Origin of the sequence: Psychrobacter sp. APC 3281, from assembly GCF_030407815.1 — a bacterium.
Taxonomy (GTDB): Bacteria; Pseudomonadota; Gammaproteobacteria; order Pseudomonadales; family Moraxellaceae; genus Psychrobacter.
This window is the reverse complement of the sequence record NZ_JASDCS010000002.1, coordinates 1-57,671: the sequence shown is the minus strand read 5'-3', so window position 1 is coordinate 57,671 and position 57,671 is coordinate 1. Positions and strand designations below refer to the sequence as shown.

The window sequence follows — 57,671 nt, the reverse complement described above, 5'->3', positions numbered from 1 at the left end:
CAAATAATCCCACGCCGCTTGCAGCTGATGCCACAATGTCGGTACCAACCACCATAATAATAACGCCATCCCTAAAGTAATCGTCGAGTAGACGATAATAATCGCGACCCAACGCTTGATATATTTTGATAGGCGCTTGACTAGAGGGTTAAATAGATAAGCCAATATGAAGGCAAAAACGAAAGGCACGATGACGGGCATCATTAAATACAAGAGAAACACAGCCACCACTAACGCCACGACAATAAATAAACGCCGAAAAAAAGGATCTATTGGTTGGTTCATCATGGCAAGTAATCCTATAGTTGGACGAGGTTAAAAAAGTGACAGGGAGTCAGTAATAGCGATTTCTAAATGATATAACTACAGCCATCACGATGTATCACTAGGCGAATTTCCTTCTTTTCTCATTAGTTTTAGCTAGCTAAACTGAGACGTATCAACGTTCCTAAAAAGCCTGATTCTTAATAAATTTATGTTTAGTAGTTTTTATTCTGTCAATTACATTTGAACTTGTATTAAGGTCATTATTGACAATAAATTTAGCGTTCTATTATCGCAGAGTACAACAAAAAATCAGTCATTTTTTGTTTCTTAACGGCTTATTTGCCACTTAATGCAAATCTTAGTCAAATATTGGCAAGTTGCTTTGCGAGTACGGTCTGTTTTTGGGTATAATGCGCGCACTGTCTTTAAACTTTGCTTTTGAACTTTATAACGCTGATTTTTGCGTGCTCAATTACTTTACCTTCTAATCCCAATTATCTATCCCCAACTGTGAGATGACTATGAGTGACAAGCCTTCTTTAAGCTACAAAGATGCCGGTGTTGATATCGATGCAGGCGATGCTTTGGTTCAGCGAATCAAGTCCGTTGCAAAAGCCACTACTCGTCCTGAAGTCGTGGGTGGACTTGGCGGTTTTGGTGCGTTGTGCCGTATCCCGACAGGTTATACCTCGCCATTATTGGTTTCTGGTACTGATGGCGTCGGCACCAAACTAAAACTGGCGCTACAGCTGAACCGTCATGACACGATTGGTATTGATTTGGTCGCGATGTGCGTCAATGATCTATTGGTTTGCGGCGCAGAGCCACTATTCTTCTTAGACTACTATGCAACTGGTAAGCTGGATGTTGATGTAGCGGCGACCGTCGTGACTGGTATTGGTGATGGTTGTAAGTTAGCTAACTGTGCGCTCATCGGTGGTGAAACTGCTGAAATGCCAGGTATGTATCAAGACGACGATTACGATCTAGCTGGATTTTGTGTAGGCGTGGTTGAAGAAGCAGAAGTCGTCACTGGTGAAAATGTCGCAGAAGGCGATGTACTGATTGCCCTTGCCTCAAGTGGCGCACACTCAAACGGCTACTCATTGGTTCGTAAAGTCATCGAAGTTAACGGTGTGGATGTTACGAGCAGCGACGAGCAACTAGACGGTCAGCCTATTCAAGATGCTCTAATGGCTCCTACCCGTATCTATGTAAAAGCCATCAAGGCATTACAAGATACGCTTGGTAGCTCAGCTTTACATGCGATGTCACATATCACAGGTGGTGGTCTAACGGATAACTTGCCACGTGTACTACCTGATAACCTAGCAGCTAGCATCGATACTAATAGCTGGCAGTTCTCAGAGCTATTCACTTGGCTACAGACCCAAGGTAATATCGCGCAGAGCGAGATGTACCGTACCTTTAACTGCGGCGTTGGTTTTGTCATCGTTATGCCAAAAGACAAAGCTGAAGCTGCTATTCAGACTTTAACTGACGCGGGCGAGACAGCTTGGCAAATAGGTGAAATGGTCAAACGCAGCACTGATGACCAGGCGGATGCAGTGGTGTACCGTTAATGTCAATTAATAACGCAAGCCAGCCTATCAAACCATTGCGTATTGCTGTTCTAGTCTCAGGAAGTGGTAGCAACCTGCAAGTGTTAATCAATGCAATGCAAGCAGGTGCGCTACCGATTGAAATCGTTGGTGTCATTAGTAACCGTGAAGATGCTTATGCGTTGACACGTGCTAAAGATGCCAATATTCCAGTTGCGGCATTGTCACACGTTGCTAGTGGTAAACGTATGGGTATCAAGACATTTGAAACCCATGCCAACAAGCAGCTAATAGCGTGGCAACCTGATTTGATCGTCTTGGCTGGGTTTATGCGTGTATTAAGTGGCTCATTTATCGATAATGTACCAGCGCCCATGATTAACCTTCATCCTTCTCTACTTCCGGTTTATAAGGGTTTAGATACTCATAAACGGGTCATACAAGCGGGTGAACGTCGTCACGGCTGTAGTATTCATAAAGTGACCGCGGAGCTTGATGCAGGTCAGGTATTGACTCAAGCCGTATTGAATATCGATATCAGCGACACCGTAGAGAGCTTACAGTCACGGGTACAGAAGCTTGAACATCAGCTGCTACCTTGGACTATTTTACTCCTAGCAAAAAATGTATTATCACTTGAAGTAAATAATACATCATCGCAAACGGAAACTTATTTACCTAAGTTGCCTTTGCAATTGCTGATAGACGGATAAAAATCTCAGCTTATTAAGCTGCTTTCAATACCACTTTATATAGCGCAATAAAAAGCCCATTTACTCATTACGAGCAACTGGGCTTTTTTATTTGATAACTATTTATTATTTACTATTATGTAAAATCGTAAATAGTTATCTATTTAGCTAATTCGTCTAATTAGTTCATTCTTAGAATACGTGAACCGCTTTAATATTGACAAACTCTTTGATACCGAAGCCGCCATGCTCACGGCCATAGCCTGAGTTTTTCACGCCACCAAATGGCAGTGCAGGATTGGCAAGACCATAACCATTAATATAGACCATACCTGTATCGAATTGCTCACGTGCTAGACGAACGGCTTTCTCCTCATCTTTTGAGAAAATCGCGCCACCTAAACCATAACGACTGTCATTAGCGATGCGCATTGCATCATCTTCATCTTTGGCACGAATCAATGAAGCGACAGGGCCAAATAGTTCGTCATCGTATGCAGGCTGACCTTTTTCGACGTTCTCTAGGATAGTTGCTGGATAGAAACTACCTTTACCTTCAGGTACCTTACCGCCAACAGCAATCGTTGCCCCTTTAGCCACACTTTTCTCTACTTGCTCATGTAGCTGCTCACGTAAATCTGCACGTGCTAATGGGCCGATATCTGAGCTGTCATCCATTGGATCACCCGCTTTGGTACCTTCAAACTTCTCAACGATACGTTTACGGAACTCATCATATACGCTATCGACTACGATAAAGCGTTTGGCTGCTACACAGGTTTCACCGTTATTGATTAAACGTGCTTGAGTACAAGTTTCTACAGCAGTTTCAATGTCAGCATCTTCTAACACGATGAACGCATCATTTGAACCTAGCTCTAATACAGCTTTCTTAATCGCTTTAGCTGCTTGCTGTCCAACAAGGGCACCTGCACTGTCACTACCTGTTAGTGTCACACCGCGTACTTTGTCATTGCCAATCAATGCTTCTGACTGGTCATGATCAATGATAATCGTACGGAACAAATCACTTGGTAATTCAGACTCGTGAAGAATTTTTTCAATTAATAGACCAGAGCCTGTAACGTTAGATGCGTGTTTTAACAGGACGCTATTACCTGCCATCAAGTTTGCGATGGTATAACGGAATACCTGATACGCTGGGAAGTTCCAAGGCTGCATGCCATAGATAATACCGATAGGTTGGTACGTCACTAGCCCTTTCTTCATGCTTTCGATATCGCGTACATCATCAGCCAAAGAAGCAACGCCGTTTTCAGCAGTGTAATCACAGATAGCTTTACAGAGATCAATCTCTTGCATGCTCTGGTTATACAACTTGCCGCGCTCTTCAGTCATTAGCTTAGCCAGCTCTTCTTTATACTCCATCAGCTTGTCACCGATAGATTTGATGACACGGCCGCGCTCTTCGTGACTTACTGTACGCCATTCTAGAAATGCGTTATGTGAAGCGTCGACAATCTTGTTGACTTCGTCGTTGCTCATATAATTGTAGTTACTGATTTCTTCGCCCGTGGTTGGGTTAATAGTAGTAATGTCTGACATAGTTACTGTCCTTATTATTCGAATTTATATTTGGGATTTATAATCGGGTTTATTGCCACTTGTAGTTGTTTTGCTGTGACAGTTTTAATTATTAAATTTACGTCGATAGCACAATCTATTGGTAGCTCGTTTTCTATCTGCCGTTATCTTAACAAGCTATTTGATGAAGAGTTTTACAATATATTGTGAAGTGTGTTGAAGATGTTAATAGTGTGACTGACTTATTAAGTCTATCTAAATGTAAAATATCAACTATTAATCTCTAGAAAATAAAAAACCAGCCTAACGGCTGGTCTAATAACTATGTAGAGTGGGAGCTAAAGAAAAATGCTTTTACTAAAAAATTAAATAATAGGAAATATGTCACTTTAATAGTAGATAGATTCAACTCACACAAACCAATCAAAACAAATGATTAATGACAGGTATCTCTTGAGGCGGATTTTCTTCTTCAGCGACAACTTGTCGTGCCACATGCATAATTAACTGACGTAACCAGCGATGGGCTGGATGATGCTGTAACAAAGGAGACCATGCCATCGTAAGCTCAAACTCAGGAATAAAGAACGGCGGATCTTCCATCATGATACTGTCGTTATTTGCCTGCATTCTTGCCACACGCGTGGGCAAAGTCGCTATCAAATCTTTATTTGCTGCAAGCATGGCAGGCATTTGATAATGTCGAGTAAAGACACTAATTTGGCGTTTTTGCCCAAGGCGCTGCAGGGCTTGATCGATAGATCCTAGTCCACCAGATTTCTCTGGATTGACCCCAAAACCCACGCCCATACCTGTTTTAGATACCCAAACGTGCTGTGCTTTTAGATAGTTTTTCAGATTAAAACGATTGGCATAAGGACTGTCAGAAGATAACAAGCAACTAAAAGTATCACGCCATACTAGAACCTGATGAAAACTTTGAGGTATCTCATTAAAACGGTTAATCGCTAAATCAACTCGTCCCTGCTCCATATCTCGATAAGAGACGTCTGATGGAGTCAAAAAGTCCAAAATTACATTAGGCGCTTCAGAACGTAGTGCTTTTACCAGCTTAGGCACTAGGGTCGCTTCGGCATAATCCGATGTCATGATACGGAACACACGAGAGGTACTATAAGGGCGGAATTCGGTACGCGGCTCCAACACTTGGGTCAAATCAGCAAGTATCTCGCGGATACGTGGCTGTAGCTCAAGGGCCCGTTCAGTCGGCGTCATACCCTCAGATGAGCGTACCAATAATGGATCATTAAACAGCTTACGCAAGCGGCGCAAGATATTACTCATAGCAGGCTGAGTAATCCCAAGCTGCTCGGCTGCGCGAGTGACGTTTTTTTCTCGTAGCAACACATCTAGATGGACTAATAAATTTAAATCAACCCGCTGCAAATTCATATTTGGTTCTCTTGGCTTTTGAATAAACGCCATATTAAGGCTGGCATTTGTAGTGCTGCTACGGTGATTTGTGCGCTGTAACAGCATAATTTCATTATTTTTTACTAATTTCGTTCTAGTTTTTTCTGATAGACCTTCATTATAACTCATTCAACCTATCGTAAGACCATGTTATATAAACATTATATCATACAGAAATACCAAAGATAACTATCATAAATTAGATAAATCTTGGTAAGGTGGTTATAGTGAGTTCTATAAAGGATTTGCAGCATAGAGGACGAACGTTAGGTTCATAAGCTGTTTTTATCCGATTAAATATTGTCGCTAAGTAATATATTAATGGTTTTTATCAGTCGTTAAATACGGTTAATTGACCTCATTATTGTAACATCTCTTGCTACCAATTATGACATCACTGCCTATTAAGTATTCAGATACCTTTTAGATATATAGTGAGAATCGATAAATATTTATAAACCAGCAATTATTTTCAACTGTTGAGTTCAGCAAATTTCTTGTAATAGCCTAGCGGTTTGTTTAGGGTAAATAGAGCTTCGATAGATAAACGATAGACCAAATTTTGAATATTACTTTTTAGTACAAAGGTTTTAGTAAAGCGGATTTTAGTAAAACGACAGACCCATTATTTTAACAATTAATTTATTTGTTTTTACACCCCACCAAGGAGACTATAGATGTCAACTGCATATAAATCAGCGATCGACTTAGTACGTGAATTAAAGCAAAAGCACGGCAACTGGCAGAACATTAGCGAAGTTGATGCTGCACGTATGATGTCACAAAACCGTTTCAAAACGGGTTTGGATATCGCAAAATATACTGCAAAAATCATGCGTCAAGACATGGAAGATTATGACAATGATACGTCTCAGTACACGCAGTCTTTAGGTGCATGGCATGGTTTTGTTGCACAGCAAACTATGTACGCTAAGAAAAAATATTTCGGTACGACTTCTAAAACTTACATCTACCTTTCAGGTTGGATGGTAGCTGCCCTACGCTCTGAGTTTGGTCCACTACCTGACCAATCTATGCACGAAAAAACCTCAGTACCTAAGCTAATCGAAGAAATCTACACCTTCTTACGTCAAGCAGATGCTAAAGTGTTGAACGACTACTTCCGTGAGCTAAACGCTGCTGAAGAAGCTGGCCAAGATACTTCAGCTATCCTAGAAAAAATCGAAAACTTTGATTCACATGTTGTGCCAATCATCGCTGATATCGATGCAGGTTTCGGTAACGAAGAAGCTACTTACCTATTGACTAAGCAAATGATCGAAGCTGGTGCTTGTGCTATTCAGGTTGAAAACCAAGTATCTGATGCTAAGCAATGTGGTCACCAGGCTGGTAAAGTAACGGTACCGCATGAAGACTTCATCTCTAAGCTAAACGCTATCCGTTATGCATTCTTAGAGCTTGGTGTTGAAGACGGTGTTATCGTTGCTCGTACTGACTCTGAAGGCGCATCACTAACACAAAAAATTCCAGTATCAAATGAGCCAGGCGACCTTGCTTCTAAATACATCGATTTCATCGAAATGGAAGAAGTAACGCTAGAAAATGCTCAAGAAAACGACAGCCTACTTAAGCACAACGGCAAACTAGTACGCCCAGTTCGTCTACCTAACGGTCTATATCAGTTCCGTGAAGAGACTAACATTGACCGTGTTGTACTTGACTGTGTAACTGCTCTAGAAAACGGCGCTGACCTACTATGGATCGAAACACCGACTCCAGACGTAGAGCACATCAAAATGATGGTTGACCGTATCAAAGAGCAACAGCCTAAAGCCAAGCTTGTATACAACAACAGCCCATCATTCAACTGGACGCTTAACTTCCGTAAGCAAGTTATCGCACAGTGGGAAGAAGAAGGCAAAGACATCTCTGCATACAATAAAGATGACTTGATGAGCGCTGATTACGATGGTACTGAACTTGATGCTGCAGCTGACGTAGCCGCTAAGAATTTCCAACGTGATGCGTCACGTGAAGCGGGTGTATTCCATCACTTAATCACGCTACCGACTTACCACACGACTGCTCTTAGCGTTCATGAACTTGCTAAAGGCTACTTCGGTGAAGAAGGCATGCTTGCTTATGCAGCTGGCGTACAGCGTAAAGAAATCCGCGAAGGCATCTCTTGTGTTAAGCACCAAGCAATGGCTGGTTCTGACCTTGGCGATGACCACAAAGAAATCTTCTCAGGCGATAACGCTCTGAAAGCTGGCGGCGGCAAGAACACGATGAACCAGTTCTAATAACCGACAGACTAGCAATATTTATCAAAAAACCGCCCTACATCATGTAGGGCGGTTTTTTATTGCGGTTTAAATAATCAGAGAATGGTAGACTAATAATTGTTTATCACAACCATCGATCAGAGCCATCAGTCAGAATTATTAGGAGCTAATATGCAAGAGATAGAGCTGAAGTTTTTGGTACCAGAGTCACGGCTAAAGGGTTTAATGCGTCAAACGCACGTTAAATCCTCAAAAGTGACGCAACTGGCTGCACATTATTACGATACGCCTGACCAACAGCTTGCACAGGCAGGTATCGGTCTGCGTATTCGCAAAGAAGGCGATACATGGGTACAAACCATTAAAGCTGGTGGTGATGGAATTGCTGCACGCTTGGAGCACAATGCTGTACTCGATAATGATCAAGTACAAGCGATGCTCGATAATAATGAGCTGATACCTGATTTGACGATATATGAAGACACTCCAATCGCTGCAGCATTGGCTGACTTTAAACTTAAAAAGTTGGCAAAAAATCTGACACGACTTTATGTGACTGACGTCGAGCGCACTACGCGGTTGCTAACAGAAAGTAATGAAGATGAAACCGATAATTGCATCGAAATGGCTTACGATCAGGGAGAAATCATCCATGGTACTGATGACTCGCTACGCAAAACTATTCAAGAGATAGAGTTTGAATTGGTATCAGGAGATTTAGATTTTTTATTTACGACTGCCAAAACATGGTGCAAGCGCTACAAGCTGTGTCTATCTACCGTGACCAAAGCTGAAAACGGCGGCTTACTTATTAATGGACAAAAACACAGTCCAGCGGTCAGCGCAAACCTAAGTCAATTGCAAATAGACAAAGACAGTAGTGCACCTGCTTTTATACGTGCGGTCGTACACAATTGCTTATTGCAGATATTACCAAACAGCAGCGCTATCGTCGCTGGTAGTATAGATGACGATCATATTCTACAATTACGGATTGGTACTGATCGCTTGCGTACTGCGTTGAAAGCATTTACTGACTTCTCTGATGAGATTAATCCTGAATGGCTGCCGATACTAAAGCAAACTGCGAACTTGCTTAGCGATTACTATCAACTTGCTTATATCAATGCACAGATCGAACCTGAGCTACAAGCATGTGGCGCGCCTGCCGTTGACTGGACAACAGATATTGAAAATATCAAAATTACGCCTATCAATACGCTACAAGCCAATGACTTTCAGATAACCTTACTAGAGCTGATTGCCTTTACTATGAGCGACCCAAGCATTGAACCTCAGACTGATCAGCTTGCCCGCGATAAGCTAACGAAAGTCCTCTCTAAACAATATAAGAAATGCCTTAAAACCAATAAAAAATCTGACGAAGTAAGTAATGAAGTAAGTGTTGCTGAGCTTGTGAGCAATGACGTAGACGTAGATCTAGATGTAAGCACAGACACTCCTGATAATGACCAACCTGAAAGCGAGCTGCTCAATCAGTTAAGAGATTTGCGTTACATCAGTGAGTTTTCTACGCCTTTATTAAGTAAGAAAAAAGCTAAGAAGAAAACCAAACGTTGGCTAAAACGGCTAATAAAAGCACAAAAAGCATTAGAACAACTGAACGATGATAATCAATATCAGCAGTTCTATGAGTTAAAATCAACAACAGATACTAATGCTTTATATGGTGCGGGTTGGTTTACGGCCATACTGACTGATGACCAGAGTCATATTGATGCACGTTTAGCAAAATTTGCAGACAGCTCAACGTTTTGGTAGAAGTAGTAATATTATTTTTGTGACAGATACTGCTTTCATAAAGTAAAACCGCTCCATAAAAAAGACAGCTAGTTATATAACCAGCTGTCTTTTTTTATTGTGTTTAAATAGTTTCTGTCAGCGCCATAGCTAAATTTGTGCGCAACACGACCTAGTCAGCAACAATCGTAACAGGCATACCCTCTTCTACTTGCTCAAATAATTCTACAATATCTTTATTACGCATACGGATACAGCCATGTGATAGCGGAATACTCATTGGTTCAGTATCTGGTGTACCGTGAATATAGATATAGCGCTCATAAGTATCGCAACCACCTTGCCCATTACTACCTTTGTTTAACCCTTCTTCAAGACCGCTTAACCAAAGAATACGGCTCAATATCCAGTCACGCTTGGGATGTAGCTCACCAAGATTGGCATCATATATCTCACCTGTCGGCACACGCCCGACAAATACCGCATTCATAGGCTCGCTACCACCTATTTTTTGTTCAATAATATGCCTACCAAGCGGCGTGCAACCACTATCCTGCTGACTACCAATTCCATTCTTTGCAGTGGAGACTACGTATCTCGCAACCTCAGTCTGCTGGTACAGCGTCAATGTTTGCTCAGCGATATTAATCACGAGTTGCTTATCAAGGGTCTTATTATTGGTCATAAATGCTTCCGACTATCAGTCATTCATCAGATTACTATCAAGTTTATTAGTAAAATGATTGAAAATTTCTATTATCAAGGGATTGTATCAAGACATTTGGCACCGTAATATAGGGGCACACTTTTTGATGCTAGCAGATTATGACGACTATTTCACCGACACGTGTGTCGATGTATGATTTTTTATATCATGATACCCAGCCTATGCTGTCACTTTTGGCCGATGCGGCACAACTCTCTCTACCGCAAGCTCGCTTAGGGATGGATGCCAGTCTACAAGCCATCGTAAGTGCGCTGCTCGCCTATCAGCAGCGTCATCAGGGACAAGCAGTCAGCAAAAAGCTATTTGGTCGTAGTGCTGTCAAAGAGTTACGACAGTATAACTCAATGAACTTTGCAACCATCAGTGCCACACTCTACCATCGTCACGATGCGGCAGATGCTGTATTTAGTGATAATGCTCGTGTCATAAAGGCAAGCGAACATATCGCTGAGAAGATTGATGCAACGATGCAGCAGGCTCAAACTCTACTCACCTCATTGTGCGTGATTGTGCTGCGTGAATTGGCTATCCTGACAGAATACAGTCAACTAGACAGTGATGAAATCAATAAATGGTTTGCGCTACAACCACAGTTTTTATCAGCAGCCCGATTTAGCCCAGAGCATACGCATACCTCATCTGCTGAGACAGAAAGCAATAGTGACCTGCCCGAATCAACTACTGAAGCTGTTGAAGCGATAGAGAACAACTCAGAGAGTAATGCAAAGCGTACGTTACTAAATACTGAGCAGTTATCAAGCACTCCACCTCCTTTTGATCCCTACTGGTATGAACTGTCCGGATTCAAACCTGAAAACCATGAACCTGTGCAAGACATGCAAATGGCAACAGGCAATTATCTAAAAGCCATTGGACGCTCACCTGACAATCTACAGCAAGGTCGTCACAATGATATGTTAGTATTTACCGAGATGCATGCCGTTGCCTTACCGCACCAGCGCTGGCTGCTACAGTTGGCCAAAATTTCAGATATCTATCTCAGCCGAAATCGACTGCGCGTTAATTCTGAACCAGCCAATCCGCCTAAACCGCCTTTAGTAAGTTTAGGATTAATCGGTGGCAATAACGACAATACACCGACCACCACTAGTGAAAAGCCCATCGAGTATGAGGCTTCTACACCGCTATGGAAAAATCCTGTTATTCTTATCATCATACTTGTCGTTGGTGTCCTTGGTGCGCTCGCTACCTTAAAGTACCAATCGCAAAAGTCTGACGGTGCGATCCTGGCAACTGAAGAAGTATTAGAACAAGATGCCATTGATGAGCGGCAACAGCAAGATGTGGCCATTGTAATGGTAGACGAAGATGAATCTAACGTTGCAGAGACAGAAAAAGCTGAGTAAAGCCTTTTACTTTTGAAATAGCTATCCTCAAAGCAACCGTTTTAGCAATCACTTATTAACCATAAAAAAAGAGGCCCTATCAACATAGAGTCTCTTTTTTTGTGCGATCTAAGTTAAGAGTTGACTATCAGTAGCCCAAAAACTTACTTAGATAAATCGCGACCACGGCTAGCTTCGATAGCTAAACGTAAGCCATTTAGACGGATAAAGCCTTCTGCGTCTTTTTGATCATAAGCGCCCGCATCATCTTCGAAAGTGGCGATTTTTTCATCAAATAATGAGTCATCAGATTTACGACCAACAACGCTCACACTACCTTTATACAGTTTTACACGTACAGTACCGTTGACGTATTCTTGTGACTTGTCAATCAATGCTTGTAGCATCATACGCTCAGGGCTGAACCAATAGCCATTGTAGATAATTTTTGCATAGCGTGGCATTAGCTCATCTTTTAGATGGGCAGCTTCACGATCAAGCGTTAGTGATTCGATACCGCGATGCGCTTTTAGCATAATAGTACCCGCTGGCGTCTCGTAGCAACCACGTGACTTCATGCCGACGTAACGGTTTTCAACGATATCTAAACGGCCGATACCATGTTTGCCACCGATTTCGTTCAGCTTAATCATGACTTCATAAGGCTTAAGTGCTTCGCCATCGATAGCAACGATGTCGCCTTTTTCGTATTCTAGTTCTAGATACTGTGCTTCATCAGGTGCTTCTTCTGGGCTGACAGACCAGCGCCACATATCATCTTCTGCTTCGGTATACGGTTCTTCTAGGACACCGCCTTCATAAGAGATATGTAGTAAGTTAGCATCCATTGAGTAAGGAGATTTTTTCTTATTGCCCGCATAATCAATGGCGATATCATGCTCTTCAGCATATTTCATCAAGCTTTCACGACTTGATAGATCCCACTCGCGCCAAGGAGCAATAGTTACTACGTCTGGTGACAAAGCGACCGCACCTAGCTCAAAACGAACTTGGTCATTGCCTTTACCAGTCGCGCCATGGCTGATGGCATCGGCGTTATGCTCTTTAGCAATCTCAACCAAGCGCTTGGCAATCAATGGACGGGCAATAGACGTACCTAATAAGTACTCACCTTCATAAATGGCGTTAGCACGGAACATAGGGAATACATAATCACGAGCGAACTCTTCGCGCAGATCTTCGATATGGATATGCTTGATACCCATTGCTTGAGCTTTGGCTCGTGCTGGCTCAACTTCTTCGCCTTGACCGATATCAGCGGTAAAGGTGATTACTTCCGCATCATAAGTTTCTTGTAGCCATTTAGCGATGATTGAGGTATCAAGACCACCTGAATAAGCCAAGACGATTTTATTGATATTTTTTGGATCAAGTTGAGCCATGAAGAACTCCCATTATGAAATATAGTTTTAGAAAAGGCGACGATCAAATCGAAAGCAAGTCGAACGATAATTACCTGCTCAGTGTACATCATATTTACTATGGGCAAAAGTCTAACTGCCATAAGGCATGCGCTTTTGACTTAAATTCTGGTCAGCCTCATTTTTGCCACCAGAATTTAAACATCGTTTAAAGATAAGATATTAATCTTAGCTCGATGAATTATGTACAGATATCTAGCCTTATATTTAGTCAAGTGGGCAAATCTGTTATGATAGACCCACAGTATCACTCCCTTTTGTTTCCTTTATTTGACGATATAGAGCGCTTTGACACTATGACTGATTCGATTAGAGAATTGACCATCCTTCAGCCAGATGACTGGCATATTCATTTGCGTGACGATCTCGCTTTGAGCACGACCGTACCTCATGCAGCAAGCAGCTTCAACCGTGTCATCTGTATGCCAAACCTGGTGCCTCCAGTCAAAAATGCGCAGGATGCTATTACCTACCGCACACGTATCATGGATCAATTAGCAGCAAGTAACTTAAGTCTTGAGCGCAAGTCAGCTTTCGATCCGCGTATGACTCTGTATTTAACGGATAATACCACTGCCCAAGATATCGAGTTGGCAGCGCAGTCAGGTATCGTACAAGCTGTCAAACTCTATCCTGCTGGGGCGACTACCAACTCCGCAGACGGTGTCACCAATATTAATGCTTGCGTTGATGTCTTTGAAGCACTAGAAAAGTACAATTTGCCATTGCTAATTCATGGTGAAGTTACTCAAGACCATATAGATATCTTTGATCGCGAAAAGCGTTTCTTAGACGAAGTATTAGCACAAATTATCGTGAAATTCCCTACGTTGAAAATAGTAGTAGAGCACATCACTACCAGCGATGCGGCAGATTTTGTATTGTCACAAGGCAACCATGTTGCTGCCACTATCACGCCGCAGCATTTGATGTTTAACCGCAATCATCTATTGGTTGGTGGCATCAAACCGCACTTTTATTGCCTACCTATTTTAAAGCGTGAAAGCCACCAAAAAGTGCTATTAGATGTGGCCACTAGTGGCAATCCAAAGTTCTTTTTGGGTACTGACTCTGCGCCACATGCGACAGATAAAAAAGAAGCCGCTTGTGGTTGTGCCGGTTGCTATAGTGCAGCCACGGCGCTGCCTTTGTATGCGACCGCCTTTGATAGTGTTGGAAAAATAGATAAGCTTGAAGGTTTTGCCAGTCGTTTTGGCGCTCAGTTCTACGGCTTACCTCTAAATGAAAGCACCATCACGCTTGTTAACACGCCTATGCAAGTACCGACTGACTATCCTTATTTTGATGGCGCATCATTGACTCCCCTAATGGCAGGTGAAACGCTACCTTGGTCAATTAAGGCTTAATACCCACAAAGCTTAGCATTCAATAAACGACCTATTATTTTATCCTATGATATTAATGATACCTTTGTAGTAGATTTCTTTGTATCAAAGGTACGATTAGTATCATAGGATGCTTATTTCTTATTCAATATATTAGTACGACTGATAAAAGTGATTTAACTTTATATGACCAATCGAAACATAGCGACCTTGCCTGACGAAGACTTATCAAACCCTAAATCTGCCAGTCCTGATACGACTCTAAGCACTTCCGCTGAAGATGCAGCTTCAGCGACAGATGAGCAAGCGCCTATGGCCTTAAAAGACCGCTTTCGCAAGTTCTTGCCTGTCGTCGTCGACGTGGAAACAGCAGGTTTCAACGCCCAGACCGATGCCCTGTTAGAAATTGCCTGTATCCCCGTCTTACTGAATGAGCAAGGTGTATTTTATCCAGGTGAAGCTTTCAACGCTCATATCGAGCCTTTTGAAGGCGCAAACTTAGAACCAAGTGCCCTTGCCTTTACCGGTATTGACCCTAAAAATCCAATGCGCAAAGCCATTGCTGAAGATGAAAAGACAGCATTGCGCCGCATCTTTAAAGGGTTAAAAGACGTACGCCGTGACGAAGAATGCCGTCAATGTGTCTTAATTGGACACAATGCCCATTTTGACTTGGCTTTTTTAAATGCAGCCGTGCTACGAACCAATAGCAAAAACCACAATCCATTTCATAACTTTTCAGTATTCGATACCGTTACCTTATCAGCATTAGCATTTGGTCAAACCGTCCTAGCACGCGCTTGTAAAGCAGCAGGGTTAGAGTTTGATGGTAAGAATGCTCACTCAGCTCTGTATGACACTCAAAAGACTGCTGAGCTATTTTGCCATATACTAAATAACTACCCTATGTTGGCCAATGCGCTGCATAATGAAGAGGCTAAAGAAGAGCCAGCTGATAGCGACAGTCAATAAGTCACATATCCTATATTGCCAATCATACATAATAGTGCTATTTGTAATACTTGATGACTTTGACATCTTGATTTGGCAATCAATAGGGATATGATTGATATCATAATAAATAGACGGAACTATTTTAGTGATGACAGACGTAGTTGTTCTATTCGATATGAATAACTATCTGATGATAAAATATCACTCTTAAGCGATGTGGTTATATCCTATAGATGGTTTAAGTTGCTCACACTGTCTTGATAGCAAGCACTATTAAGATTAATAGGAGGGACTTTATTATGGATCCACAGCTCAAGTTATGGGGTACCATTCTCGGTTATATGCTGCTTGCATTGACGATTAGCGCCTGTACTTCTTTATGGATTCGCTATCATTTAAAGCGAAACGACCTACATCCTCGTCGCGCAATTAAAAAAAGATATTTAATTTTAAAAAGACGTAGAAAAAGGCTTGACAGGAAGCGCCGACGCTATTAAAATACGCACCACTTCAGCATAAATGGTGAAAGCAGTTGAAGTGTTGTTACTAGTCCCCATCGTCTAGAGGCCTAGGACACCGCCCTTTCACGGCGGTAACGGGGGTTCGAATCCCCCTGGGGACGCCACTATTTGGCGTCACTTGTTAGCACTTTTGCTTAGCATTAGATTAGACTAACAAGCGTACCACCAAAACCCAGTTCATAATAAATTATGAACTGGGTTTTTTTATATCTCTCATTAAGAGCCAACTTATTCTTTTAAATAAAAAAGCCAGCATCAATTGAATGCTGGCTTTTTCTATTTGGTTGTCTTATTAATTATAAATATAGCTTGGCCCAATGGGAACTTTATTCATATCTATCGATTACAGCAGTAACCATAGCAACGTAGCCACTATCATCAATCCCAATATCGTCTGGATTAAAAAGAACGCCTGATGCTGCCCTACAACCTTACTTAAAGTCACCCCTAGCGTGCTGTATTTGACAGGAGGCGTATCAACGTTCCCTGTTCTCGTTTGCTCTTCATAGTAGCCCTGCAACACGTCCAAGAACTTCTGCCACTCATTAGAATCCCACTCATACGGCTTGAATGGCATTAACTTTTTAAGCTCAGGCTCTTTAGTCATCCAACGCTCAAGGGTAATTGAACGTAATGACCAACTGGCAAAACGACGTTTGGTAATTTCAGAAAAATCTAAAATCTTTAATTCTTTATGTCGATCATCTACCAACAAACGATTTTTTAGGTTGGTTAGTGCCTGCTCTGATCCCTCAACACACTGTAAAAAGTAGCCATTGCCATAGCAAAGAATACCGGTGACATTATCTATTTGATTGCGTTCAACCGCGGTCTCTGAGATATCATTAAGCGTGCTAGGACTTGAAAGACCAGTAGAGGTAATCCGGCTTATATATACAAGCTGGCAGAGATCTGGCGTTACTGGATTTGTTGAATCGTTGATTGTTGACAATCAGCTTCTCCCTATTATCAGGTAAATGTCGCTAAAACAATCATACTAACTTCAGAAAAAATATAGAGACAACATAACTAAGCGTAATGAATCGGTCTGATATATTATTGATTTTATAAGTTTTTATATTAATTGTATTAAGTTAGTTACATCATAGGTTAGTTTGGTCATTAAAGCAACCTATTACTGGACATAGGCCCGCTCAGACACAAAAAACATATGTAATAACCATATTATATTCCAAAGTAGATTATATATATTCTTGGTATAGGCTTTAGTAATAGTTCATTTTTGAATTCATTATTTTTCTGAAATAGTATAGAAAATTTTAACGAGGATATAGTGGCTACTGAAGCTATAATTCTTATCATGGCCATTATTAAGTACAAAAGGAGTAAAACTGATGCTCGTTAGCGGAAGCAGAGTTGAAATTAAGACTGAAGCGCCATAATCGCTGTTAACAGTACCGCATCATCAGGATAGGTCAGTTTTATATTCTGGCGGCTGCCAGAGACTAAGCGGATTGGTAAACCTAGTTGTTCAAAAGCACTGGCTTCATCTGTAATGCTGAGCTTGTGCTCAAACACATGATTTAAGACTTTTTTTAATTGACCTAAACGAAATACTTGCGGGGTTTGTGCTTGCCACATGTTACTACGATCAATGGTAGATTTGATATAAGAGTGTGAACGACTCTCTTCTGCGGAGGTAGCTAGCTGATAGGAAGCTTTTAACGTATCGGCCACTGGTGTCGCTAGAATAGCGCCGTAAGGCTCCATCATCGCTGCTTCAATCACTTGATCGATATCTACATTCGGTACAGCGGGACGTGCTGCATCATGAATAAGCACCAAATCTGAATCATCACCACCTGTCTGACTAACTGCTTCAACGCCTGCTTGTACTGACTGCCAACGCTCTGCTCCGCCGACTGCATAGCGTACAGGAAGGGCAAACTCTAATTGTTGAGCCGTGCTGTCATCGGCTGATATGACCAATAGACACCTATCGATGTAATCGCTACAAGCAAGTCGTGCCACGCTATGCTGCAATAGCGTCTGACCTTCTAGCATAGTATATTGCTTGGCGATAGACGCACCAAAACGGCTGCCGCGACCAGCTGCGACGATCATGGCATGTATATTAGGGGTTGTATTCATAGTAGTGTACTCATGGTTTGAGCCCATGACAGTATATGTAAAGAGGAATAAAGCAGGTGTCAAGTATGATGAATGGTGTCAAATAACAACATTATGATGCTGCATCATGAAAATTAATTCATGTCGTAAAAATTAGTGTATTCGTGAAAGCTAGTGTATTTATAAAGCTAATAGTTGCTGTGCGTGGTTGGTGCGGTGGATACTTGGACAAAAGTCTCATTGGGTTTGATTAAACCTAAATCTAAGCGAGCATGCTCTTCTACGGCCTCAAGTCCCGTTTTTAAATCTTGAACATCGGTGCGTAGTAAGTTGTTTGCTGCAACTTGATTGTCATTCAAACGTTGTTGCTCTTCAATTTGAGCTGTTAACTTATTATGCTCAAAGCGGCCATTTTCACCCAACCAATACTGATATTGCAATCCTAAAAGCACTGCAACGGCTAGAGCAAGTAGTATAAATTGGCTAAAATATTTCATAAGGTGATAACGCCAAACGGTATAAAAGAGGATAGTAAATTTTAAGCTGATTAGGCGATATACAAATGATTATATATCGCCTAAATATTGACTTCAGCTGATGAGTCTAGGCTTTTCAACGTATATTATACGCCAAAGAGCCAGTCAAACTCTTAGCCACGTAGACCAATAAATTCTTCACGGCCACGATAGCTTGCGCGTACTTGCTGCTCGATACGTAGCAATTGATTGTACTTCGCTACACGGTCTGAACGGCATAGCGAGCCAGTTTTGATCTGACCAGCAGCGGTACCAACTGCCAAGTCTGCAATGGTGCTGTCTTCCGTTTCACCTGAACGATGTGAAATGATGGTTGCATAGCCATTTTTCTTAGCCATATAAATCGCATCTAGCGTTTCTGACAAAGTACCAATTTGATTAAATTTAATCAAAATAGCATTGGCAATATGCTTATCAATACCTTCTTGCAAGATTGTAGGATTGGTCACAAACAAATCATCACCAACCAATTGGACTTTATCGCCAATCTGCTCGGTCAAATACTTCCAGCCATCCCAATCCGACTCATCAAGACCGTCTTCGATAGAGATAATAGGATACTGACGTGCCAGCCCAACTAGATAGTCTGAGAACCCTTGGCTATCAAAGGCTTTATTACCTTCACCTGCCAAAACGTATTGACCGTTTTTGTAAAATTCACTAGCCGCACAATCTAGCGCAAGATGAATATCTTCACCAGCTTTGTAGCCAACTTGCTCAATCGCCTGCATGATAACCGTGATAGCTTCTTCGTTGCTACGTAGGTTCGGTGCAAAACCACCTTCATCACCAACGGCAGTGTTTAGACCTTGTGATTTCAATACTGACTTTAAGCTATGGAAAATCTCTGTACCAGCACGTAGCGCTTCTGAGAAGCTTGTGAAGCCCACAGGCTCAATCATAAACTCCTGGATATCAACTGTGTTGTCCGCGTGCTCACCGCCGTTCAAGATGTTCATCATCGGTACAGGCATGGTCAACGACGTTTGATTACGTAGATTAGCGATGTATTGATGTAATGGCAGATTCTGTGACTTGGCTGCGGCTTTTGCAGTTGCAAGTGACACAGCTAGCATGGCATTAGCACCCAAGCTTTCTTTATTTTCTGTACCATCTAGTGCAATCATGGCATCATCAATAGCCTGTTGCTCAGTCACATCTTTGTCAATCAAGGCACTGCGGATTTGACTGTTGACATTAGAAACGGCTTTTTTGACGCCTTTACCCATAAAGCGGGTCTTGTCGCCATCACGTAGCTCAAGCGCTTCACGTGAGCCTGTTGATGCGCCACTTGGAGCAGCAGCACGGCCGACAGTACCGTCAGCTAAAATAACATCAGCTTCGATAGTTGGGTTGCCGCGCGAGTCTAAAATTTCACGAGCGCGAATGTCTTTAATTGCGGTGACGTTGTTGGTTTCTTCAGCGTACATAATGTCTGTTAATTCCTTTGGTCATGCCAAGTTTGTGAGATAAATAACGGCAGCTAGCATACAAAAAAGATAAAGCAAAATATCATATAGCGCGTAATTTTAAAAACCCTTTATACCTTTCTATCTTGTGGCTATCGTTGCCTAACGATTAGAGGTGTATGGAGCAGATTAATAGTCGGCTATAGTGCTTGGCATCATAGCATATATTTTACCAAACTTCCCTTATCTTACACCGACTTGCCGTCATAAAAACAATCTAAGAGATACATATATGCGATAGCTATCTGTTTTATATTTATAGAAGACCTAGGCAGATATGATAGCTATTATTTCGCTATGTGTTCTTTATCCGTATGAGAGGTGGATACCGTATTATCTAGCTCAACCTCTGTCTTAAACCGTGTCAATCGTAGTGCATTCATAAGTACTGAGATGGAGCTAAGCGCCATAGCAGCGGCTGCAATCATCGGATTCAAAAACCCAAACGCAGCAAGCGGAATACCTAGACAGTTATAAATAAAGGCAAAAAACAGATTTTGTTTAATATTACGTAGCGTCGCTTGAGCGATTTTTTGTGCTGCATCGATATGCATGAGCGACTCACCCATTAGACGTGCAGAAGCACTATGCTGCGCGACATCAGTCCCCTCAAACATCGCAAAACTGGCATCAGCAGTAGCCATCGCTGGCGCATCGTTGACGCCGTCTCCTGCCATCGCTACCTTATGACCAGCAGTTTGCAATAGTGCAATTTGGCTGGCCTTGTCACGTGGGCTCATCTTGCCATAAGCCTTATCAATACCCAACTGCCCTGCTACATGATCGACGACGGACTGCTTATCACCACTCATCAGAATCACATTAATACCTGCATTTTGTAGTGCAGCGATTGCTTGCGGCGTATCTGCCTTTAAGTCATCGGCTAAGGCAAATGCACCTAATGGCTCATCATTGATACTAATCGCAACGGTACTAGCAATTTGCCATACTTTTGGCATGAATCTTGGCAACGTCAAGTTCGCAAACTCTGCCGTACCCACTTTTACTAATCCAAGCCCTTCGATATTTGCTTGTATACCAGCGCCTTTTATCACACTGATGTCAGTCACATTAAATAGATTTAGTTGACGGTCTTTAGCTGTGTTTACCAGAGCAGTTGCTAATGGATGACTGGCATGCGCCTCGACACTGGCTGCAATCTGCAATACATCATCAACAGCAAGCGACTTATCCACCATGACATGATCGACGATAGTAGGCTTGCCAATGGTCAATGTACCTGTTTTATCGAGTACTACCGTATCTATATTACCTGCTGCCTCAAGACTTTGCGCATCCTTGAACCACACACCATGACGCGCAGCAACGCCCATACCCGCCATAATTGCCGCTGGCGTGGCCAAACCAAGTGCACAAGGACAAGCAATGACCAATACCGATACTGCGTGCATTAAAGCAGTATCAACCATACCTGTTAGCCACCATGTGACCCCAAAAGTAACCAACGCAATCATTACCACTACAGGTACAAAAATAGCCGTTACTCGATCCGCGAGACGCGCTAGATTGGCTTTTGAGCCTTGTGCATCACTCAACGCTTGTACCATATCGCCAAGTTTCGTATCACTGCCCTTTGCACTGACACGATAGAGCAGACTGCCATTCTCTACCAAGGCACCTGCCAGCAATCCATCACCTTGTTCTTTTTTGAGTGCGACTGATTCGCCAGTTAAATGACTCTCCACGCACCAACCGCTGCCTTCTATGACGGTACCATCTGTAGCGACGCGGCTGCCTTGCTTTGCACGTAGGACGTCATCTACTTGCACACCAGATAATGCAATATTATGAAATTCACCATTTGGCTGCTGCTGCTCTACTTCATCAGGTGTCAATGACAATAGTAAATCAATACTGTTTAGGCTGTGCTTCTTGGTACGTTCCTCAAGATATTTACCTGTACGCACAAAGACAATAACCATCACCCCTGCTTCAAAATATACGGCTGGGCTATTACTAGCACCGTGTCCGCCCGCATGTCCACTTTGCAACAGACTACTTAAAGTCCCATCGCCGTGAGTAAGCCATAGATAAGTCGAATACGCCCATATCGTCACGGTACCAATCACCACCAATACATCCATATTGGCAAGACCACCTCTTATGGATGCCCAAGCGCTTTTGTAGAACGGTAGCGCAAAGCCAAACTGCACAATCGTCGCTAAGATAAACTGAATCCAGACTGGCGGCATCCACGCCATACCAAAACCCGTCAGCATACCTGCCATGCCAACTAAAAAAGGCACCAAACATAACCATAAACCAATTAAGCGCCATGGATATTGAGTGGCAGTATCTTTGTCAGTCTGAGTAAATAAGCTATCAGCTGCCTGCACATTAGCCACAAAGCCTGTTTTATTCACCCACTCTGTCACCTGTTCGGGCGTCGTCTGGGTTGGATCATAATCAACATTGGCAGTCTCGCCAGCAAAACTCACACTTACCTCGTACACCGAAGGCTTCTTGTTAAGCACCTTCTCAATTCTTGAAGCGCAGGCCTGACAAGTCATGCCATCAATCGCCAATTGCAAATGCGCGCGTTGCGGTGTCAGTGTCGTGTTGGACTCAACATCAGTTTCGACATCATAAGACTCATCTTTGGTAGTACGGGTGGTATCGTTCATAAATAAAACTCGTCATGGTGCCTATAAATTTGTAGGAACCACGATAAAATATCAGTGGGTGGGCAAGAAATTCAAATAAAGCAATTGGGTTATATTGTATTCAGTATGAGTATTTTAGACAAAGTAGCAATGTATCAATGCTACTTTGTCTAAAATACTCATAATCGTTAATCATTAAAAAACCAGCTATCATGCTTGTAATAACATGTTAGCTGGTTCTTTACAGAAAAGATGAGACTTATGAGTTAGCAACTGTCGCCTCAAATCCAGCATCGTCAATAGCTGAAGCAATAGCCTCTGCACTGGTTTTGCTATCATCAAAGGTTATCGTCGCTAGGTTATCAGCGAGGTCAACGGTAATAGTTTCTAATCCATCAATATCGGCTGTTGCTGTATGTACGCTTGCTACGCATCCGCCACAAGTCATACCGTCAATTTTAATAATACGTGTTTGATCTGCCATATTAGGCTCCTTATTTTTATTAGTAATGAGCAACTCTCATAGTGATTCTGTTAATGCCTACTTTGATATTTTTTAAGTTATCAAAGTAAGAGCAACTATCAAAGCTACATTAAATAAGCATAAGCCCTATTATCCTCGACAACAAGACCGTTTGGTTGTTGCTTTATTAACGAGATGCTATTAACGAGACAGTAACTTGTCAATAAAAACCTAAAAGGTCTAATCGACAAGTTTATAGCAATAGCTATTTGTAATTATAAATCGTTATGGTGCGGGTTCTGCGGTGAATCAATCGGAAATGGCTGAGTCGCATAGTCCACCATACTAATCGCCGCCGTCAAGGCATGGATACTAGTATCTGTATCATCATAGCTCACCGTTGCGACATTATGCTTGGGATCCAAATTGATAGTCGTCACGCCTGAGATATTCTTAAGCGCGGTCATTACGCTATTTAAGCCTTCTGCATCGTCAATATTTTCGATGCTTACTTGCGCCATCTGAATTGCCATTATATAGCCCTCTTATCACGTACCGTATCAATGAGTATCCAATACTTCAAAACCTTTGACCAAATCATCAATTTTCTTAAGCTGACGTAAGAACGGCTCTAGTTGGCTCATACGCAGCGCACATGGACCATCACACTTTGCAGTTTCTGGGTTTGGATGCGCTTCTAAAAACAACCCTGCCAACCCTGTAGCGATACCTGCACGGGCAAGCGTTGTAATCTGCTCACGACGTCCACCAGCACTATCACTACGTGCACCTGGCTGTTGTAAGCTATGCGTCACGTCAAAGAATACCGGTATATCCATCTGCTTCATGGTATCAAAACCAAGCATATCCACGACTAAATTATTATAGCCAAAGGCACTACCACGCTCACAAAGTATCAATTTATCATTACCACCCTCTAAGCACTTATTGACGATATGACGCATCTCATGAGGAGCCAAAAACTGCGCCTTTTTGATATTAATAATGGCATCTGTTTTTGCCATCGCATGCACTAGATCTGTCTGACGCGACAAAAATGCAGGTAGCTGAATAATATCGGCCACTTCAGCGACTGGTGCTGCTTGATGTGGTTCATGCACATCAGTGATAATCGGTACTTGGAATTTTTCTTTGATCTGACCTAGCCAATCGATACCCTGCTCTAAACCGGGCCCACGATACGAATGCAGACTTGAGCGATTGGCTTTATCAAAGCTTGCTTTAAAAACATAGCCGATACCCAAGCGCTGGCAGATATCAACATACTGTTCAGCAATCTCAAATGCCAATTCTTTAGACTCTAAAACATTCATACCACCGAACAATACAAAAAGCTGGTCGTTACCAATTTTAATCGTATCGTTGTTAGGAGTGTTGAGCGTGATATGTGATTGTGCGGTCAATAAGTTTTCCATGAAGCCATTACCTCTTATTTTGTTATTAATATCTCTATCCCATATTGTAACCGATAGGCTGATTAAAAAAAGTATGCAAGCGTAATTAGAGATTATTAATGAGGATGTTGACTCTTTAATAATGTCCAACAGTTTGAATTAAGCAAAAAAAAGACCAATCCGGAGATCAGTCTTTTTTATAATAAGCGCTTTCACTTTGCACTACGTTGTAAGAACTACTTTTTTTCGCTATGGTTCTTAGCGGCTTTTACAAAGCTATTAAATAGTGGATGACCACCACGTGGTGAGCTAGTGAACTCTGGATGAAACTGTACAGCAACAAACCATGGATGCTCAGAAATCTCAACCGACTCTACCAAATGCTGCTTGGCAGAATAACCAGATATGGTCATACCTGCTTGCTCTAATGGCTCGATATAACGATTATTCATCTCATAGCGATGGCGATGGCGCTCAGTGATATTGCTAGCACCGTAAATTTGGCTTAGCTTACTACCAGAAACCAGCTCTGCTTGCTGTGCGCCTAGACGCATCGTGCCACCAAGGTCTGAATCATCGCTACGAATCTGTAGCTCGCCGCGCTCATCTAACCATTCAGTGATTAGACCAATAATAGGCTCAGCAGTCTTACGATCAAACTCAGAAGAGTTGGCGTTAATGTTAAGTACGTTACGTGCATACTCAATCACAGCTAGCTGCATACCAAGACAAATGCCTAAATATGGGACGCTGTTTTCACGAGCATAAGTGATGGCTTTTATCTTACCCATCGTACCGCGCTCACCGAAACCGCCTGGTACTAAGATAGCATCAGCATCATTTAGCTGAGCAAGTAAAGTATCATCATCTTCTAGACGTTCAGCATCGATGTAGTCAATCTTCACGTCTACTTTATGAGTGATACCTGCATGTAGCAATGCTTCGTTGATAGACTTATAAGCATCTGGAAGCTCGACGTATTTGCCTACCATCGCAACAGTCACTGTTCCTTCTGGATTCAACTGTGCTTCAACCACTTTGTCCCAATCGCTCAAATCAGCTTCAGGCACATCAAGACCGAAACGCTCACAGATGAGATCATCAAGATCTTGCTCATGTAATGTACGCGGTATCTGATAGATACTCTGTGCATCTTCACACATGATGACCGCACGCTCTTCAACGTTGGTAAATAGCGCAATCTTGCGGCGATTGTCTTGTGAGATGTGATGGTCAGAGCGACAGATTAAAATATCAGGCTGTAGGCCGATAGAACGTAGCTCTTTTACCGAATGCTGCGTTGGCTTGGTTTTGGTCTCACCCGCACTAGCAATATAAGGTACTAAAGTAAGATGCATTAGCATGGCTCTATTACGGCCAAGCTCTACCTGCATCTGACGTACGGCTTCCATAAAAGGAAGTGATTCGATATCACCAACGGTACCGCCAATTTCGATAATAGCGATATCATACCCTTCGCCACTGGCAAGGATTTTGTTTTTGATTTCATCAGTAATATGCGGAATAACCTGTACAGTACCGCCTAGATATTCACCACGGCGTTCTTTATTCAACACGTTCTGATAAATACGGCCACTGGTAAAGTTATTACTCTTACTCATTTTTGAGTGACGCAAGAAGCGCTCGTAATAACCCAAATCTAGATCGGTCTCTGCGCCATCTTCAGTGACGAATACTTCACCATGCTGAAACGGGCTCATTGTACCTGGATCAACGTTAATATACGGATCCATTTTGGTCATCGTGACAGTCACGCCACGTGCTTCTAAGACCGCTGCAAGAGAAGCTGCGGTGATACCTTTTCCTAGTGAGGACACTACCCCACCGGTCACGAATATAAACTTGGTCATAGTACTCTGTCGGTAATTGGTAAAGAAGGATTTTACTAAAAATACGCCATAAAATATAGGGCAAAAATGCAAACTGTTTGAAACTCTTATGTTTTCGTGCTGGTAGCAAACATTTTTCTATTATTAAAACGCTACACAACAAAAAACTCACCCCGAAGGATGAGTTTTTTTAAAATCAAATTCTAGTTGTTACTAGAATAAGTATTCTAGACCAGTACCAACTACGACTACGTCTGCATCACCTCTGGTATCCATGTATGGAACGTTATCAGCATTGTTTACGCCAGCATAGGCATGAGCAATGATGTTGTCTTTATACATGTATTTACCACCAACAACGATTTGGTCTGAATCAGCATTATCAAGACCATCTAAGTTGTCAGTTTTGTTGTACTGGGCATATACAGCTGCTGGATAAGCAAAGTTATTTAGACCCATCTGAGCGCTAACAACTAGACCTTTTTCATCTTTAGTACCGTAATCGTAATCACCTACTTGGTATAGCGCACCTAGAGTGACAGGAGCGGCCATGTATTTACCTAGATCAACAGTCGCTGTACCACGGATGATATCACCATCAATGTTTTGGTCTTTATCGTAAGCAATACCAGCAGTGAAGCCAGTACCTTGGTCAAACAACATAGCTACACCGAAGCCTGCGTTGTCATTACCGTTTGCATCATCAGAGCTATACATTGCAGACAGTTGTAATGGTAGGCCGTTGTATTTTGGTGCAGTCCAAATAACTGAACTGTTGATACGGTTACTATCCGCCATGTTCAAAGCACTAACAACTTCACTTTCATTTTGAGTTTGGCCTAGGTTATCCCAGTAACCTTGGTTAACAACAACGTTGTCAATACGAGCTAGGCTTGATTGGTTTTTACCAACGCGGAACTCACCGAACTGCTTGTTTACAACACCAAGATACGTATCACGGTTACTGAAAGTAGCGTTATCACCATCGATGCTTGTACCGTACTCTAAACGATAGATAACATCAGTGTTAGCAGTCATGGCTTCAGAACCTTTAAGGCCGATACGTGAAGCATGAGAGTTAATCTGTACTGTATCTTCGTCATACATGTTGCCAGCAGGGCCATCAAATTCAGCATTTTCATAGTCAGCCGCTAAGAAAGCTTTACCGTATAGAGTTGGTGCTGCATTGGCTGCAGATACAGATAGGGCTGCGATTGCTGTAGCTAAAAGTAGTTTTTTCATGGGGTATCTCCACTTTACAATTGTAGTAATGAGCAAGCTATTATTAGCTGGCGCCCATAATGGTATCGTCACAAATCCTCAAAGATATAATGTGTAACTGGCTACCGAGATTAGTCAGAAACAAGTGTGGCGAAGTTCTATTACAGTAAGATGAAAAAAACCATGATTTACATAACTGGGATTAAAAAAGTAACTGCCATGTAATCTTTAGTTTTTATCCTTCCATTGCGTAACATCCGTTACCAAACTCATACTTCGAGTACAAGCATAACAACTTTGACATAATTTGCAACATATTTTTTTGTCTTTTCGATACATGCGTTATCGAATAACAGATGCTTTATTTTATTTGAACGATTGTTAAAAAACTTCCGCTTACTCAATTAGATACGAATAATATTGGTTAATATGATTACTAATATTCTTAAATTTTTATAATAAACCTCGAATAATAGTCCAAAATAAAGCGCTATTTACTAAAAAATAAATAGCGCTAATTAAGAAGTTAATAATCTATTTGAGCAAATTTATCAGTTACAAATGAGCAAGACTGACTGGCATACTTGCTCATCAAGTATGCTCAAATGCCTGTCATATTTAGTCTATTGTTCTAAGCGTTTGCTTTAAGATCCAAACGTGCTTGGTGCAATAATGGTTCAGTATAACCGCTAGGCTGTGCACGTCCTTTGAAGACTAAATCGCAGGCTGCTTTGAATGCGTAAGAGCTATCGAAGCTATCTGCCATTGATTGATAGTCATCATCGCCTGCATTCTGCTCATCGACGACCTTGGCCATGCGTTTCATTGTATCCATCACTTGCTGCTCACTAACCACACCATGATGCAACCAGTTGGCAATATGTTGGCTTGAGATACGCAAAGTAGCACGATCTTCCATGAGACCGACATCGTTGATGTCAGGTACCTTGGAGCAACCAACGCCTTGATTTACCCAGCGTACGACATAACCCAAAATACCTTGAGCATTGTTTTCAAGCTCTTGCTGCTTTTCTTCGTCAGTCCAGTCGGTATTTTTCGCCAATGGAATGGTCAGGATGTCATCCAAGCTAGCGCGCTCGCGTGATTTTAGCGCGTCCTGTACATCGGCTACGCTTACTTGATGATAGTGTATGCTATGCAAGGTAGCGCCCGTTGGTGATGGTACCCATGCAGTGCTAGCACCAGACTTAGGATGAGCAGCCTTAGTATCCATCATCTCTTTCATTTCATCAGGCTTGGCCCACATACCTTTACCAATTTGCGCACGACCTTGTAGGCCTGTCTCTAGGCCGATATCAACGTTCCACTGCTCATAAGCAGGCTGCCATGCTTGCGATTTCATCTCGCCTTTTGGTACAAATGGACCTGCATTCATGCTGGTATGCATCTCATCACCAGTACGGTCTAAGAAACCTGTGTTAATAAAGATAACGCGCTCTTTGGCTTGGCGGATTGCTTCTTTTAAGTTGACCGTCATACGGCGCTCTTCATCCATGATGCCGATTTTGAGCGTATTGCGCTCTAGACCTAATAGGTCTTCTGACGCATTAAATAAGTCATTGGCCATCTTGACTTCTTCAGGACCATGCATTTTTGGCTTCACGATATACATTGAGCCTTGACGCGAGTTTGATAGCTCGTTTTTACCTTTGATATCATTAAGTGATAATAGTGGCGTGATTAAACCATCCATTAAGCCTTCAAATATCTGCTCTTGGCCCTCGCCCAAATCGACTAAGATGGCAGGGTTCTGCATTAAGTGACCGACGTTACGAATCAACAATAGCGAACGACCTGGTAAGATCAGCTTGCCACCATCTGGTGTGTTATATTCACGATCTGGGTTTTGCTTACGTGTACGCGTCTTGCCACCTTTTTCAAAGGTTTCTTGTAGGTCGCTATTCATTAAGCCAAGCCAGTTACGATAGACTTCGACTTTTTCTTCTGCATCTACCGCAGCGACTGAGTCTTCACAATCCTGAATGGCTGTCATAGCCGACTCAAGCAGTACGTCCTTGATGTTTGCTGGATCGTCTTTACCCACTGGATGATTACTATCGATTTGAATCTCAGCATGCAAGCCGTTGTTCTTTAATAGTACACCTGTAGGAGCTTCAGCGTCACCGACAAAGCCAACAAACTTAGCCGTATCTTTTAGCTCGGTACTGCTATCACCTTGTACGACTTCAAGCTTGTCATCGACTACTTTAAAGCCAGTCACATCATTGTAAGAACCTGATGCTAGTGTGAAGTGCTCATCTAAGAACGCTTTAGCGTAAGCGACAACAGCAGCGCCGCGAGTAGGATTATAGCTACCACCCGCTTCTTGGCCATTATCACTGCTGATAACATCGGTGCCATACAAAGCATCGTATAAACTACCCCATCGTGCGTTGGTCGCATTAAGCGCATAACGAGCATTACGAACTGGTACGACTAGCTGCGGCCCTGCGATGTGCGCGATTTCGTCATCGACGTTTTTGGTATCAACCGTAAATGCTTCGCCTTCAGGTAGCAAATAACCAATCTCTTGTAGGAATGTCTTATAAGCTGGATAGTCGATTTCGCCATCTTTTGCAGGATTATCTAAGTGCCATTGGTCAATCTGCGCTTGAATCTTGTCACGAGTTTCTAATAGTGCTTTATTGCGCGGGGTAAACTCTTTAATAACCTTTTCGAAACCTGACCAATAATCGTCTGAATCCACACCGACTTTCGGTAATACTTCGTTTTCAATAAAGTCATATAACTGCTGATCGATGGCAAGACTGCCTTTTTGAATACGACTGGTGTTAGAAGACTGGCTCATATTGTTATCCTTATCTGTTCGTGAGGGGTACTAATACTGAGTTGTGACAGTAACTGTTTAAGAGTTTTTAATCTTGTGAGGTTTTAAACGTTCATATCTCATTCGTTGTGGAATCTTTGATTCTCTAATTTTTCTGAGAAGATATATCTACAAATTCATGTTCTAGTAAAAGGCAACCTATTAATATTAGACTTACTCTTTACTAAGAGTGAATTATAAAAGTAAGATGAAATGCTTAAAGAGCAAAATCTCATCCTACTATCAAATAATAAAATTAACAAGGAAACACCATTCACTAAGTAAATACTTAGGCTGTTTAATAATGATAATGCATAAGTGGCCTACTCTAGGAGCTATAATCATCATCTGGGAAATAGGTGCAGCAACGTTAATATAAACAGTAAGTAATCATTGATACCTTTAATTATGCTTAACCGTTATCTATTAATAAACACCTATTAATGACTGTCAGTTATTTAGCATCGTATCTAGGTCAAACTAACGATATAATTACTCATATCACCATTCATAAATAAAGCTTCCTTAGACTATGACTATCAATCAACAAGACCTCGCAACATTACAACCAACAGCAAATACGATAGATAACGATAGTGTCGAGAAAAAATCTATCGAAGAAAACATCTCTCAAACTGTAAATAATAGTGCTGAAGCAGATCTAATCGAAAAAGAGCTGCCTGAAGAAGACAGTATCGATATTATGCATCTGCGCACTCCTATAAAGGTAGACTTATCTCCTGTCTATAACTTTTTGGGCGCTCGAACCACGCAAGCTTGGGTAGATGCCGCGATTGAAAACCTACCTATGATCATTCAAGATCATGCTAACTGCGAAAAAAAGGCCGCTGGCACTGCGATGAATTTGATATTTCGTTATGAGTTCTCGTATGACTTGCAGCGTAAACTTGCACAGCTGATACGTGAAGAGATGCTGCACTACGAGCAAGTACTGGGTATCATGAATGAGCGCGGGCAGGAATGGAAATATCTAAGTGCTGGACGCTATGCTAAGGGTATGTTGAAGCACAAGCGCACCTACGAGCCAGCAGCGATGGTTGATGTATTAATAATTGGCGCATTTATTGAGGCGCGCTCTTGTGAGCGTTTTGCAGCGTTGGCCGAAGTCATTAATGATGAACGCTTAGCGAAGTATTATCGTTATCTGCTCAAGTCAGAGAGCCGTCATTTCGAAGATTATCTTGCACTCGCTCAATCATTGTCGGATGAGAATATAGACGAGCGTGTCGCTTTCTTTAAAGAAGTAGAGGCTGAATTAATAAGTAGCCCAGATGCTGAGCTACGTTTTCATAGTGGTACACCTGCTTAAAACCCACGCCTTACCTAAACCTACTACCTATATAATGTAGAAAGTAAAAATATAGTAAGCAAAAAAAGGCACTACGTTTGATACGAGTTATATACTCTTACCAAACACAGTGCCTTTCTGTTTATGTACAAATGCCTATCTTTTTATCTTCCATCAGTGGACTATCATACTGTTTGTTGCTCTTAGCGACATTATGCGGATCATGATCTTCCGTAGCTTTTTCTGCTGCGGCTGGATTTGCTTTCTGTAATGCATCATCAGGGACAATACCATTATTATCATCTGCATCTTTTAAGTTATGATCGCTATTGACGCTTTCATTATGTGAGTTATTCATTGGTACTCCCTACTATAATAATTACTCGTCTAATCCAAGAAACGCTATATATCTTTCAAGATTTAAACCTATCTAATCTTTTTCATCAGGATTTAAAATACGGGTTTGTGCATTATCAATATTGGCATAACGATTTAAATCATTAATACCCTCACTCTTTGGTGCTGCACTACCGACAGTATCTTCATTGATATTGTCATCAAATGCGGTACTACCTTCTTGATCACGACGATCTGGTTGGCGTGCTGGATTGTCATTATCATTTACGTGTTCTGAGTCGACAACAGACTCATTAAAAGTATCAGTTCCTTTGTTCTCGGTAGTATTTCTTTCAATTGCACTATGATCATCAGATCCTAGTACCTTTGTCTTGTCTATTGCTGAGTCTTTGGCTTGCATTATCATATCCTCTTTTTATATTTATAATTTTGTCGATTTGGTTAGCCCGCTGTTAGCTATACTCCTTTACTCATTACCTTTTTGGCTCAAGTCGTAAGCACTTAGTTCTGCTGCGTTCTTGCCACCAGCTGGAAGGTCTTCTTCTTTACGTGGATCAGCATAAACTTCGTCAGTCTCTTGTGAGTCTTGCTCAGGGCCATCAATTTCAGGCTTGTGCTTGCGCCCTGCATAGCTATCTTTAGGGTTTTCTAACTCATTAGCAGCAGGGTCATCCACGATTACTTTTTCTTCTGTGTCTGTTGCTACTGGTTCTTGCATAGTCATGGCGTATCCCTCGCTTTATTATTGGTTATTAGGTCGATGTTCGATGTTATAGATTACTTATCAGTACGTAAATCATCGTCGATAAAAGGCGTTTGCTCTTCTTCACTTAACGACTCAGGGGCGTCGACTTTTTTGTTCTCTGCTAAGTTCTTCTCAACTTCCTGACCATTTACATGTTCTGCAGCTTGCTTGATATCTGAATTGTCATCGTTAGTAGTACTCATGGTTTATTTCCTATTATTATGATTTGATTAGACGGCTTTAGACAGTCAAATAGATATACATTTTGAACTTATACCAACGCCCAAATGAGTAACCAATACTTATCAAGTAGCGTCAGAATTGATATTAATTATAGGTATGACCTTGGGCAATGCACCAGTGTACTGCCGTATCAATATGTGAATAATTGTGAGGTTGCAAGTCAGTTTGTAACTTTTGCAATTGGTAAGCACAAAAAAACCAAGCACCAGTATTTACCAGTGCTTGGCCAGATAGATAATTGAATAGCTAATTATCGCCTAAAGGTACTGTTACGAATTAGCTAGATTCCTCGACACGATTAATCGTTTTTAATAAATGCTCTTGTGCGACGTGTGGCTCCTCACCTGCTGCTGGCTGTAACTGCTGCCAAACGCCAGTGCCATCAAGTGTCCACGCTTGCGTATTATCCTGTAAGTAGTTAATTAAGCCATCCTGATAAATCTGCTTAAATAGTTTCTTGTTCTCAATCGGGAACGCCACTTCTACGCGATGGAACAGGTTACGATCCATCCAGTCTGCACTACCGCAGTATAGACGCTCATCGCCATCGTTATAGAAATAATAAACACGCGTATGCTCCAAAAACCGACCGATAACAGAGCGTACCGTAATATTTTCGGAGAGTCCTTTTACTTGTGGACGTAAACAACACATAGACCGCAAAATAAGCTCAATTTTAACACCTGCCTGCGAGGCATCATATAACTTATCAATGAGGCGGCGCTCAGTGAGCGCATTGGCTTTGATAATAATATGAGAACGTTTGCCCGCTTTGGCATGAGCGATTTCATCATCGATAAAGCTCATCAATTTTTCATGCAAAGTAAACGGTGCATGTAGCAGTTTTTTGAGGTTGGCAGGCTTACCCATACCGGTCAGTTCTTGGAATATCTTGTGAACGTCTTCTGAGATATCAGGATCAGCGCTAAACAGACCATAATCTGTGTAGACCTTAGCATTTGCCGCGTGATAGTTACCAGTGCCCAAATGCACATAACGGCGGATTCGGTCGTCCTCGCGGCGTACGATTAACATAAGCTTGGCATGAGTTTTATAACCGACGATACCGTAGACCACGACCGCGCCTGCTTCTTGTAGATAGTTGGCAACTGCGATATTAGACGCTTCATCAAAACGCGCGCGCAGCTCGATGACAGCCGTGACTTCTTTACCATTGCGAGCAGCGGCGGCAAGTGCTTTGACAATTTCTGAATTGGTGCCTGAGCGATATAGCGTTTGTTTAATTGCCAATACTTTAGGATCGCTGGCCGCTTGCCAAAGTAAATTAATAATCGGTGAGAAAGCATGAAAAGGATGATGAACCAGCACATCGCTTTTACGCATGGCGGCGAACATACTGGTCGATTTATCTGACTTATCCATTTCTCGGCGAAATGCCTTTGGCACGACATGAGTAAATGGCTGGTAGCGTAGTGCAGGAATATTAAAGTCAAATAGCAAACGCGTTAGGTTGACTGGGCCATTGACACGGTATAGCTGATTGTCATGCAGCTCAAACTCATTGAGCAGATACTCACTGATATGTGTTGGGCAATCAGTTGTGACCTCAAGACGTACTTTATCACCGAAGCGGCGGTTTTCAAGCTCGCCTTCTAGTGCTTTGGCAATATCTTCGACATCATCGGCCAAATCTAAATCGGCATTACGTGTCAGCCTAAATTGATGACAGCCTGTCACACTCATCCCAGGAAATAGCTCACCGATATGCTCATGAATGATAGCCGATAGCATTACATGATGCTCTTTGCCACCAGTCAGCTCATCTGGCAGACGAATCACACGCGGCAGACTGCGCGGCGCAGGCACAATCGCCAAGTTAATATCGCGTCCAAAGGCGTCTTTACCTTCCAATGTAGCAATAAAGTTTAAGCTTTTATTTACGAGACGCGGAAATGGATGTGCAGGATCAATACTAATCGGCGTCAATACGGGTACGACTTGCTCCGTAAAATAGCGCTTCATCCATGCAGACTGCTCAGCATTTAGCTCATCACGTTTGAGATAGCGGATATCTTCGAGTGCAAGGGCGGGTAAGATATCCTCATTGAGAATACGATACTGCTCACTGATTGCGGCATGAGTAATAATAGATATCTCGTTTAACACTTCGCTAGGACGCATGCCATGAGCACTGGTCGATACATCACCGATGTTGAGCTTTTGCATGATGCCAGCGACACGAATCTCAAAAAACTCATCGAGATTGGACGAAAAAATAATCAAGAAAAATAAGCGTTCAAGCAATGGGTGACGCGAACTAGATGCCTGCGCTAATACCCGCAGATGAAACTGTAGTAAAGACAAATCACGATTGATATAACTGCTAGGTGAATAGCTGCCATCTGCTGAGCGTTGCCATTCGATTTCGGCCAAGTCGTTCTGGCTATTATCTATATTGATGTCTTTATTAATATTGTCATTAGCGCCCTCGTTGACATTATTAACGTCAATCATATCGTTAACATCACCACTGCCCTGATTACTAGTCATCTCTACCACGTCACTACTCCTTTTGCGTTATCGATACGCCATCATCTTTTATCGTTCTGTCTTTTCTAGGGCATGTCCTAGTCTTATTCGAAATAGCCGATCCTACAACATCCGATCCTATAATCTAGGGCGTGTCCTCAATTCAAACGAGTGTCCTCTAAATGGGTTAAAAACAGCTAAATTTTGCCAAACATCGTCAAATAGTTGGTCAATATCTCGATATTATCTGCACTATTTTCCTTGTTTGACGGCAATTTATCTCATTTTTATCACCATTTTTAAAATGAGGACACGCCCTAGCCCAACCCTCATGCTTTATATTTACGAAGCTGCTTGCGGTAATACAGCATTTTTCATGCGTTTTTTGATAATACGTTGCTTGTTACGCAAACGCTTATCGCCTTGATTGTCTTCGTAGTACTTTGGATTGGTAAGCATCGCAATCAGAAGCGCTGACTCATCTCGGTTTAGATTGGCCGCAGACTTATCGAAATAATGATGCGCTGCCGCGTCTATACCATAGATACCATTACCAAACTCCGCCACATTTAGGTAAGCGGTCATGATGCGCTGCTTGTCCCATAGCGTCTCAATCATCACAGTAATGACAGCCTCTTCCGCTTTACGCACATAAGAGCGATGCGAGGTGAGGAACAAGTTCTTTGCCAATTGCTGTGTAATCGTTGAGCCACCAGCAGACATTTTACCTGTCTCTTCATTTTTCTTTTGCGCGGCTTTGATACCTTTAAAGTCAAAACCACTGTGCTGACTAAACGTCGAGTCTTCACTCACAATCGCCGCTTGCTTGGCAGATTTGGCAATTGCATCATATTCAGCCCATGTCTGAGTGACTGTGCCGCCCGTTAGGCGATGCGTCAACATAAACATACTGTTGTTAATTGGCTGTGTTTTCCAAATTAATAGTAGCCCAACGACCAATATATGGAATGCGACAACCAATAGCATAATTGCCAATAACAGACGTTTGATAAATGTGCCAAAACTTGCCATGCGCGATATCCGAGTGGTTAAAAAAGTAATAAGATAAGGTAGATACTCTATTAATGACTATGAAACATCAACTAAGAATCAATGATTGTAAACGGGCTATTTATAGCCAATCATTAACTGTGGAGCATTAGTCATTAATAACGATCAATAGCAGGTCATCTTACCTAATCTCACAATCGCTGTCATTATTTACCCCACTTCTTTATGATGTAATGACCGTTAAAGTATTTTATGTTTTAAATAAGCGCGTACTGAGCATCAGCGCTTTGCAATCAGTATGAAGATAAGAGACTACCCATGCACGATGATAATATAGAAGTATTACGAGCGCGTGTTATTGCAGCAAATCCCAGCCTCAACACCGCTGAAAATAACAATCAATGGTGGCTACTCGGCACCTCGGGCTGCCATTTATGTGATATCGCTGAGCAAATAATTACTCAGTTTCAGGCGGTACAACCGATTAGCTACCAACATGTCGATATTGCAGACTTTGATGAGGCACTTATGATGGAATTTGCCACCACTATTCCTGTGATTTTGACACCATCCAAACGATTAAACTATCCGTTTTCGGTGATGGATTTGCAGCAGCTGCTCGCTTAATAGCATTAGACCTATAACAAAGAGGCCCTATTACGATGATAAAGTGGTGAGAAATCATGAAAGATTTAAAACCTGGCTTAAAGAAAATAACAGAGATTGAAGACCTGCGCCGAGTCGCCGAACGCAAAGTGCCGCGCATGTTTTATGACTATGTCGATTCAGGCTCATGGACTGAGACCACTTATCGCAGTAATGAAACTGACTTTGACCGTATCAAACTGCGCCAGCGAGTATTGGTCGATATGGACAATCGCAGTCTAGCGACACAAATGATTGGCGAGTCCGTCAATATGCCCGTCGCTATCGCTCCAACTGGGTTCACTGGTATGATGTGGGCAGATGGCGAGATTCATGCCGCGCGTGCTGCCGAAAAATTTGGCGTGCCCTTCTCGCTCTCGACCATGAGCATCTGCTCTATCGAAGATATCGCCACTCATACCAGCAAGCCGTTTTGGTTTCAGTTATATGTCATGCGCGATCAAGACTATATGGCCAATCTGATTCAACGAGCCAAAGATGCCAATTGTTCAGCCCTAATATTAACTGCCGACTTGCAGGTCATGGGTCAACGCCATAAAGATATTAAAAACGGCTTGTCTGCACCGCCTAAACCGACCCTTACCAACATCATCAACCTAATGACTAAGCCGCAATGGTGTATGAATATGCTAGGAACCAAACGTCGTAGCTTTGGCAATATCGTCGGTCATGCCAAAGGCGTTGAAGACTTGTCATCATTGAGCTCATGGACAGAAGAGCAGTTTGATCCACGTTTGAGCTGGGATGATGTGGCGCGTATCAAAGACATGTGGGGTGGCAAGCTCATCATCAAAGGCATCATGGAACCTGAAGATGCCATCATGGCTGCCCGTAGCGGTGCCGATGCACTGGTCGTCTCTAACCATGGTGGCCGTCAATTAGACGGTGCGCTGTCTTCTATTTCTGCGCTGTCTGACATCGTACAAGCCGTCCATGCTGAGAATAGCGATATCGAGGTATGGTTAGACAGTGGCATTCGCTCTGGTCAAGATGTGCTAAAAGCCATCTCATTAGGAGCGAAAGGCACGATGATTGGTCGCGCTTTTCTCTATGGATTGGGCGCTTATGGTGAAGATGGCGTACGCCGCGCGCTTGAAATTATCTATAAAGAGTGTGATATCTCAATGGCATTCTGCGGTCATACCGATATCAATAAAGTTACGGATGATATCTTGGTAAAAGGCACTTATGAGAATCTTAAAGTTGGTCGTTTTTAGAGCTATTCATTTTTAAGAACTATCTAGTTTTAAAAGCTATCCGTTTTTCAGAACTTTCGATTTCTAAGAACTATCTAGTTTTAAAAGCTATCAGCCATAAAGATTATGAAAACTTGTACCATGATGACCTGCGGATAAATAACATTATCTGGCCATACCCTTTATACTATATATACAACATTTTGATGATGTATCGCTTTTATGACCATTCAACAACTATTAAAAACAGCGCCCGTCACTACCCTGCTACTAGCCAGCTTTATTGGGCTATTTATTATGCAGGTACTGACGGGCGTCGATGCCAATAACCCCTCCACTGAAGCGCTGCTCAAATGGGGTGCCAATGCCTTACCTTTCACCATGGGTGATGATCCTTGGCGCTTGGTCAGTAGTGCGTTTTTGCACATTGGTCTGATGCATTTATTGTTTAACGGGTTTGCCATGTATTTCTTTGGGCAGATTGCCGAGCCGATGTTTGGCTCAGCCAAATTTTTGGCATTATTTTTGCTGGCGGCAATCGGTGGTAACTTGCTCAATAGCTATGTCACATGGCAAAGTATTTTGGATGGTACGGGACAGCCTGGACTATCAGCTGGGGCGTCTGGCGGTATCATGGGTATTGGCGCGGCATTATTAATCGCAGCACTGTTTAAAATATCGCTCAATGGCATGGTGCTTAACCTCAAAAGCCTGATATTTATTATGGGCATCAACCTCGTCTATGGGTTTGCCGTACCGGGTATTGATAATGCTGGTCATATCGGTGGCGCAATCACGGGTCTAGTGATTGCATTGGCTTTTGCCATTGGCTACCGTCAGCGTCTAGCCGTTGCTATACAGAATGCAGCGATTCAGCAGCAGCCCACGTTAAACGCTTATCAAACCAACTACTCATACAGTACTCATGACAACACACCCTATGATAGTCAGTATAGCGGTCAATATCGTGCACAATACGATAATCAAAGCTCGTATGACGCTACTTCTATCGGCCAATCGCCTCATCTTAATTCTGATTCTACTGAGCAAGATACTGTGTTTGCCAACAATGAAACAAATACAGCAGACATATATGCTAAAAGCGTTACTGCTAACAATTCACCGTTAAGTCATGAAGCTGTTCATAATAGTATTGAACCCGAAGCACTTAAAAAACCTTCCGTTATCTGGCAGCTATTACCATGGCTTACGATGTTACTTATCAGCATTGGTTTTGTCTGGTGGTGGCAAGATATTCATCAGCAATTACTGCAAGTACTAAAAGCCATTGAGTAAATGCTCATACTTATCTATCATTGCTATATAGACTCCAAAAACAGCATACTGACCTATATTACTGATTCATTTTATTACTTACTCTTTTGAACACGTTTTGCTTAATCGCACCACTCAGTTATTTATACTCACTTACGAGATCCAATTATGTTAAAACTTGCAGCGCTACCTAATATCTCTACACGTACTATGTTTAGCGCGTTCACCGTTACTGCACTATTTAGTGTGGCTAGCATGTCTAACGCCGCACTTTTTAATGACAACTTGCCGACTGACAAAGATGCTGAGCTCAGCGTTGGGGTCAATGTCATGGCAGTCAAATCAGCCTATGATCTTGAAGACAGTACTGAAGTGCGCGTGCTACCAGGTGCATTTTATGACAACAACAAGGTCTATGTACGCGGTGCACAAGCTGGTGCGTACCTGATCAATGATGGTGTCAATCAGCTGTCTGCCTATGCCAAGCTTGCGGGTTCTGAGTTTGAACCTGATGATGCTAATGGTGCACTACAAGGCTTGGATGAGCGTAAATCATCAGCAGAAGCAGGTCTAAGCTATCAGCGTCGTACTGCTATTGGCGGCATCCGCGCGCAAATAGGTGCTGATGTATTAGATCGTAGTGGTGGTAACACAGCTCGCTTGACCTACCTTTCTAGAATTACTAAAGGCAAGCTAACGGTCTATCCAAGTATTGGCTTTGAATATCATGATGCTGACTACAATGAATACTACTATGGTGTCAGTGAAAAAGAGTCAGCAGAGACAGGCGTTGACGCTTATAAATCTAACTCTAGCTTGAATCCGTATATCAACATCAGTGCCAACTATGACTTTAATGAGCGCTGGGCAGGATTTGTCAATCAAAGCGTGAGCTATGTACCAAATGAGCAGTACGATAGCCCAATGGTCGATTCACGTACTGAAGCGGCAACGACGCTTGGTTTGCTTTATAAGTTTTAATTGAGCTTAGAAGTTTGATATAAAAAAGACCTTACCGCGTGATGTGGTAAGGTCTTTTTTATTTAACACTCTATTTTTAACAATCGTCATAGTATCAGTCCTTGGTAATATTGGAGGGACTAATGGTGTTACCAAAATCACCTAAATAATTATAGATATAAATCTCGCGCCCTATCAGTAAAGGAAATTCTATATATTCTACAGGATGGCAGTCTCGTCGATGTGCTTCTATATAATCAACAAACCCCTTGTATGTCGCACTTTCCCAATTTTGATTTCGACGAAAACTTCTCGCAAAGATTGCAACATGTTTATCTTTATAGCCATCTATAGATACAGTCAAAATCTTCATATTTATTTTTTTATCAATAAACGTACTTTCATAATACATACAGCCTTGTTTGAAGTTACTTGGATCTTCCGCTAACTTGTCGGCTATCAAGCGATATCCCCAAATCTTCATAAACAAACCCAGATAAATCAAAAAAAAATATTATATAAACTCCAAATTTTTGAGACGTGGTGAATTTCTTTATATAGTCACGTAGATTTCCTATCATTTTATATTCGCTTAAAAATAAAGGGGTCTAATATAGCTCTAACTGCTATGGCATCCTACTGGTTTGGATGAATAAAAAAACATAGCCAAATCAGAAAACAAAAAAAAGACCTTGCCACATTCTCATATAAGAAGTGACAAGGTCTTTTTTTTCTAAGTTCTCAGTGAAACAAATATGATGCTGCTACTAGAAAGGCAAGTGCAAATAGTACTTATCGTACATTAAGCGAGTCTGACGCCGTAGCAGGTCATTATTTGGTCTACTGCTTACTTAGGATGTACCATATCAGCAGGAATTACCCACTCATCAAACTGCGCTTCAGTTAATAGCTCTAGCTCAACCGCAACTTGCTTCAAAGTTTTGTTTTCTTTATAAGCAGTCTTAGCGATTTTAGCTGCATTTTCATAACCAACATGACGGTTCAATGACGTTACTAGCATCAATGAATTGTGCAAGAAGTCATCGATTTTGTCTTTTACTGGCTCGATACCAACGGCACAGTTTTCGTTGAAGCTGTTGCAAGCATCGCCAAGCAGCTTGATAGACTGCAACAAGTTAAACGCGATAACTGGCTTATACACGTTTAGCTCAAAGTTACCTGACGCGCCAGCCATGCTGATAGTCGTGTCGTTACCCATAACCTGAGCGACAACCATAGTCATTGCTTCTGACTGCGTTGGGTTAACTTTACCTGGCATGATAGAAGAGCCTGGCTCATTTTCAGGAATCGTCAACTCACCCAGACCACAACGAGGGCCAGATGCCAACCAACGTACATCGTTAGCGATTTTGTTTAAGCTGCCTGCTAGTGTTTTTAGTGCGCCTGATGCAAATACTTCTGCATCACGAGCGGCCAGTGCTTCGAATTTGTTTGGTGACGTGACGAATGGCAAGCCAGTCAAAGTCGCTAATTGCTCAGCTGATTTTACTGCATAGTCAGGATGGGCGTTTAGACCAGTACCAACCGCAGTACCACCTAGTGGCAATTCATATAAGCCTTGTAATGCATTGTCGATACGAGTTAATGAATGGTCAAGTTGGCTGACATAGCCGCTGAACTCTTGGCCCAAGGTCAAAGGCGTCGCGTCTTGTAAATGCGTACGACCGATTTTTACAATGCTATCGAATTCTTTGGCTTTTGCCGCTAGCGTATCGCGTAGTGCTTTTACTGCTGGAATCAATAAACTGTTGATTTGACGCGCAGCAGCCACACGAATCGCCGTTGGGAAGCTGTCGTTGGTAGACTGTGCATGGTTTACATGGTCATTTGGGTGAATTGGCGTATAGCTGCCACGCTCAGAACCAGCGATTTCGTTGGCACGATTGGCCAATACTTCGTTCATGTTCATGTTTGACTGGGTACCAGAACCCGTCTGCCATACGACCAATGGGAACTGATCGACCAGACCACCATTGATGATTTCGTCAGCGGCTTGTACGATGAGATCACGCTTGTCGCCTTCGATACGCTCTAGGCTTGCATTGGTAATCGCAGCGGCTTTTTTGACCAGTGCCATCGCTTCAATCATTGGACGCGGCAACGTCTCGCCACCGATTTTGAAGTTTTCGCGGCTACGCTGAGTTTGCGCACCCCAATAAGCGTCAGCTGGGACTTCTACGTTGCCCATGGTGTCTTTTTCGGTACGAGTTGCCTGATTCTGTGTCGACATAACTACCCTCTTTACTGGTTTGTTGTTAAATAACTGAACGATAAAAAGTGCAACAGCTGCTGCACATAAACGGAAATACGATGTAAAGTGGCGTTATGATAGCATGACTAAGGCGTGTTGAATATTCACAAATCGCCTTGAGCGATACCTAAAAAAGAATGTCTAAAAACGCCTGTCATCACCAATCTGATACTTCATTGGATAAGATACCTATGCACTCTAAAATTATGCACTCTGAAACTATGCATCCTAAACCAATACGACATGAGCCAAATAACTTTGATTCAAACAACCTTGTTCCAAATAATTTGGACTCAAAAAACACTGAAACATCCGAACCTGTCATCAGTAACCCACCTAGACGACACTTTGCTCGCCAACGCCGTCAGTTGAGCGATGGAGAACGTAGACAACTTGCTCAGTCTGCAAGCTTACATCTAACTAAACTACAGCAGCGCTTGCCAGCACATGCGCGTGTTGGACTGTACTATGATGGCTTTGGTGAGCTACCTACTCAGCCAATATTGGACTGGTGTCAGTGCTTAGGCTATTTACCTTATTTACCTGTTGTCGGTTCACTTGGACGTACTAGTAATGGCAATGACGATAAGCGATTGCGCTTTGTACCAATTTATCATTCAAAACTGCTTAATATTCCTACCCGCATTCATCAGCTCGGCATGAAACAAAAACACAGCCGCGCTTTGTTATGGGCGGCAGAACTAGACGTGATTATTTGTCCATTAGTGGCGGTCGATCTAAATGGTAATCGTATGGGCATGGGTGGCGGGTTTTATGATACGACGCTTGGTAAAAGCTATCGATCAGGGGCATCAAGGCCGTTAAAAATTGGCTGGTGCTATGATTTTCAAGTGGTTGAACAATTAGCGCGTCAACCGTGGGATGTGCCATTAGATGGCTTAATTACGCCAAGCGGCATAAGGTGGTTTTAATGAAAGACGATAAACAATTTGAAAAAGACTCTAGCGCTGCTGATTCCAGTGCAGACAGTGTGGATGAGTATTTGCAGACATTAGGCAATGAGGACGCTAGAGAGATACGTTACTACAGTCAAGAGCAACCGTTTAGCGCTGAAGAAATGACACAGCTCGTCAATGAAGATCGTCTAAATAAACTGCTGGCGCAAAGCGATGAGTTTTTGAGTAGTCTAAGCGGTGAGATTAGAGATTTTGATGATGATGGTCTTTGATTTGAGTAAAGTGCACCCAGCACACCAATAACTATCATCAATTTATTTTTGGTGCGCTCGACTTTAATTACACTCAGAATGAGATACTGACATTGTCAATATTCATGTTATACCCCTACAAACTCAATAGTTGTGTTGTCTCTAGTCATGTCTTCAAGTAAAAAAACTTCTGCATTTTCAATAATATAAAATAACTGGTTAACAACTTCTCTTTGGTCTTCATCGGTTGGTTTGTTAATGTTGTCATGAAAACTCAATGTTACGGAATAGGGACGACTACCTCTTATATCTACATTTACAATAAAATCCTTATTCAAAAACACGTACGTTAAGGAAGATATCGAGCCTTGTACCCCATAAAAGATAGCCTCTTCTGTATTAAAGATATAGTAGGCTTCTTCAAAATTTTCAGATGGAGTGGTATCTTGTACTTTCTCTTCAAGAATCCTTAGAAGTGTCTCTGCTCTTTTCGGATTCAAATGCTTTCTGTCATTGATTATATTCTCAAGCTGCGTCGCGCTCATGTGTTCTTTGAACTGCATTATTTCATCCTTTTTTATGTGCTATGTTCTATTCCCACCTTAAAGCAAAAAAGCCATCTATACGATGGCTTTTTATAAAACTATATTTTAGCTAAAGCAACCTACAACACCATCGCTGCAATCCAACCAAAGGCCAGTAGCGGAATATTGTAATGTAAGAAAGTCGGTATCACACTATCTTTGATATGGTCATGCTGTCCATCGATATTTAGACCAGAGGTTGGCCCCAATGTCGAGTCTGACGCAGGCGAACCCGCATCACCCAGCGCGCCAGCCGTACCGATAATCGCCACAGTAGCCAATGGCGAAAACCCTAACGAGATACATAGCGGTACATAAATCGCGGCCAAAATAGGAATGGTAGAAAATGAAGAACCAATGCCCATGGTCACAATCAAACCAATCAATAGCATGATAAATGCCGCCATCGCTTTATTACCGGCGAACAGTGACGCTGCCCCATCGACCAATGGCTGAATCTGCTCAGTCGCTTTCATTACTTCAGCAAAGCCTTGCGCGGTAATCATAATAAAGCCAATCATCGCCATCAGTTTAATACCGTCATTAAAGACGCCATCAGCATCACGCCACTTCACCACGCCGGTCGCCATAAACACACCAAAGCCAAACATCGAGCCAAGTAGTAGCGAGTCAGTATATAACTGCACCACAAAAGCAGTCACGATAGCAGCCAGTGCAACCAGTGTCTTCAGCTTGCTTTGCGACTGTGCACCAGCAGCAGTTTTGCTTAATGCATCACCTTCTACGACGGCATCATGCGCTTGCTGATCTATCGCAATCTGCTGATATGCGCGTGGCTTACGGTAGCTGATAAATACGGCAACCAGCAAACCAATTAGCATACCCAACGCAGGAATTGCCATGGCTTGTACCACAGAAATATTGGCAACATCGATACCCGCTTCACCCACGTTTTTTAGCATAATCTGATTGAGGTAGATGTCACCAAAGCCATAAGGAATAAACATATAGGTGGTGACCAGTCCAAACGTAATCAGACAAGCAATCAGGCGTCTATCAATCTGCATGCGATTAAATGCTAACAATAGTGGCGGTACCAGTAATGGAATGAAGGCAATATGAATAGGGATTAAGTTTTGGCTAAAACAGCTCATGGTAATGAGGCCTGCAAACAGCATATACTTAATCATGCCACTCGTGCCCGCAGCATCAATACGCTTGATAACCGCGCCTGCCAATGACTGCGGCAAGCCCGAATGAGCAATCGCTACCGCAAACGCCCCAAGCAGTGCATACGACAGCGCAATCTCTGCGCCATTACGGATGCCTTCTTGAAAAGCATTGAGCGTATCAGTAATACCAAGCCCTGCTAGCAGTCCACCTGCCAGCGCTCCGATTAATAAACTGAGCACCACGTGCACTCGCGAAAGTGACAGTCCTAGCATGATAATAACTGCTAGCAATACTGCATTGATGGCCATGTGTTGCCCCTTGTTCTTTATACTTTGGTCTTATTGAGACCTATGAATATTGAAACTAATGAATATCGCCCTGTTGTCTAAAACGTTTCAATGTGAGAGCCTGTTTTAGACGCGCGCCAGTTTACCTTATTTTGGGTATAAAGCCTACGCATAGAACCGATTAGGCATCAATACGGACAGCCAAACGTTACCTATGCATCTACACCTTCTTCTATGATTTCTGACTGTTTTTATCATTCATTGACCAGCCACACTATTGACGATACATCATTACCGACACATCGTTGATAACATCGATAACATTGTTTACTGGGCGCTCAGACAACTATTTAACAAAGATAAGCAGACGACTTCACCATTCAGCCTTGCAATTTTTTTCGTGAGCACCATTTATCTAAACATGAACCACGAACTTGACTTTACAAGTCTGGGGAACGAGGAAAAACATATGAGTGAACATAATATTGATAAAGACAACATCGACATCGATGTATCATCTGCCCTGAACACTGACACGACGTCTGATGCAAATACTGACACTGACGCTAACATCAGTGCTGATGCGAACAATGAGACAGAAAGCGCATCTACGGATGCGTTAAATGCCTCATCCAACACTGTCAAAGACAATGAAGATGAAAGCTATCTGCCACTACTGGCATTACGCGATGTCGTCGTCTATCCACACATGCAGATTGCATTGTTTGTGGGACGTGCGCCATCGGTGAAAGCGGTTGAGCTGGCACAAGCTGAGTATGGCAACAAAGTACTGGTAGTCGCGCAAAAAGACTCACTGACCGAAGATATTGATCAAGATAACTTGTATCAGTACGGTACGGTGTGCCGCATCGTCAGCACCATGCCCCATGATAGCGATGAGAACTGCATTAAAGTATTGATCGAAGGTCAATACCGCGCTCGTGTTGATAATATAGAAGGCCATGACGATTTATTGATGGCGAGATTTGAACGTGCCGATCTCGATGTCAGCATGGATGAGAGTCAACAGAAAAATACCATTCAAGCATTAACTACATTATTCGAAAGCTATGCAGATGCGCGACTTCGCAATGCACGTGAGCTGACTCGTGTGGCCAAACGTATTGACGACTTGCTTGAGTTGGTTTATTTCATCTCGACTCGTGTATCGATGGACCTTGATATTAAACAGTCTTTCCTAGAAGAAGACGATATCAAAACACATATCAATACCTTGACTGAATATCTAGTCAAGCAAAGTGCTGAGCAAAACATCGAGCAGGATATCCAAGATGCTGTCCGTCAGCAAATGGAAGACAATCAGCGCGAATATTTCTTAAATGAAAAGATGAAAGCCATCAAAAATGAGCTGTCAGATATGAATGACGGCGCGTTCGATGGTGAAGATGATGTGGCAGAGCTAGAGCAGCGTTTAGAAGATGCTGACCTGCCAGAAGACGTGCGCAAAAAAGCTGAGCAAGAGTTCAAAAAGCTCAAAATGATGCCACCTGCGTCAAGTGAGTCATCAGTAGTACGCAACTATATTGAATGGATTTTGGACACACCGTGGAATGCGACGACCAAAGTATCTATCAATCTAGACAAAGCTAAGACGGTATTAGACGAAGACCATTACGGTCTACAAGATGTAAAAGACCGCATCTTAGAATATCTCGCCGTGCAATCACGCGTGAAAAAGCTTCGTGGCCCGATTCTATGTCTTGTCGGTCCTCCGGGTGTCGGTAAAACCTCATTGGGTGAATCAATTGCCCGTGCCACTGGTCGTAAGTTTGTGCGTATGGCGCTTGGTGGCGTACGTGATGAAGCAGAGATTCGTGGTCATCGCCGTACCTATATCGGTGCGATGCCAGGTAAAATCGTTCAGTCACTTGCAAAAGTAGAAGTCAAAAACCCGCTGTTTTTATTGGATGAAATCGATAAGATGGCGCAAGACTTCCGCGGTGATCCAGCATCAGCGTTGCTTGAAGTATTGGATCCATCACAGAACGATACGTTCAACGACCATTATTTAGATATGGACTTAGATCTGTCGCAAGTAATGTTTATCTGTACTGCTAATAGTATGGATATTCCGCCTGCGCTGCTTGACCGTATGGAAGTCATTCGTTTGCCGGGTTATACCGAAGAAGAAAAGGTCAATATCGCACAAAAATACCTAGTGCCAAAAGCGATTAAGCAAAACGGTCTCAAAGAAGGTGAGATTGAGATTGTTGAAGCAGCATTGCATAGCATCGTGCGTAGCTATACACGTGAAGCAGGTGTGCGTAACCTTGAGCGTGAAGTGAACAAGATCTGCCGTAAAGTGGTTCGCGGTTCGGTTGAAAATCATGGCGCGCGTGCTCCGAAAAAAGCAGAACGTCAGCTAGTGACAGTCGATGACAAAAACATTGATGACTATCTAGGTGTGCATCAGTATGACTACGGTCTGGCTGAAGAAGAGCCTGAGATTGGTCGTATTACTGGTCTTGCATGGACTCAAGTCGGTGGTGAGCTATTGACCATCGAAGCGGTCGGCATGAAAGGGAAAGGCGAGCTTAGCTTTACCGGTTCACTTGGCGATGTGATGAAAGAGTCAATTCGCGCAGCCATGAGCGTGGTTCGTGCTCGCGGTGATAGCTTAGGTATTGATTACGAGACGTTTAAAACAACAGACGTCCACGTGCATATGCCAGAAGGTGCCACGCCAAAAGACGGCCCATCAGCTGGTGGTGCACTGACGACAGCGCTAGTCTCTGCGTTGACAGGTATTGCTATTCGTCCAGATATTGCGATGACAGGTGAGATTACCTTACGCGGTAAAATCCTACGTATCGGCGGTCTCAAAGAGAAATTGCTGGCGGCACATCGCGGTGGTATCAAGCACGTCTTGATCCCAGCGACTAATGAGCGAGATTTGGCTGATATTCCTGATAACGTGAAAGAAGGCCTAACCATTCAGCCAGTTGCCACGATTGAGGAAATCTTAAAGGTTGCTTTGGTGAGTATGCCAACACCAATCAAACCTGCCAAAGTGACCGTTGATAAAACCTCTGGTAAAGCACTGCATAATTAATTGAACCTTTATTAAACTCGTCCTATAGATTAGGAAGCCGCTTATCACAATGATGGGCGGCTTTTTTGTACCTGCTTGTTATTCATTTGCTCGTAGTTCATAGCCTTCTTAGTAGGTTTCTCACGCATTTAAAGCCATTTAATTTCAAAATTATTTATGCTATTTCGTTTTTCAAACCCATACGATACTTACATTTATTAACTGATTGTTGCGCATTTGATGAATAACTATAGAGTTAGCTTGGCTATACTGACTCCGATGTTAACGAATATTGCTACCGATTTTTATAGAACAATAACGATAGATATTCATGACTTTAATGAATATTAAAAATAACAACTCAAACGATTGGAGATAATAATGAACAAGACATTACTTGCAAGTACCCTATTATGCGGTTCAGCGTTAGCAATAACTGGTTGCCAAACGGTAGAAAGCCAAATGCAAACAGGCAATCCTTTAGCACAGCCAACGCTAAAATCAACCATACAAACAGTAGATGGCAAGAAGAAAGAAGTTGGTCAAGTTTTCTTACGTCCAGTCGATGGCGGCGTCCAAGTTTACGGTAAACTTACTAACCTACAGCCAGGCAGAACTGTCTCATTACATATCCACGAAACAGGCAGCTGTGACGTCATGGGTAAAGCAGCAGGTGGTCACTTCAACCCAGACAACAAGCCACACTCTAATCCAGATGACATGAATGGTCATGCTGGTGACTTGCCAAACTTAACTGCTAATGAAAATGGTGTTGCTACTATTAACTATGTGAACAAGAAAATCGCAGCGACTGAAGCAGGTAAATATAGCGTAAATCGTTTGGCCTTTATCGTACATGCTGGCGTTGACGACTATACCAGTCAGCCTTCAGGTAATGCAGGCGATCGTATTGGTTGCGGTATTATCGTAAAAAACTAATGCTGTCCAAACCTATTAATTTAGGTTAATTCTATAAATATAGAAATAGCTTAGAAGAAATATTACAAGCACAAAAAAACCCTCTTAAATTATAAGAGGGTTTTTTATTGGAAGTAACCATTAGGTTTGTTGAAGCCAATAAAAGAAAGACCAATGCAAATTGTACCTGTAGTACATTGAATGAGTCTGACGCTATAAAAGCACTATATTGGATTTAACAATAGTTACTCCTCTACCCATTCACCTTTACGCCAGTAAACCCCCCAACGCGTGGCCTTGCCGTTTTTCTCAGAGCCGATATACTGCTCTTTTTTCTTACGTGACCAGCGCAAGATAGTTGGGTTACCTTCAGGATCTTCATCTGGCCCTGCAAACAGATACTGGAACTTGTCTTCCATTTTATCTTTAATTTCTCGTAGCTCAGCCAGCTTTGGCGGACGTGTTTCGCGCACTTTCGGGAACTTAGACGCTGCTAAGAACATCCCAGCCGCCCCTTCACGCAAAATGAAATAATCATCATGCTTGGTCGACTTTAGCTCTGGCAGATGGATTGGATCCATACGCGGCGGCGCTGCTTCACCTGTTTTTAGTACCTTGCGCGTATTATCACAGTTCTGGCAAGCAAAGTACGGACCAAAGCGTCCTGTTTTAAGCTCCATCTGCCCATCGCACTTGTTACAGTCAATAGTTGGTGCATCTGAGCCAGGTACTTCAAACTTACCTTCTTCTAGGATATAACCATCGCAATCAGGGTTGTTACCGCAAATGTGTAGTTTGAGGCCACCATCTACGATGTAACCATTCATCGCCGTGCCACATTTCGGACAGCGTTTTTTCTCCATCAAATCTTTAACTTCTGCCGCTTCGTCATCACCTTCCGCATCATCTAGATTGGCGAATGCTTCGACTGGCATTAGATTTTTGGTACCTTTACAGCGCTCTTTTGGCGGCAAGTTATAGCCAGTACAACCTAAAAACACACCTGTTGACCCTGTACGCAATTGCATCGGACGATCGCAAATATCGCAATGGACATCTGGTACATCGGTCGGATCGTTTGGACGCATACCGTCTTTTTCTTTGGCACGCTCTAGAGTCGTTTTGAACTCACCATAGAAGTTATCAAGCACATCTTTCCAGTCTTGATCACCCTCTGCCACATGATCGAGCTTGTCCTCTAACGCAGCGGTAAAGGTATAATCCATCAAATCTGGGAAGCTAGCTGTCAATCTATCGGTAACGATATCACCCATTTTTTCGGCAAACAGACGCTTATTCTCAAGCTTCACATAGCCGCGATCTTGAATGGTTGAGATAATTGAGGCATACGTCGATGGACGACCGATGCCTTTTTTCTCAAGCTCTTTTACTAGACTGGCTTCTGTATAGCGAGGCGCAGGCTTAGTAAAGTGTTGGCTCGGATCTAGCTTATCTAGGTTTAACTTATCGCCTTTTTTGACATCAGGCAGCAAGGTGTCATCAGTCTTGGCCGGTGGCATAACTCTTGTATAGCCATCAAACACCATGGTACGACCGCGCGCTTTTAACTCGATATCATCTGCGCCTACAAACAGGTTCACTGACAGATATTTGGCAGGTAACATCTGACACGCCACAAACTGACGCCAGATTAGCTCGTATAGACGTATTGCATCACGCTCAACACCTTTGAGCTGTGTTGATTTCATATTAACATTAGAAGGACGAATCGCTTCATGCGCCTCTTGTGCGCCTTGTTTATTGCCATAGAAATTTGGTTTTTCTGGCACATATTTTGCGCCATAGCTATCTTCGATATGACCACGGACAGCAGCAAGCGCATCGCCTGATAAGAATGTCGAATCGGTACGCATATAAGTAATATGACCCGCTTCGTATAGACGCTGCGCTAAGATCATGGTTTTCTTAACAGAGAATCCTAAGCGCGTGCTAGCAGCCTGTTGCAAGGTCGAAGTAATAAACGGTGCGCTTGGGCGTGATTGCGTTGGTTTCTCTTCACGCTCTTTGACGATAAAATCGCTTGCTTTGAGCACCTCTAACACTTTATCGGTCTGCTCTTTATTACCAAGTTTTAAAGTTTTGCCACCTTGTTTGGTCGCCTCTAAGCGGATACCGATTTGCTCAGCGTCTGAGGTTTTTTTAGGATTGCCATCAGCGATATGCGTATCAGCATGAATCTGCCAGTACTCTTCTGGAATGAACGCGCGAATCTCATGCTCACGCTCGACGACCAAGCGCATAGCGACTGACTGTACACGACCTGCCGACAGTCCTCGGGCAATCTTTTGCCATAATAGTGGCGATACCATAAAACCAACAACACGGTCCAAGAATCGACGCGCTTGTTGCGCATTCACGCGGTCAATGTCTAATTTTGAAGGCTGTTTAAACGCACTTTGGATAGCTGACTTGGTAATTTCGTTGAAGACCACACGTTGATACTTATTATCAGGGCCACCGATGACTTCTTTTAGATGCCAAGCAATCGCTTCCCCTTCTCTATCCATATCCGTTGCTAGATAGATTTTGTCAGCGTCTTTAGCTAAGGCTTTAAGCTCTTTGATGACTTTGGTTTTGTTTGGTAGTACTTCATAGACTGCCGCCCAGTCATGCTCTGGATCTACACCCATGCGGCGTACCAGTGCTTGCTGCGCTTTCTCTTCTTTGGTCAGAGTGTCATCTTTTTTAGCGGTTGTTGCTTTCTTTGCGCTTTTGCTCGCACTGACCGGCAAATCACGGACGTGACCGATACTTGAGCGTACGATAAAGTCATCACCAAGGTATTTATTAATCGTTTTTGCCTTGGCTGGTGATTCTACAATCACCAAAGACTTACCCTTTGGGCTGTCAGCAGCTGGTGCTGGACTTTTTTTGGTTGTGGTTTTTGCCATGTTTGACGACACCATAATATAAGTAAATTAAAAGTAAGGTTAAATTCAGCAGCACGGCAATTTATGGAAGCTGATACTCACGGTTTGACCATGGTTCAGCTATTTATAGTAATAATCGCTGCTGATAAAAAAGGTTATAAAACAAATAATAACCATAAAATAAAGATATAGTTATAAAGACGTTACACTGCTAAGCGTTAAACTGTCAACTTTAAATAATTTGAATATGACAAACCGCTTGCATATTGCCCTTTAATGGAGACGAAAAAACGCTTTACTAGGTTTATGCTTGTTTTTGCATCTGTAGCGCCCATTTCTCAAGGTTTTCTTTGAGCACTAATAAGTCCGCTTCGATCCGTTTTTGATGATACGTAGGATTAGATGCTGGACGTACATAAGCAATATCTTCCCAATAAATAATAATGCTATTGGCCTTGGTCAATAGACCTTTAACAAACGGTTCGATACTTACTGGCAGCTCTAACGGCACTTGATCCAAGCTAAAATCAGTCTTTTTGACTACTGGATTATTGCTAATTTGACTAGAACGAATCGCACTGGGAATAGTAAGCGTCTTATCATCTGTACTGGTATCGACAAAACTGCTTTCTGGTCGCCACTGCCCATCAATCACTTGATAACGGGTATGCGGCAGTTTAGTGTCTTCAAATATCAGGCAGTACTGCCCAAGCATACCGCGGCCATACTCATTGTCACGGCCTTTGATCCAATCAGGGCACGAAACGAGCTTTGGATTGAGCTGTAAACGACGCGCGGTCATACGCAGCTTATCCAAACGCTGATCGATACCGTTCGGTTTGAGCGCCATCATACTCCCTAATACGAATAGTACAATGATAACGCCAATCAATGTTCCCATGATGGTCTGGCCTTTTGACTAAATGAAAAAGATACTAAGAGATATAGCGATAAATATCGCTAATGAACCGTTATTTATACATAGTACATATAGATTTGCGATTAGCACGATAACAAACAACGATATATAAGGGCTTATAATGAGCACGAACCATTAAAAATCAAGCGTTGTCGTCCAATCGCGGTGCAACGAGTACTTTTAAAGCATATGACAATTTAGCAAGTTACACTATTAAATCAGCTATTTAGCGTATATAAACTTACTGATCACAGCACGCTATAAAAACCAGATACGAAAATGGTCAGCTCAAAAAAGTGCTATGATAAACCATAATTTTAAACGCGCGCAGGTTTATTATGAATTATCTTATTGAGTCAAACTCATCGGGCGCTTATCACGCTCGCAAGCTGATGAATAAAGTCATGAGCAAAACAGGCATGAGCCTATCGCTACTTGGCGCGGTCGTACTAACATTATCGGGCTGTGCCACGACTCGAAGCCTAACCCCGCAGCAGTGTCAAAGCAGCAACTGGCAAGAAGTCGGCTACGCTGATGGCTCGCAAGGACGTTCAGGTGCTTACTTTGGTCACTATACCAATAGCTGCGCCAGTATAGGCGGTGCTAGTCCTAACCGTATCCAATGGGAACAAGGCCGTCAACAAGGTCTCAAAAACTACTGTACCGAGCTGAATGCTTATAAGCTCGGTCGCGAAGGCTATGACTGGCAACCTGTCTGTCCGTTAGAAGGTATTGAGAAGTTAGAAGAAGCTTACTCTCAAGGGCGCTACTATTATATTCGTCAGCGCGATCTCGACTACTTACGCTCACCTTACCCATTTGGCTACAGACATGCAGGCTTCGGTTACGGCTATCGTCCGTTTGGCTATGGCTGGTAAAAAAAGAAAACCTCACTAACGACTTAATTTGAGGTTTAAGTAGTTAATGAGGTTGGAGAAAATTTTATTATTTTAATTGTTTTTATTATAGCGGTGCTGGTTGTCTTACTGGTCGGGCTATTGATTTATCTAGCCAGTTTTCTAATATGAAGCCGAAGCTACTAGCACTGACTCACAGTGCTTAAACTATTCAATGCTTAATTTCTTAAAGATTTAGCTACTAAGCTACTCATTCACAAATGCGATTTTGGTCAGTCCAGCGTTACTTGCCGCTGCCAAGACTTGAGCGACCGTATCGTACTTGCCTTCTTTATCTGCACGTAACTGTACCGCTGGATTCTTACCAGTCGCGCCTTGTTGCTGCAAGCGTGTCTCTAACTCTTCCATGCTGATTGGGTCACTATCCCAGAATATCCCCGCGTCTTTATCAATGCTGACTTGAATCGCTTCTGGCGGCGTTTCATTGAGCGCGGCACTAGTCTCTGGCAAATCTAAAGGCACTGTCGGATTCAACACGGTCGCTGTCAATAAAAATATAATCATCAATACCAGCATGATATCGATAAGCGGAATGAGGTTCATCTCATCCATGCTTCGTACGTCATCATCACCCAATTGAAATGCCATAGTTACTCTCAATGCTTTTGGTTATTTTCACACAGCCAAGCCGCTTTTTGACGGTTTGTCGACTTGTCGTTTGAGCCTTTACAGACCTAGCTCTTGCAGCCTTAATGTTTACGGACCTAACGTTTACAAAATCAGTATCTGTAGAACTAGTACTATCTATAGCTGCTTTGGCACAGAATTACTGTAGTTGCTGGTATGCTGAGTCTCGCTCGTCGTTGAACGACTGCTTGGTGCAGCATGCACTTGTGAGGCACTAGTAGCATGGCTCGCAGTTACCTTGGTAGTATCCACAAGACCCGTTGATTGCGCCAATAAATCATGGGCTCTGTCATTGGCTTGATACATTATGCGGCGATTGATACGTACTGCAAGGTTATAAAACACCACGGCTGGAATCGCTACTGCAATACCAAGACCTGTCATAATCAGTGCTTCACCGACTGGCCCTGCAACTTGCCCCAATCCTGCCTGACCACTCATACCGATGTTGTGTAATGCATGGAAAATACCCCATACCGTACCAAACAAGCCGATGAACGGTGCAATCGCTGCCGTCGTACCAAGAATCGGCAGACCACGCTCACTAGCAAAACGATAGCGACCGATATGCTTGAGCAAAGTCTGCTCAGTTACCAAACGGCGAGTGGCAGCATCAGAACCAGCCAAGTCAGACTGTCTGGCTTGTAATTGCTGACTCAAATCATCTGCTACATTGGTCGCCAGTTTGCGGCTTTGCAATACGCGGACGATACCTGTCACCCAAGAGAGAATAGATAACGCAAGCAACAAAAAGAACAACGTTTTTGTCACCATGTCGCTGATCTGCCAGTATTGCATAAAGTCCATGTCAGACTCCTTAATGTGTAATGCCATTACATGATACTGAGGTAAATATCATGTTTAGTTTTATAATGAAAAATGATCAATAAATACGTTGTTATAAAGTATGAGCTATCAAGGAACCGCGTAACTGATCGGTAGGGTCACATCACCTACCACGGGTACGCCATTCTTAGTAAAGGGTTTGAACTTGCCAGATCGCACTTGACGTCTGGCTTCTTTATCTACTAGCGGATTACCTGATGATTGAGCAACTCGCACGTTATCGATACCGCCTTGCTTGTTGACTCGTAATACCAAGACAACGTTGAGCGTATCACCAGAACGGGCTCTACGTGCAGCGCGCTCAGGAAAACTAAAGTTTGGCGCAGATGCCCAGTTGGCTGAGCTAGCAGTGAAGCTCACAGGCTCATTACTCTGTGCTAAAGCAGCTGCTGCTTCCGCCTCAGCTCTTGCTTGTGCAGCGGCGGCCTCTGCGGCAGCCTTCGCTTGAGCGGCAGCTTTGGCATCAGCGACTCTTTTGGCTTCTTGCTCTGCCCTAGCTTGCGCCTCTTGCTCAGATTTTCTGGCTTGACGCTCTGATTCAGCTTGGGCAGCTGCTTTGCGCTGTGCTTCAGCTGCTGAATTATCAATCTTTGGTTTCGGTAGCGGCTCTTTTGGGGCTACTTTTTGACTGGTATCAGGACGAGGCTTTTCTGACGCTATCACAGGCGTCACTTTCGGCTCTATATTTTTTACAACAGGCTCTTTTGGTTTTACTGGTGTCTCTGTTGGTTGTTTAACCGCCTCTTTAGGCGTTGGTTCAGGTTGCGGCGCTGGCTGAACTTGTACCTCAGGCGGTACTTCTTTTTTTGCTGTGACTGTTTGTTTTTCTACTTCAGTTGAGACCGTTTTTGCCGGTAATGACACAAACTTTATCTCAAGTGGTGACATCTCTTTTTTTGGCTCAGGTTTGAGTTCAGGCGTTTTTATTGCCACTAGTGCAATTGCGGCAAGCACATGGAGTCCTAGTACTGCAACAATAGCTAGCAATAACGACTTAAGTGGTGGCGCGTCTAAATCCGTTGAACTCATAACAGCCTAATGTTTATTACTCAGAGTAGAATGGCGTAGATAATAATGCAAACGATAATTATTATCAATAATAATTTACAATATTTTCGCTATTTAATACATCTCTGACACTTGATATTGCTTAGTAGTTTTACCTCTCAGAACGCTCATTTCTATGAACCTTCCCTACTTCTCAATTTCACTACTATGAAACTTATATTTTTATCAAATGAGACGTTGCCTTTAATATAGCAAGTACTGTTAATAAAAACCATTATCATTTATATTGATAATGAGTCTCAACTACTTTATTATAACGTCTGCCTTGTCTACTCATACTATTTTATAAAAACTATTCGTATAAAAAATTAGTGAGTGGTACTAGGGCGTGTCCTCATTTTAAAAATGGTGATAAAAATGAGATAAATTGCCGTCA

Annotated in this window: 49 protein-coding genes and 1 tRNA gene (1 of these 50 running past the window's edge); 19 read left to right on the top strand and 31 right to left on the bottom strand. The window is 42.5% G+C overall.

Going from position 1 to position 57,671, the window contains the following annotated elements; genetic code table 11:
* Positions 1-288, bottom strand: partial view of an AI-2E family transporter gene (locus QL886_RS02205; protein ID WP_290177503.1) — the start only. The gene continues 819 nt to the left of window position 1, outside the view; only the first 288 of its 1,107 coding nucleotides appear in the window; the start codon lies at positions 286-288; its stop codon lies off the left edge, out of view.
* Between the two features lie 500 nt (positions 289-788).
* Here QL886_RS02205 and purM point away from each other — a divergent pair, with 500 nt between their 5' ends.
* Positions 789-1,850: a phosphoribosylformylglycinamidine cyclo-ligase gene (gene purM, locus QL886_RS02200; protein WP_290177502.1), complete on the top strand. Its 1,062-nt coding sequence runs from the start codon at positions 789-791 to the stop codon at positions 1,848-1,850.
* Entirely contained in the window at positions 1,850-2,542 is a 693-nt protein-coding gene (gene purN / locus QL886_RS02195; protein WP_290177501.1) for a phosphoribosylglycinamide formyltransferase, read from the top strand. The genes purM and purN overlap by 1 nt, the downstream gene beginning before the upstream one ends.
* A gap of 171 nt (positions 2,543-2,713) precedes the next feature.
* Here purN and QL886_RS02190 read toward each other — a convergent pair whose 3' ends face one another.
* Together QL886_RS02190 and QL886_RS02185 are read right to left on the bottom strand one after the other, a co-directional pair.
* On the bottom strand, positions 2,714-4,087 hold the full coding sequence (locus QL886_RS02190; protein ID WP_290177500.1) for an NAD-dependent succinate-semialdehyde dehydrogenase: 1,374 nt from the start codon (positions 4,085-4,087) through the stop codon (positions 2,714-2,716).
* Positions 4,088-4,489: 402 nt separating this feature from the next.
* The gene (locus tag QL886_RS02185; RefSeq protein ID WP_057761159.1) at positions 4,490-5,479 is read right to left on the bottom strand and encodes a LysR family transcriptional regulator; all 990 of its coding nucleotides are present in this window, start codon (positions 5,477-5,479) and stop codon (positions 4,490-4,492) included.
* A gap of 698 nt (positions 5,480-6,177) precedes the next feature.
* Between QL886_RS02185 and QL886_RS02180 the strand changes: the two genes are divergently transcribed.
* Positions 6,178-7,764 carry an isocitrate lyase gene (locus QL886_RS02180; protein WP_101206309.1) on the top strand — a complete coding sequence of 529 codons (1,587 nt, stop codon included), beginning with the start codon at positions 6,178-6,180 and terminating at the stop codon, positions 7,762-7,764.
* Between the two features lie 153 nt (positions 7,765-7,917).
* On the top strand, positions 7,918-9,528 hold the full coding sequence (locus QL886_RS02175) for a CYTH and CHAD domain-containing protein (protein ID WP_290177499.1): 1,611 nt from the start codon (positions 7,918-7,920) through the stop codon (positions 9,526-9,528).
* A 151-nt stretch (positions 9,529-9,679) separates the two neighbouring features.
* On the opposite strand, the gene QL886_RS02170 is transcribed toward QL886_RS02175, so the two are convergent.
* Positions 9,680-10,192 carry a L,D-transpeptidase gene (locus QL886_RS02170; RefSeq protein ID WP_290177498.1) on the bottom strand — a complete coding sequence of 171 codons (513 nt, stop codon included), beginning with the start codon at positions 10,190-10,192 and terminating at the stop codon, positions 9,680-9,682.
* A 140-nt stretch (positions 10,193-10,332) separates the two neighbouring features.
* Between QL886_RS02170 and QL886_RS02165 the strand changes: the two genes are divergently transcribed.
* The gene (locus tag QL886_RS02165; protein WP_290177497.1) at positions 10,333-11,601 is read left to right on the top strand and encodes a hypothetical protein; all 1,269 of its coding nucleotides are present in this window, start codon (positions 10,333-10,335) and stop codon (positions 11,599-11,601) included.
* Between the two features lie 143 nt (positions 11,602-11,744).
* On the opposite strand, the gene QL886_RS02160 is transcribed toward QL886_RS02165, so the two are convergent.
* The gene (locus QL886_RS02160; protein WP_057761167.1) at positions 11,745-12,983 is read right to left on the bottom strand and encodes an argininosuccinate synthase; all 1,239 of its coding nucleotides are present in this window, start codon (positions 12,981-12,983) and stop codon (positions 11,745-11,747) included.
* A 335-nt stretch (positions 12,984-13,318) separates the two neighbouring features.
* On the opposite strand from QL886_RS02160, the gene pyrC reads away from it, so the two are divergent.
* From pyrC to QL886_RS02140, 4 genes are all read left to right on the top strand, one after another.
* Entirely contained in the window at positions 13,319-14,389 is a 1,071-nt protein-coding gene (gene pyrC, locus QL886_RS02155; RefSeq protein WP_290177496.1) for a dihydroorotase, read from the top strand.
* A 291-nt stretch (positions 14,390-14,680) separates the two neighbouring features.
* Positions 14,681-15,340 (top strand): ribonuclease T, encoded by a 660-nt coding sequence (gene rnt / locus QL886_RS02150; RefSeq protein WP_165598117.1) that lies wholly within the window; start codon positions 14,681-14,683, stop codon positions 15,338-15,340.
* A 281-nt stretch (positions 15,341-15,621) separates the two neighbouring features.
* Entirely contained in the window at positions 15,622-15,819 is a 198-nt protein-coding gene (locus QL886_RS02145) for a hypothetical protein (RefSeq protein WP_134292217.1), read from the top strand.
* Positions 15,820-15,871: 52 nt separating this feature from the next.
* Positions 15,872-15,947 (top strand) — tRNA-Glu (locus QL886_RS02140).
* A 239-nt stretch (positions 15,948-16,186) separates the two neighbouring features.
* Here QL886_RS02140 and QL886_RS02135 read toward each other — a convergent pair.
* From QL886_RS02135 to QL886_RS02085, 11 genes are all read right to left on the bottom strand, one after another.
* Entirely contained in the window at positions 16,187-16,795 is a 609-nt protein-coding gene (locus tag QL886_RS02135) for a BLUF domain-containing protein (protein WP_290177495.1), read from the bottom strand.
* 431 nt (positions 16,796-17,226) lie between these two features.
* Positions 17,227-17,955, bottom strand: coding sequence for a 2-C-methyl-D-erythritol 4-phosphate cytidylyltransferase (gene ispD, locus QL886_RS02130; RefSeq protein WP_290177494.1), 729 nt, complete (start codon positions 17,953-17,955; stop codon positions 17,227-17,229).
* A 167-nt stretch (positions 17,956-18,122) separates the two neighbouring features.
* On the bottom strand, positions 18,123-18,431 hold the full coding sequence (locus tag QL886_RS02125; RefSeq protein WP_057761172.1) for a septum formation initiator family protein: 309 nt from the start codon (positions 18,429-18,431) through the stop codon (positions 18,123-18,125).
* A 152-nt stretch (positions 18,432-18,583) separates the two neighbouring features.
* On the bottom strand, positions 18,584-19,900 hold the full coding sequence (eno, locus tag QL886_RS02120; RefSeq protein WP_201548211.1) for a phosphopyruvate hydratase: 1,317 nt from the start codon (positions 19,898-19,900) through the stop codon (positions 18,584-18,586).
* A gap of 326 nt (positions 19,901-20,226) precedes the next feature.
* Positions 20,227-22,584 carry a cation-translocating P-type ATPase gene (locus QL886_RS02115; RefSeq protein WP_290177493.1) on the bottom strand — a complete coding sequence of 786 codons (2,358 nt, stop codon included), beginning with the start codon at positions 22,582-22,584 and terminating at the stop codon, positions 20,227-20,229.
* Between the two features lie 238 nt (positions 22,585-22,822).
* Complete coding sequence (locus QL886_RS02110; protein WP_057761178.1) at positions 22,823-23,047, bottom strand: cation transporter; 225 nt, start codon at positions 23,045-23,047, stop codon at positions 22,823-22,825.
* A gap of 254 nt (positions 23,048-23,301) precedes the next feature.
* The gene (locus QL886_RS02105) at positions 23,302-23,559 is read right to left on the bottom strand and encodes a heavy-metal-associated domain-containing protein (protein WP_290177492.1); all 258 of its coding nucleotides are present in this window, start codon (positions 23,557-23,559) and stop codon (positions 23,302-23,304) included.
* Between the two features lie 27 nt (positions 23,560-23,586).
* Positions 23,587-24,462, bottom strand: coding sequence for a 3-deoxy-8-phosphooctulonate synthase (gene kdsA, locus QL886_RS02100; protein WP_290177491.1), 876 nt, complete (start codon positions 24,460-24,462; stop codon positions 23,587-23,589).
* A gap of 215 nt (positions 24,463-24,677) precedes the next feature.
* Positions 24,678-26,312 carry a CTP synthase gene (locus QL886_RS02095; RefSeq protein ID WP_290177490.1) on the bottom strand — a complete coding sequence of 545 codons (1,635 nt, stop codon included), beginning with the start codon at positions 26,310-26,312 and terminating at the stop codon, positions 24,678-24,680.
* 192 nt (positions 26,313-26,504) lie between these two features.
* Positions 26,505-27,533, bottom strand: coding sequence for a porin (locus QL886_RS02090; protein WP_191114060.1), 1,029 nt, complete (start codon positions 27,531-27,533; stop codon positions 26,505-26,507).
* A gap of 610 nt (positions 27,534-28,143) precedes the next feature.
* Positions 28,144-30,342, bottom strand: a complete 2,199-nt coding sequence (locus QL886_RS02085) for a malate synthase G (protein ID WP_290177489.1) — start codon at positions 30,340-30,342, stop codon at positions 28,144-28,146.
* Between the two features lie 721 nt (positions 30,343-31,063).
* Between QL886_RS02085 and QL886_RS02080 the strand changes: the two genes are divergently transcribed.
* Positions 31,064-31,690, top strand: a complete 627-nt coding sequence (locus tag QL886_RS02080; protein ID WP_290177536.1) for a tRNA-(ms[2]io[6]A)-hydroxylase — start codon at positions 31,064-31,066, stop codon at positions 31,688-31,690.
* A gap of 121 nt (positions 31,691-31,811) precedes the next feature.
* Here the strand turns inward: QL886_RS02080 and QL886_RS02075 are convergent, their stop codons facing one another.
* From QL886_RS02075 to mtgA, 6 genes are all read right to left on the bottom strand, one after another.
* Positions 31,812-32,027, bottom strand: coding sequence for a hypothetical protein (locus tag QL886_RS02075; protein WP_290177488.1), 216 nt, complete (start codon positions 32,025-32,027; stop codon positions 31,812-31,814).
* A gap of 72 nt (positions 32,028-32,099) precedes the next feature.
* Positions 32,100-32,426: a hypothetical protein gene (locus tag QL886_RS02070; RefSeq protein WP_290177487.1), complete on the bottom strand. Its 327-nt coding sequence runs from the start codon at positions 32,424-32,426 to the stop codon at positions 32,100-32,102.
* 66 nt (positions 32,427-32,492) lie between these two features.
* Complete coding sequence (locus tag QL886_RS02065) at positions 32,493-32,750, bottom strand: hypothetical protein (protein ID WP_290165714.1); 258 nt, start codon at positions 32,748-32,750, stop codon at positions 32,493-32,495.
* A gap of 53 nt (positions 32,751-32,803) precedes the next feature.
* Positions 32,804-32,974 (bottom strand): hypothetical protein, encoded by a 171-nt coding sequence (locus QL886_RS02060; protein ID WP_290177486.1) that lies wholly within the window; start codon positions 32,972-32,974, stop codon positions 32,804-32,806.
* Positions 32,975-33,290: 316 nt separating this feature from the next.
* The gene (gene ppk1, locus QL886_RS02055; RefSeq protein ID WP_290177535.1) at positions 33,291-35,489 is read right to left on the bottom strand and encodes a polyphosphate kinase 1; all 2,199 of its coding nucleotides are present in this window, start codon (positions 35,487-35,489) and stop codon (positions 33,291-33,293) included.
* Between the two features lie 357 nt (positions 35,490-35,846).
* Complete coding sequence (gene mtgA, locus QL886_RS02050) at positions 35,847-36,536, bottom strand: monofunctional biosynthetic peptidoglycan transglycosylase (RefSeq protein ID WP_102093061.1); 690 nt, start codon at positions 36,534-36,536, stop codon at positions 35,847-35,849.
* A 297-nt stretch (positions 36,537-36,833) separates the two neighbouring features.
* Between mtgA and QL886_RS02045 the strand changes: the two genes are divergently transcribed.
* The 4 genes from QL886_RS02045 to QL886_RS02030 all read left to right on the top strand — a co-directional run bounded on the left by QL886_RS02045 (position 36,834) and on the right by QL886_RS02030 (position 40,633).
* The gene (locus QL886_RS02045) at positions 36,834-37,142 is read left to right on the top strand and encodes a glutaredoxin family protein (protein ID WP_290177485.1); all 309 of its coding nucleotides are present in this window, start codon (positions 36,834-36,836) and stop codon (positions 37,140-37,142) included.
* A 56-nt stretch (positions 37,143-37,198) separates the two neighbouring features.
* On the top strand, positions 37,199-38,398 hold the full coding sequence (locus tag QL886_RS02040; protein WP_290177484.1) for an alpha-hydroxy acid oxidase: 1,200 nt from the start codon (positions 37,199-37,201) through the stop codon (positions 38,396-38,398).
* A gap of 201 nt (positions 38,399-38,599) precedes the next feature.
* Positions 38,600-39,673, top strand: coding sequence for a rhomboid family intramembrane serine protease (locus tag QL886_RS02035; protein ID WP_290177483.1), 1,074 nt, complete (start codon positions 38,600-38,602; stop codon positions 39,671-39,673).
* A 147-nt stretch (positions 39,674-39,820) separates the two neighbouring features.
* Positions 39,821-40,633, top strand: a complete 813-nt coding sequence (locus tag QL886_RS02030; RefSeq protein ID WP_290177482.1) for a MipA/OmpV family protein — start codon at positions 39,821-39,823, stop codon at positions 40,631-40,633.
* Positions 40,634-40,727: 94 nt separating this feature from the next.
* Here the strand turns inward: QL886_RS02030 and QL886_RS02025 are convergent, their stop codons facing one another.
* Both QL886_RS02025 and fumC read right to left on the bottom strand, forming a co-directional pair.
* Positions 40,728-41,096: a hypothetical protein gene (locus QL886_RS02025; protein ID WP_290177481.1), complete on the bottom strand. Its 369-nt coding sequence runs from the start codon at positions 41,094-41,096 to the stop codon at positions 40,728-40,730.
* A gap of 363 nt (positions 41,097-41,459) precedes the next feature.
* Positions 41,460-42,863 (bottom strand): class II fumarate hydratase, encoded by a 1,404-nt coding sequence (fumC, locus tag QL886_RS02020; RefSeq protein WP_102092240.1) that lies wholly within the window; start codon positions 42,861-42,863, stop codon positions 41,460-41,462.
* A 212-nt stretch (positions 42,864-43,075) separates the two neighbouring features.
* Between fumC and QL886_RS02015 the strand changes: the two genes are divergently transcribed.
* Both QL886_RS02015 and QL886_RS02010 read left to right on the top strand, forming a co-directional pair.
* A complete protein-coding gene (locus QL886_RS02015) occupies positions 43,076-43,816 on the top strand; it encodes a 5-formyltetrahydrofolate cyclo-ligase (protein ID WP_290177480.1) in 741 nt (246 codons plus the stop codon).
* Positions 43,816-44,073 carry a hypothetical protein gene (locus QL886_RS02010; RefSeq protein WP_290177479.1) on the top strand — a complete coding sequence of 86 codons (258 nt, stop codon included), beginning with the start codon at positions 43,816-43,818 and terminating at the stop codon, positions 44,071-44,073. Before QL886_RS02015 ends, QL886_RS02010 begins: the two co-directional genes overlap by 1 nt.
* Before the next feature lie 107 nt (positions 44,074-44,180).
* On the opposite strand, the gene QL886_RS02005 is transcribed toward QL886_RS02010, so the two are convergent.
* Together QL886_RS02005 and QL886_RS02000 are read right to left on the bottom strand one after the other, a co-directional pair.
* Positions 44,181-44,615, bottom strand: coding sequence for a hypothetical protein (locus tag QL886_RS02005; RefSeq protein WP_290177478.1), 435 nt, complete (start codon positions 44,613-44,615; stop codon positions 44,181-44,183).
* Between the two features lie 101 nt (positions 44,616-44,716).
* Positions 44,717-46,078, bottom strand: coding sequence for a Na+/H+ antiporter NhaC family protein (locus QL886_RS02000; protein ID WP_101205176.1), 1,362 nt, complete (start codon positions 46,076-46,078; stop codon positions 44,717-44,719).
* A gap of 448 nt (positions 46,079-46,526) precedes the next feature.
* Here QL886_RS02000 and lon point away from each other — a divergent pair, with 448 nt between their 5' ends.
* Both lon and QL886_RS01990 read left to right on the top strand, forming a co-directional pair.
* The gene (gene lon / locus QL886_RS01995; protein ID WP_290177477.1) at positions 46,527-49,130 is read left to right on the top strand and encodes an endopeptidase La; all 2,604 of its coding nucleotides are present in this window, start codon (positions 46,527-46,529) and stop codon (positions 49,128-49,130) included.
* 360 nt (positions 49,131-49,490) lie between these two features.
* On the top strand, positions 49,491-50,048 hold the full coding sequence (locus QL886_RS01990; protein WP_290177476.1) for a superoxide dismutase family protein: 558 nt from the start codon (positions 49,491-49,493) through the stop codon (positions 50,046-50,048).
* A gap of 224 nt (positions 50,049-50,272) precedes the next feature.
* On the opposite strand, the gene topA is transcribed toward QL886_RS01990, so the two are convergent.
* Together topA and QL886_RS01980 are read right to left on the bottom strand one after the other, a co-directional pair.
* Positions 50,273-52,939, bottom strand: coding sequence for a type I DNA topoisomerase (gene topA / locus QL886_RS01985; RefSeq protein WP_290177475.1), 2,667 nt, complete (start codon positions 52,937-52,939; stop codon positions 50,273-50,275).
* A 283-nt stretch (positions 52,940-53,222) separates the two neighbouring features.
* Positions 53,223-53,819, bottom strand: coding sequence for a hypothetical protein (locus QL886_RS01980; protein ID WP_290177474.1), 597 nt, complete (start codon positions 53,817-53,819; stop codon positions 53,223-53,225).
* Between the two features lie 356 nt (positions 53,820-54,175).
* Here QL886_RS01980 and QL886_RS01975 point away from each other — a divergent pair, with 356 nt between their 5' ends.
* Positions 54,176-54,715 (top strand): DUF2799 domain-containing protein, encoded by a 540-nt coding sequence (locus QL886_RS01975; RefSeq protein WP_290177473.1) that lies wholly within the window; start codon positions 54,176-54,178, stop codon positions 54,713-54,715.
* Between the two features lie 225 nt (positions 54,716-54,940).
* Here QL886_RS01975 and QL886_RS01970 read toward each other — a convergent pair whose 3' ends face one another.
* The 3 genes from QL886_RS01970 to QL886_RS01960 form a co-directional block, all read right to left on the bottom strand.
* Positions 54,941-55,342: a biopolymer transporter ExbD gene (locus tag QL886_RS01970; protein ID WP_025651314.1), complete on the bottom strand. Its 402-nt coding sequence runs from the start codon at positions 55,340-55,342 to the stop codon at positions 54,941-54,943.
* Positions 55,343-55,498: 156 nt separating this feature from the next.
* Positions 55,499-56,188, bottom strand: a complete 690-nt coding sequence (locus tag QL886_RS01965; protein ID WP_290177472.1) for a MotA/TolQ/ExbB proton channel family protein — start codon at positions 56,186-56,188, stop codon at positions 55,499-55,501.
* Positions 56,189-56,296: 108 nt separating this feature from the next.
* Positions 56,297-57,256 carry an energy transducer TonB gene (locus QL886_RS01960; protein ID WP_290177471.1) on the bottom strand — a complete coding sequence of 320 codons (960 nt, stop codon included), beginning with the start codon at positions 57,254-57,256 and terminating at the stop codon, positions 56,297-56,299.
* Positions 57,257-57,671: the final 415 nt, after the last annotated feature.

Bases quoted from the DNA above. Each gene is read 5' to 3' on its own strand.
- purM (WP_290177502.1), top strand. From the start codon at position 789: ATGAGTGACAAGCCTTCTTTAAGCTACAAAGATGCCGGTGTTGATATC.
- ispD (WP_290177494.1), bottom strand. From the start codon at position 17,955: ATGAATACAACCCCTAATATACATGCCATGATCGTCGCAGCTGGTCGC.
- QL886_RS01975 (WP_290177473.1), top strand. From the start codon at position 54,176: ATGAATTATCTTATTGAGTCAAACTCATCGGGCGCTTATCACGCTCGC.
- QL886_RS02190 (WP_290177500.1), bottom strand. From the start codon at position 4,087: ATGTCAGACATTACTACTATTAACCCAACCACGGGCGAAGAAATCAGT.
- QL886_RS02160 (WP_057761167.1), bottom strand. From the start codon at position 12,983: ATGGCTCAACTTGATCCAAAAAATATCAATAAAATCGTCTTGGCTTAT.
- lon (WP_290177477.1), top strand. From the start codon at position 46,527: ATGAGTGAACATAATATTGATAAAGACAACATCGACATCGATGTATCA.
- QL886_RS02145 (WP_134292217.1), top strand. From the start codon at position 15,622: ATGGATCCACAGCTCAAGTTATGGGGTACCATTCTCGGTTATATGCTG.
- fumC (WP_102092240.1), bottom strand. From the start codon at position 42,863: ATGTCGACACAGAATCAGGCAACTCGTACCGAAAAAGACACCATGGGC.
- QL886_RS02095 (WP_290177490.1), bottom strand. From the start codon at position 26,312: ATGACCAAGTTTATATTCGTGACCGGTGGGGTAGTGTCCTCACTAGGA.
- QL886_RS01960 (WP_290177471.1), bottom strand. From the start codon at position 57,256: ATGAGTTCAACGGATTTAGACGCGCCACCACTTAAGTCGTTATTGCTA.
- QL886_RS02090 (WP_191114060.1), bottom strand. From the start codon at position 27,533: ATGAAAAAACTACTTTTAGCTACAGCAATCGCAGCCCTATCTGTATCT.
- QL886_RS02000 (WP_101205176.1), bottom strand. From the start codon at position 46,078: ATGGCCATCAATGCAGTATTGCTAGCAGTTATTATCATGCTAGGACTG.
- topA (WP_290177475.1), bottom strand. From the start codon at position 52,939: ATGGCAAAAACCACAACCAAAAAAAGTCCAGCACCAGCTGCTGACAGC.
- QL886_RS02030 (WP_290177482.1), top strand. From the start codon at position 39,821: ATGTTAAAACTTGCAGCGCTACCTAATATCTCTACACGTACTATGTTT.
- QL886_RS02005 (WP_290177478.1), bottom strand. From the start codon at position 44,615: ATGCAGTTCAAAGAACACATGAGCGCGACGCAGCTTGAGAATATAATC.
- QL886_RS01980 (WP_290177474.1), bottom strand. From the start codon at position 53,819: ATGGGAACATTGATTGGCGTTATCATTGTACTATTCGTATTAGGGAGT.
- QL886_RS02070 (WP_290177487.1), bottom strand. From the start codon at position 32,426: ATGCAAGCCAAAGACTCAGCAATAGACAAGACAAAGGTACTAGGATCT.
- QL886_RS02065 (WP_290165714.1), bottom strand. From the start codon at position 32,750: ATGACTATGCAAGAACCAGTAGCAACAGACACAGAAGAAAAAGTAATC.
- ppk1 (WP_290177535.1), bottom strand. From the start codon at position 35,489: ATGATTGACGTTAATAATGTCAACGAGGGCGCTAATGACAATATTAAT.
- QL886_RS02165 (WP_290177497.1), top strand. From the start codon at position 10,333: ATGACGACTATTTCACCGACACGTGTGTCGATGTATGATTTTTTATAT.
- mtgA (WP_102093061.1), bottom strand. From the start codon at position 36,536: ATGGCAAGTTTTGGCACATTTATCAAACGTCTGTTATTGGCAATTATG.
- QL886_RS01990 (WP_290177476.1), top strand. From the start codon at position 49,491: ATGAACAAGACATTACTTGCAAGTACCCTATTATGCGGTTCAGCGTTA.
- QL886_RS02125 (WP_057761172.1), bottom strand. From the start codon at position 18,431: ATGAAATATTTTAGCCAATTTATACTACTTGCTCTAGCCGTTGCAGTG.
- QL886_RS02060 (WP_290177486.1), bottom strand. From the start codon at position 32,974: ATGAGTACTACTAACGATGACAATTCAGATATCAAGCAAGCTGCAGAA.
- QL886_RS02010 (WP_290177479.1), top strand. From the start codon at position 43,816: ATGAAAGACGATAAACAATTTGAAAAAGACTCTAGCGCTGCTGATTCC.
- QL886_RS02115 (WP_290177493.1), bottom strand. From the start codon at position 22,584: ATGAACGATACCACCCGTACTACCAAAGATGAGTCTTATGATGTCGAA.
- QL886_RS02110 (WP_057761178.1), bottom strand. From the start codon at position 23,047: ATGGCAGATCAAACACGTATTATTAAAATTGACGGTATGACTTGTGGC.
- QL886_RS02085 (WP_290177489.1), bottom strand. From the start codon at position 30,342: ATGAGCCAGTCTTCTAACACCAGTCGTATTCAAAAAGGCAGTCTTGCC.
- purN (WP_290177501.1), top strand. From the start codon at position 1,850: ATGTCAATTAATAACGCAAGCCAGCCTATCAAACCATTGCGTATTGCT.
- QL886_RS02175 (WP_290177499.1), top strand. From the start codon at position 7,918: ATGCAAGAGATAGAGCTGAAGTTTTTGGTACCAGAGTCACGGCTAAAG.
- QL886_RS02080 (WP_290177536.1), top strand. From the start codon at position 31,064: ATGCATCTGCGCACTCCTATAAAGGTAGACTTATCTCCTGTCTATAAC.
- eno (WP_201548211.1), bottom strand. From the start codon at position 19,900: ATGTACGCTGAAGAAACCAACAACGTCACCGCAATTAAAGACATTCGC.
- pyrC (WP_290177496.1), top strand. From the start codon at position 13,319: ATGACTGATTCGATTAGAGAATTGACCATCCTTCAGCCAGATGACTGG.
- kdsA (WP_290177491.1), bottom strand. From the start codon at position 24,462: ATGGAAAACTTATTGACCGCACAATCACATATCACGCTCAACACTCCT.
- QL886_RS02105 (WP_290177492.1), bottom strand. From the start codon at position 23,559: ATGGCAATTCAGATGGCGCAAGTAAGCATCGAAAATATTGACGATGCA.
- QL886_RS02185 (WP_057761159.1), bottom strand. From the start codon at position 5,479: ATGAATTTGCAGCGGGTTGATTTAAATTTATTAGTCCATCTAGATGTG.
- QL886_RS02075 (WP_290177488.1), bottom strand. From the start codon at position 32,027: ATGAATAACTCACATAATGAAAGCGTCAATAGCGATCATAACTTAAAA.
- QL886_RS01970 (WP_025651314.1), bottom strand. From the start codon at position 55,342: ATGGCATTTCAATTGGGTGATGATGACGTACGAAGCATGGATGAGATG.
- QL886_RS02045 (WP_290177485.1), top strand. From the start codon at position 36,834: ATGCACGATGATAATATAGAAGTATTACGAGCGCGTGTTATTGCAGCA.
- QL886_RS02025 (WP_290177481.1), bottom strand. From the start codon at position 41,096: ATGAAGATTTGGGGATATCGCTTGATAGCCGACAAGTTAGCGGAAGAT.
- QL886_RS02035 (WP_290177483.1), top strand. From the start codon at position 38,600: ATGACCATTCAACAACTATTAAAAACAGCGCCCGTCACTACCCTGCTA.
- QL886_RS01965 (WP_290177472.1), bottom strand. From the start codon at position 56,188: ATGGACTTTATGCAATACTGGCAGATCAGCGACATGGTGACAAAAACG.
- rnt (WP_165598117.1), top strand. From the start codon at position 14,681: ATGGCCTTAAAAGACCGCTTTCGCAAGTTCTTGCCTGTCGTCGTCGAC.
- QL886_RS02170 (WP_290177498.1), bottom strand. From the start codon at position 10,192: ATGACCAATAATAAGACCCTTGATAAGCAACTCGTGATTAATATCGCT.
- QL886_RS02180 (WP_101206309.1), top strand. From the start codon at position 6,178: ATGTCAACTGCATATAAATCAGCGATCGACTTAGTACGTGAATTAAAG.
- QL886_RS02040 (WP_290177484.1), top strand. From the start codon at position 37,199: ATGAAAGATTTAAAACCTGGCTTAAAGAAAATAACAGAGATTGAAGAC.
- QL886_RS02015 (WP_290177480.1), top strand. From the start codon at position 43,076: ATGCACTCTAAAATTATGCACTCTGAAACTATGCATCCTAAACCAATA.